Source organism: Pseudomonas sp. PIC25 (assembly GCF_002286785.1).
Classification (GTDB): Bacteria; Pseudomonadota; Gammaproteobacteria; order Pseudomonadales; family Pseudomonadaceae; genus Pseudomonas_M.
In genome coordinates, this window is the sequence record NZ_MUJY01000171.1 from 1 (window position 1) to 49,231 (window position 49,231).

Here is a 49,231-nt window from a genome sequence, read left to right on the forward strand (position 1 = left end):
ATCAAGCAGGCGATCTTGCGCAGGCTGAAGCCTTGGGCATGACCGAGTTGAATGGTGGCGCGCTCTTCGACGCTGAGTTCGGAATAAGACATAGGGGCAACACCGTACCGGAAAGGTCAGGTGTTGCACTCAGTTTTTGCGGCCGCCGGAGTTTATGCGGCAAGCTGTTCCTGAAAGTGAGATCAATCTCATTCGTGCAGCTTTGCAGAGGGGGCAGTTGACTGGCGCAGGCCGCTTCATTGACGAAATGGAACGGATCTTGGGGCAGCGCGTGGAGCTGCAAGGGCAGGGAAGACCCAGGTCTAAAATGGAAAAATAAATCTGTCCCCTTTTCGGTCCCCTTTTCGCGTTCGGCTACTTTCTGGAGCTGGGCATTCTCGATGCCGAACTGGCAGACAACGCCCCATCCACACTCTCTACGAACGCCAGAGCGGTGCAGAAACCCTGGCATACCTAGTGGAACAGCTCACCGATAGCGAGCGCTAGGTCATCACCGGGCACTATTATCAACAGTTGAGTTTCGTGCAGATTAGCGAGTTGATGAGAGTGAGTAAGGCACGAGTGTCACAGCTGCATGGGCAGGGGCTGAGGAGATTACGGTTGTTTACGAGCGCATATTGATCGAATAATAATACTACAGAGATCTGACATTTAAGGCGGCCACAACAAGCGCATCACCAAGAAAACTCATCCCACCGAGCAGGCATCTCATTAGTGACCGCTTTACTCAGAGCCCTTCATCAATTTCAGCATCCACTTTTTTGCCACACCTGCACACTCGATAACGTACCAATTTACCGCGATCAAATAATCACCAGCTTCATTGGATAAGAAATACTCCATACCATAGGAACTTTCCAGAACAGCACAGACCTGTCTACCATCCTCAAGCACAAAGACCTGATTTTTATTATGATTTTCCTGATCAAAAAATAAAAAACCTGGCTCATTTTTAAGAACATAAGAATACGAGAATTCATATTTTTCAATTGGAATTGACAATGATTCCCGTCCAATCGCCAAATGACCAGACCTCCTCTGAGGGTTAAATTTATTAAAAATTCCCTCTATATAAATCCTCGCCTCCTCAGAAGATAGAATCTGGAATTTAAAATCCAATTCTCTACAAACCTGAGCCAACTCATCCACATGGCGCATTTATTCTACCTCCTAGTCGCCGGAACAATATCAACAAAGATATGCCCTCTTATTCTCTGGGCACCTTTTCCTGATGATTGATAACCTATATGAGGCTGATGCGGGCCATTACCAATATTTGAGCCCTCCACATTATTCCACTTAGGAACATCCATATTTACTTTTGCGCCTTTGGGTCCCCGTATATTCAACAGGAATGGTTTCACATACTAATCCTTAGTCATCTTGTTGTCCAGAATTGACCTTTAGGGACTCCGATTCTTTTAAATGCCTCATCTAAAGCATCTCGATAAGTCGTTCCAGTATATCTTATATCCAAATCTTTATCTGAGTTGAATTCCCAGTTGGGTCCAGGCGCCTGGGGATTTGTTTTGAGGTGAATCCTATACTGCCCGCTTGATAATACCCAATCCCTCGGGCATTTATATTCTCAAGAACAATTCCATAATTTCCATATTTAGATATTCCAATGGCTGTTCCCATGTCCAGGATTCTTGCGGGTATATCTAATACCTCAATAGCAGCTCTCTTGATGGTGCCTGCTAGCCCATTTCCGAAAGCTAAAGCTAGGCGACCTATGTCTACCCCTGCATCCTGGGTGACTGGTATAGGGCCCGTTATCAAAGGCCGATATCAAGGGTACGCTCTTGCCCCTGGGCGTATAACCGTACACCATCCGGTTTTCATAAATAGAGCCTTGGCGGAAATAGCTAGCTGTTTGAGTAATCCAAATCAGCCCCGGTATAGCCCTCTCGATTAAGGCCATACCAGTCTTCAACGGAAGCAGGAGCGCTTGAACGCGGCGCGGCAGTTGGCGTTGGTGTTGTTCTGCAATGAGCCGCAGTTGGATAACGGCGAGGTGTTCGCGGCGTTTCATCTGTTGCTGAACGACGCAGCGGGGTTGTATGACGCTGCCTTCGAGCGGGTGCGGAGGTAATCGTTCGTGGGGAGGGAGGCGGTTGCCTGCCCTCTCCCTGACCCGGATCAGGCCGGCACATCCACCATCAATGTCCGTGCGCTGAGGCGGACGTAATGGGCGCAGGCGGTGAGCAGGCCGTGGTCGTCGAAGTTGAGTTCGACGGGTGGTTTACCTTCGGCTTCGCAGCGGTATAGGTGTTGGCCGGGGCGGCGTTGCAGGCAGTGGTAGCGTTGGTGGCGTGGCTTGACTTCGAGGGTCAGCAGGTCGATGTGGGCAACGCGCAGGCCGAGGTTTTCGCCGGTTTCCAGGGCGGCGTTTTGCAGCACCGGGGTGTGGGTGAACGGGGAGGCTGGGATGATGACATGCTGGCAGCCGTCGAGGTCCGGGCGCGGTTCGTCGTTCTGGTACCAGTGGCCGCGGATGTCGCGGTGCAGGCTGAGGGTACGCGGGCCGTGGTGGTCGGCTTTCAGCCACAGGCGGCGAAAGCGCCAGCGCGGGTCGCAGTCGAGGACGTAGGTGGCGGCGATGCTGTGACCGTTGAGGTTCTGCATCAGGTGGCTGCTGCCGTGAATGCCTTCGCTATCCAGGCTGAGGCGCAGGTTCTCCACGCCGGGCGTGGTCCAGGGTTTCCATACCAGTATCTGTTGCATCCAGGCGACTCCAGACTGCGGGTGCGTGGTCCATGGGAAGGGCACTTGCTGGACACCTTCCCTGGTGTTCCGTCATCTGGTGTGAAGGATAAGGGGTTCTTTTTGTGATGTCTTTCAGCTTTTGCTTACAACTGTGCAAGTTTTTGCCAACAGAAGATCAGGCTTTACGGCTGAGCGGGGGCTGGCTGAAGCGCACGCCGGCGAGGCCGGTTTCCATCAGTGCGCGGATGTTGCCGTGGTCGTTGCCGCCGGGTGTGGCCAGGACGGCGCGGTAGTGTTCGCCGAAGGCTTGCAGGGCTTCGTCCAGGGTGAGGTGTTCCAGCAGGGCGAGGCCGAGGGTCTTGCAGGAGCCTTCGTTCTGGCCGGCGGCACTTTCCACCGGGCCGTTGGAGAAGGCGCTGGGTTGGTAATCGTAGTGCTCGGCGATGAAGGCCAGGGTGTCGGCGAACTGGTGCCGGTCGCTGCGCAGATGGGCGCGGAAGTCGTTCAGGGTCATTTCTTGCTGCTCTTGTCGAAGGCGGCCTGCTGCTCGGGGCTGGCTTCTTTCTGGTATTTGGCTTTCCACTCGCTGTAGGGCATGCCGTAGATTTCTTCCCGGGCCTGGTCCGGGGTGACGTCGACGCCGATATCGTCGGCGGCGGCCTTGTACCACTTGGAGAGACAGTTGCGGCAGAAGCCGGCGAGGTTCATCAGGTCGATGTTCTGCACGTCCGGGCGGCTGCGCAGATGCTGGACCAGTTGGCGAAAAGCGGCGGCTTCGAGTTCGAGGCGTTCTTCTGGAGTCATCATCAAATTCTCGGCTGACGGTGGTCGATATCCCGTGGGGACGGCCTGACGGGGCGGATCATACTCCGCCTCGCGCGGGCGTCACCAGCGTGTCCCGGGCGGGCGGCTTCGAGTGCCTTGGGCGAATGGCTTCGCCCTACGGGAAGGCTCTTTTCACGATAGTCAGCTTTTCACCGGGGCGAGCGATGTCATGCGTCTTCCGGGTCGCGGTGGGCGGTCAGGGTGATGGAAACCGATTCGGCGAAGCGCAGGGCGTGGGGTTTGTCGACTTCCACTTCGGCATAGCGTACCGCCGGGTTTTCCATGATCAGGTCGAGCAGTTCCTGGGTCAGGCGTTCGAGGAGGGCGAAGCGGTTGCCTTCGACGTGTTGGATGATCGCCTTGGTGATGGTGCGGTAGTTCAGCGCGTGCTCGATGTCGTTGTCGCGCACCGCTTCGATGGCGGGATAGAGGATGGTCAGGTTGATCAGCACGTCCTGCTTGTTGTTGATTTCTTCTTCCTTGATGCCGATGTAGGTGCGCAGGCGCAGGTCCTTGACCCGGATGCGCGCCATGCCCGGTTCCAGTCGTGGCATGTCTAGTTGCTCCGTCCGATCAGTTTGAGGAACTCGTGGCGGGTGTTGCTGGATTCGCGGAAGGCACCGAGCATCACGGAAGTGCTCATCACCGAATTCTGCTTCTCCACGCCACGCATCATCATGCACATGTGCTTGGCCTCGATCACCACCGCCACGCCCGCGGCCTGGGTCACGCTCTGCACGGCCTCGGCGATCTGCCGGGTGAGGTTCTCCTGGATCTGCAGGCGGCGGGCATACATGTCGACGATGCGCGCCACCTTGGACAGGCCGAGCACCTTGCCGGTGGGGATGTAGGCCACGTGCGCCTTGCCGATGAAGGGCAGAAGGTGGTGTTCGCACAGGGAGTACAACTCGATCTCGCGGACGATCACCATTTCGTCGTTGTCGGACTCGAAGAGTGCGCCGTTGACGATCTCCTCCAGCGTCTGGCCGTAGCCGTGGCAAAGGTACTGCATGGCCTTGGCCGCCCGCTTGGGCGTATCCAGCAGACCCTCGCGCTCCGGGTTTTCCCCGAGGCCACGGAGAATCTCACGGTAATGGTGAGACAGTTGTTCGCTCATGAAAGGTTCCTCGCGGTCCGCCTCATTTGAGGTGGCGGCCGCCGTTGACGGTCAGCGTGGTGCCGGTGACGTAAGGGTTGTCCAGCAGGTAGCGCAGGCTCCGGTAGATCACCTCGGCACCGGGTTCGATACCCAGGGCGGATTTGGCCAGGGTCTTGGCGCGGTAGTCCGCGTCGTCGTTCTCGTTGAACAGCACCAGGGCCGGGGCGATGCCGTTGACCTTGATCGCCGGTGCGAAGCGGGCGGCAAAGGACAGGGTCAGGTTGTCCAGCCCGGCCTTGCTGGCGCAGTAGGCGATGCGGTTGGCGCTGCCCTTGCGGGCGACGTCGTCGCTGATGTGGACGATGTCCGCAGGCGACGATTTTTCCAGCAGTTCGGCGCAGTGCAGGTTAATCAGGTAGGGCGCCAGCATGTGCACGGTGAACATGCGCTGGAAGGCGTCGGCCTCCTGGCCGGGTGTTTCGCTTAGCCAGTCCGAGGCGTTATGGACGATGGCGCGCAGGCTATCGGTGTGCTGCTTCAGTTCGGCGATGAAGGCGAGGATCGAGGCTTCGCTGGAGAAGTCGGCGCGCAGTGTCAGGACGCCCCGTTCGCGCAGCCGGGCCAGGCCGGGACGCTCGCTGCGGTAGGTCACGATCAGCGATTCGCCGTCATCGAGCAGGCGCTCGGCGCAATGCAGGCCAACCCGCTGACCGGCGCCGGTGATCAGGATGGGGGAGGGGGATGCGCGCATGGGCACTCGCTTCGGCTGTTCGGGACGGTTCAGCGACGCGGCGTCCGGGTACCTGACGAGTCAGACGTGCGCCGGCTGAACCGAAGGGGACGTTATACCAGCCGATGGCTTTGTACAACCATGCGGACTGTGTGTATAAGACAGAGAGGTGCGGGGACCCTTGTTTTTCGAGGGTTTCAAGGGCGGCTTAGTTGAATAAAGGCGTTTTGCTAATAAATTCCTATACATACATCTTGATTTGTATAGGGTTTGTTCGCTGATGTGCTGTGCCCGCCCACGACAGGGCGGACAAGGGCGCTCAGCGGATCGCCTGCAGGCCGGCACGCAGGAGGCGGCGGGATCGGTCGCTCTGCAGCCAGGGGGCGAGCAGGCGAGTCGACAAGGGGATGAACAGGTAGGTCATCAGCGGGGTCAGTACCAGCGTGCTGAGCAGGACCCGGACGATCAGCGGCCATTCGTTGAGGGTGCTGCCGAAGAGCAGGTTAAAGGCCAGCGAGACCGGGAAGAAAGCCAGCCAGATCGCAATGCTCTGCTTCCAGCGAGGTGGGCGCTTGTCGCTGGCGCCGAACCAGGCATCGAGGCCGACGGCACGGTGCTCGTGGGGTTGAGCGAACAGGCCCGTGCCGCGTTCGAGCCAGGCACGGCGGGAGGCGGAGTGTTCCCAGGCATCGAGGGTTTGCTCATCGGCGAAGCGGAAGACGATCTGGAATTCGTCGTCGTCCGGTGGTGGCGCCAGGACGCCGGAGCCGAGGTAGCCGGGGAAGTCGGCAGCGAGTTGCTCGCCTTCGCGCAGCCAGGCGCTGAAATCCTGGTAGCGGCCACGGGCCACGCGGCGCGCCACCATGAGGGTGACGGGTTCGGTAGACATTGTGTATCTCCATCGGTCTTGGCGTGCCGCCGGATAGGCGGACGCGGATCGCAGCGCCGGGGTGGTGGGCTGCGAGAAAATCGAGGCAAGGATTATTCCCGAATCGGCCGAATAAGCCAGAGCCCAGGGTTGACGGGTACTGGGTGCTACGGGTTTCGTTTATGAATTGTGAAGCGTATTCGGCGTTGCACCATTGGTGTGCGTCTTTGCGGCGCGGATCGCCAGGCGGAGCCGGTGGTGAAGGGTGTGCCGGGCGGCGGCTGGGCTTACAATGCGAGCACCTTTCCAAGGCTCTACTGCCATGACCGAATTTACGGCTTCGTCTCTGGTTTCCGGCGACCTCAAGCAGGAGGAGCTGTTTCCCATTCGTGAAGTCTCGCGCCTTACCGGGGTCAACCCGGTCACCCTGCGCGCCTGGGAGCGGCGCTACGGGTTGATCCAGCCCATTCGCACCGACAGCGGGCATCGCCTGTACTCCCTGGCGGACGTCGAGGCGGTGCGTAGCATTCTTGGCTGGATTGAGCGCGGCGTGGCGGTGAGTAAGGTCGGCAAGATCCTCGCCCGCAGCGAGCAGGCCAAGGCGGCCTGCTCGCCAGTGGGGCAGGCGCCGGCGGTGGGCGAGTGGGAGGCGTGGCAGGCGCGCGTGCGCCGGGCCGTGGGGCAGTTCGACGAAGCCGAATTGGATCGCCTCTATGGCCAGGTGTTTTCCAGCTACCCATTGCCAGTGGTGTTCCAAGACATCCTGATGCCGCTCTGGCAGGAAATGCTGGTGAGCCAGGAAGCGTTTGGGCAGACCAGTGAGTGGTTGTTCCTGGACAGCTTCCTGCGTGGCCGGGTGCTGCAACGCCTGCAACTGGCGCGTGAGCCAGGGGCGGAGCGGGTGCTGCTGGCGGCGATCCCCGGCCACTGTCGGGAGCTGGAGTTGCTGGTGGCCGGCCTGTTGCTCAGTGGCCCGGAACTGGCGCCTATGCTGCTCGGCCTCGGGCAGCCGTTGGCGGAACTGACCCTCATCTGTGAAAAGACCCAGCCCCAGGCTCTGGTTCTGTTTTCCAACCAGCCCCCGGCCGCCGACTTGCCTCGGCAACTGGACAAACTGGCGTTGGGGTTGAATTGCCCATTATTGCTGGCGGGTGATGCCGCGGACCTGGCGCAGGACAGCCTGGTAGGTTCCACGGTCGGTTGCCTAGGGAGCGAAGGGCGCCTGATGCGGCGGCGTCTGCAGCAGTTCCTGGCGGGCCACCTGGATACCTGAGGCTTTCGGCTCAGCTCATTTGTGCAGGAGTGGATGCAGCAGGCGATGCTGCTGGAAGATGTATTGGCGCAGGCGGTCGCCGTGGCCGGGGTGGCCCATGGTCAGGCGATAGGCGACCAGTTGGCGCTCGGTCTTGCGTACCCGGGCGCCGAGCAGGGCGATGGGGTCCTGTTCCGGTAGCGGCAGCCAGAGGGCGAACAGTTCCGGCGTGTCTTTCTGGTCGCGGACTTCGATCAGTGCGCCATTCGGCGACAGCTCATGCACCCAGAGGGCGGTTTCCGCTCCGTGTTCGTCGACCAGGGCGACCGGTTCCGGCAAGCGCAGGCGCCAGGGGCGGAGCGTAGGGCCTTGTTCGAATATTTCGGGGGCTTCGATTTCCAGATGCGGGGTCTGGAATTCGTCCTGCACGAGGCGCAGGGGGAAGGTCAGGTGCTGGCTGTGGAAATCCGCTTCGAGGGTCAGTTGGCCCTGTTTGGCCAGGCGTGCGATCAGCGCTTCGGCCTGGACGCTGCCATCGAGCAAAAGGCTGGAGCCCGGCAATCCCTTGGAGCCGGAAGATTTGCCTTGCAACGTCTGGATAAACGCCAGTTCATCCTCGGTCAGTAATGGAGTATCCACATCGCGAACCCGCGTACGTCAGAGTTCGTTTGACAGCAGATGCGGCGATTCGTTTCAACAACGGTTCATGTTTTCGACTGTTCTGCCCTGAGTGCCGCCAGTTCGGCCTCCAAAGCCTGAAGGCGCTGCTGTGCCTCGACCTGTTCGGTCACGTCCTTCTGAATACCAATGTAGTAGGTCAATTGATCGCTGTCGTTGAGCACGGGAGAAATCGACAGCTCGTTCCAGAACGGCGTGCCGTCCTTGCGGTAGTTGCGGATGACCTGGCGGCAGGCCTGCTGGTTGCGCAGGGCTTCGCGAATGGCCGCCAGGCCGGGCTGGTCGCGGTCGTTGCCCTGGAGGAAGCGGCAGTCCTGGTAAAGGATGTCGTCCACCGCGTAGCCGGTCAGCCGTTCGAAGGCGGGGTTGGCGTAGATCAGGATGTGGTCGTCGCCCTCCCGCTCGGCGACGACGATGCCGTCGTTGGAAGCATCGACCACCAGTTGCAGCAGTTTGGAATTGATCATCGTGTTGCTCCCGGGCTCTGTCGCCGCATTCTAGAACGGTCGGGCAGTTGCGGCATAATGCCGGGGTTTTCAGTCTGTTTCGGAGCGTCCATGAAAATCGCCATCCTGTCCGGTTCGGTCTACGGCACCGCCGAGGAAGTCGCCCGGCACGCCGAGCACCTGCTCAAGGCCGCCGGTTTCGAGGCCTGGCACAAACCCCGCGCGGAGCTGGCCGACCTGCTGGCCTTCGCGCCCGAGGCTTTCCTGGTGGTGACCTCGACCACCGGCATGGGTGAGCTGCCGGACAACCTTCAGCCGCTGTACTACGCCATCCGCGACCATCTGCCGGCCTGGCATGGATTGCCCGGCGGTGTGATCGCCCTGGGCGACTCCAGCTACGGCGACACCTTCTGCGCCGGTGGCGAGCAGGTGCGTGAGCTGTATGCCGAACTAGGCATCCGCGAGGTGGTGGACATGCTGCGCCTGGATGCCAGCGAAACCGTGACCCCGGAAACCGACGCCGAGCCTTGGCTCATCGGTTTCGGCAACGCGTTGCGCGTCTGATGCACCCGCGCGCCGCCGAGCTGATCCGCGAGCTGGAGCTGCTGCCGCACCCCGAGGGCGGCTTCTATCGCCGGGTCTTCCATTCCAGCAGCACCCTCGCCAACGGTCGTCCCTGCTGTACGGCAATCTTCTTCCTGCTGCCGGCCGGCGTGTGCGGGCGTTGGCATCGGGTCGACGCGGACGAACTCTGGCATTTCTACGAGGGGGCACCGCTGGAGCTGCTGATCGCCACGACTCCTGATGCGACCCGCCGCGAGCGGCTCGGCCCGGTAGGGCCGGATTGCTTGCCGCAACGGCTGGTGCCGGCCCATGCCTGGCAGGCGGCGCGTCCGCTGGGCGATTACAGCCTGGTGGGCTGCACGGTGTCGCCGGGGTTCGATTTCTCCGGCTTCCGCCTGCTGGCCGAGGACGAGCAGGCGCAGCGCGAGTGGGCGGCGCTGGACAAGGCGTTTCTTTAAAGCAGGTTCATGGAACCGTTTTGCAAACGGTTCCACTCATCTCTCGAGCCGATTTCCAATAACCGTTGTCCTGTCCGGGATTCGAGAGAGCACATCATGGTCCTACGCGTTTCCGATGCCTGTCATTCCTATGGTGCTTTCGACGTTCATTCCCAACCGGAACCGAGCACCCGTCCGCAGGCCAGGCCGCCCGTCTCGCCGACGGGCATCGAGTTCGGTCCCGCGCCGAGTTCCTGTCCTGAGCCGCGCGTGCCGGCTGGCGGAAAGAACACCTCCCTGCTCGACCGCCTGCTGCCCTCGGCCAAGCCGGAGCCCTCCGTGCCGTCGCCGGTGGTCTTGGCCAGCGAGCCGGTACGAGAAGAGGGACGCTACGATTTTCTCGACAATTCGCCCCACAGTTCGCCCGAGCAGTTGAAGAAGTGGGAAGCGCTGCTGGGCGACCTGCCGCCCGCCGAGCGGGAGGCCGCCGCCAAGGAGCTGAACCGCCCCATTGCAGCGGCGCGGATCGCCGCGGAAGGCGGGCCCGATGCGGAGAAAGCCTGGGCTTTCATCAACGACAACCCATCGTTGAAGACGGCAGTGGATGTCGGTAAGGACGGTGGCCGGGCCGACGGCAAGATCACCCACAAAGACCTCAAGGCGTTTGCGAATCACATGGACGACCGGCTCAATGACGCCGGCAAGACGCTGCGCAAATACGAGAAGGAGCATCCGGATGCGGACCCGGCCTCGAAGCAACTGGTGCGTTCCGCCGCGCTGCTGCTGGCCAACGAACCGCTGACCCAGGCGGCCGATCCGGCCAGCGCCCAGGGGGCGGCGAACCAGCGCAAGGTCAACGGTTGCATCAGCACCGCCGGGTTGACGGCATTGCAGGAGAACGAGGGGCTGTCGGATGTGCTGCGCAATGCTGCGACCACCTGGTCCCAGCCCGGCATGTTCGATCTGCTCGACCGCGGCGCCGCCAGCGGCAAGAAGCTGGCGAAGAAGGGGCCGGACGGGCAATCGAACAGCAAGGACATCATGAAATGGATCGAGGACAAGGCACCGTCCAACAGTGATGATTTCGCCAGCACCTTGTTCGATGCCGCCACCATCGGCGCCGTCTCCAAGGTGGATACCAGCCGATTGAACGGCGACGTTTTCGAGCATCCGGGCAGCTACACCGGCGAGCAGAAGGCGGCGGTCCTGGTCAAGCTGCAACAGACCCAGGAGCAGGTCATGGCCGGACGCGGCATTCGCGACACGCGCGAGACCGAGGAAGCGTTGGCGGAACGGATCGCCCAGTTGCAGAACGACCCCGACGTGCAGTCCTTCTTGATGCTCAACCTCGACGAGCAGGCGACGTCCATCGTCAATGGCGACCCGCGCCTGGCCAAGCTGGTCGCGAAGGGCACGGTCGATGGCGGACCGGGACTGCATGCCCCGAATGGGGCGGGCTCCGATAAAAGAGCAGGCCCGATCGACGAGGGCAAAGAGACGCTGAAGGTTACGGCGGATACCGTTCATCGGGTGCTGAATTTCGGCTCCGACAGCTTCACACGCCAGGGCGGAAAAGTGGCCGTTGGCCTGGGTGGACGCATCGCCGCAGCCGTCGGAGGGCGTGTGGTCGGCGCTATCGCTGGCGAGGCGGCGGGTGCGGCGGCGGCTTCCGCCATCGGCGCTGCGGCGGGACCGGTGGGCTGGGCGGTGAGCGGCATCATGGCGATCGGCATGGGCATCGGCGAGATCGTCAACGCGGTGAAGGAGCGCAAGGAGCGCAAGGCTTTCAGCCGCACCGTGAACCCGACGCTGGAGCAGTTCGGCATTCCCAAGCCCAAATGACACGGAAAGGCCCGGCTGACCCGCTGGGCCATTATCCTGGCTGCCAGGGCAACTACCGTCCTGGCGTCGGCTCGCTAGACTCCTCGGCACACCCACAACAAGATGCCGAGGTGACACCGTGTCCACAGCCCACGCCCTGTCTCAACCGAACGTCAAGGATCAGGTATCCGCCGTCGAATGGCAGACCCGGGTCGACTTGGCCGCCTGCTACCGCCTGGTGGCCCTGCACGGTTGGGACGACCTGATTTTCACTCACATCTCGGCCAAGGTGCCCGGCACCGAGGACTTCCTGATCAACCCTTATGGGCTGATGTTCCACGAGATCACCGCGTCCAGCCTGGTGAAGGTCGATCAGGCGGGCAACAAGCTGATGGACAGCCCCTACGAGATCAACCCGGCCGGCTACACCATCCACAGTGCCGTGCACGAGGTGCGCCATGACGTCGCTTGCGTCCTGCATACCCACACCGCCGCCGGGGTCGCGGTGGCGGCGCAGAAGCAGGGCGTCTTGCCGATCAGCCAGCAGTCGCTGTTCGTTCTCTCCAGCCTGAGCTATCACGACTACGAAGGCGTGGCCCTGAATCACGAAGAAAAGGCGCGCCTGCAAGCCGACCTCGGCGCGACCAACTTCATGGTCCTGCGCAACCACGGCCTGATGACCTGCGCGCCGACCATCCAGGACACCTTCCTGATGATGTTCATCTTCCAGCGTGCCTGCGAAATCCAGGTCATGGCCCAGAGCGGCGGCGCCGAGCTGGTGAGCATTCCGCCGCAGATCCTCGCCGGCGCCAAGGCCATGGCCGCCGGGGTTACCCGCAGTGCCGAGGGGTTGGGCGGCAAGCTGGCCTGGCCGGCCCTGTTGCGCAAGCTGGACCAGCAGGACACGGGATACCGCAGCTGATGCCGGCGCTGACCGGCATTCCCCTGGCCGAGTGGCGGGCGAGGGGGCAGGACTTCAGCTTTGGCGGCCAGCACATTCGTTATTGGCAGGCTGGAGAAGGCGAACCGTTGCTGCTGATCCATGGCTTCCCCACCGCCAGCTGGGATTGGCACCGCATCTGGGAACCGCTGGCGGCGCGCTACCGGGTCATCGCCTGCGACATGCTCGGCTTCGGCGACTCGGCCAAGCCGCGTGGGCACGACTACCGCCTGCTGGAACAGGCCGACCTGCAGCAGGCGCTGCTGGTTCACCTGGATGTCCGGGAACCGGTGCACGTGCTCGCCCACGACTATGGCGACAGCGTCGCCCAGGAGTTGCTGGCGCGACACCAGGAAGGACGGTTCGAACTGGCGAGCTGCGTGTTTCTCAACGGTGGCCTGTTTCCCGAGACGCATTACCCGGTGCGGGTCCAGAAGCTATTGCTGGGGCCGCTCGGTCCGCTGGTCGGCCGGCTGTTCTCGCGGCGCAAGCTGGCGGCAAGCTTCGCCCGCATCTTCGGCCCCGACACGCTGCCCGGCGAGGCCGAGTTGGACGATTTCTACGATCTCATCAAGACCGGCAACGGTCCGGCGGTGATGCACCGATTGATCCGCTACATCCCCGAGCGCCGCGTGCAGCGTGACCGCTGGGTGGCGGCGATGCAGCGCGGCGGCGTGCCGCTGCGGGTGATCGATGGGGCGCTGGACCCGATTTCCGGCGCGCACATGGTGGCGCGCTACCGCGAGCTGAACCCCGAGCCCGACTGCGTCCTGCTGGAGCGGATCGGCCACTACCCCCAGACCGAGGCGCCGGAACAGGTGCTCGAACACTATTTGCATTTTCGCGAAGCATTGGAGAGCCAGGCATGCGCCGACGTACGTTGTTGAAAGGGGCTGCGCTGGGCGGTGTGGCCGCGATGGCCGGCGGCTTCTGGGCGCTGGGTGGTACGGCGCCGGCACCGGTCAGCCTGGAGGGCGCGCGGCGGGTGCTGGATGGGCTGGTCGGTCGTGCACTGGTCAGCGTGGCGGGCTGGAGCCCGGCCGAGGTCTTCAACCATTGCGCCCAGAGTATCGAGTTCTCACTGGACGGCTACCCCGAATTGAAACCGGCCTGGTTCCGCCACAGCATCGGTCCGGCGGTCTTCGCGATGTTCAGCGCCCGTGGCGCGATGCGTCACCCTTTGCAGGAAGCCATCCCGGGGGCCGCTCCGTTGGCCGAGCCGATCGGCCAGGATGCCGCACTGCAACGCCTGCAAGCCGCGTTCGATCGTTTCGCCGCGCACACCGGCGCGCTGCAACCGCACTTCGCCTACGGTGTGCTCGATCACGACGACTACGCTCAGGCCCACGTACTGCACCTGTACAACCACTTGAGCCTGATTCGTCCGGCTTGATCATCCCTGTCCCTTATCGAGCACCATTCAGCGCAACCCGTCTTCGTTGTGACCGGCTGACGGCTGTTCGACACTCGAAGCCTGCCTAATCTGCCAGGAGTCCGCTTCATGAGTGATGCCGTACGCTTCGACGACAAAGTAGTGATAGTCACCGGTGCCGGCGGCGGTCTCGGCCGCGCTCACGCGCTGCTGTTCGCCCGGCATGGCGCCAAAGTGGTGGTCAACGACCTGGGCGGCAGCACCCATGGCGAAGGCGCCAACGCCTCAGCGGCCGACCGCGTGGTGGCGGAAATTCGCGAGGCCGGCGGCACCGCCGTGGCCAACCACGACTCGGTGACCGACGGCGAGAAGATCGTCCAGTGCGCGCTGGACCAGTTTGGCCGCGTCGACGTGGTGGTGAACAACGCCGGCATTCTCCGCGACAAGACCTTCCACAAGATGGAAGACACCGACTGGGACCTGGTCTACAAGGTCCACGTCGAGGGCGCCTACAAGGTGACTCGCGCGGCCTGGCCGCACCTGCGCGAGCAGGGCTACGGGCGGGTGATCTTCACCTCGTCCACCTCCGGTATCTACGGCAACTTCGGCCAGTCCAACTACGGCATGGCCAAGCTCGGCCTCTACGGCCTGACCCGCACCCTGGCCATCGAAGGGCGCAAGAACAACATCCTGGTCAACGCCATCGCCCCCACCGGCGGCACCCGCATGACCGAGGGGCTGATCCCGCCGCAGGTGTTCGAGCAGCTCAAGCCCGAACTGGTCAGCCCGCTGGTGGTTTACCTCGGCAGCGAGCAGTGCCAGGAAACCTCCGGCCTGTTCGAAGTCGGCGGCGGCTGGGTCGGCAAGGTGCGCTGGGAGCGCAGCCTGGGCGTCGGTTTCGACCCGCGCCAGGGGTTCAGCCCGGAAGACGTGGCGGCCAACTGGCAGCGCATCTGCGACTTCGAGGGCGCGGCGCACCCGGCGGACAACGTCGAGGCGCTGAAGGAAATGATGGCGAATCTGCAGAAGTACACCCTCTGATCCCGCCAGTCCCGGTGCGGATTCGGCCAACGGACTGAACAACCGCATCGAGACGCACTATGTTGAAGGCCGGCAGCATTGCCGGCCTTTTTCATGGGCGAATGAATCGCTCTGCAGGCGTTTCGGTCCTGTGCTTTGTAGGAGCGAGTTCTGCTCGCGAATCGGTTGGGAGCTTCGCCAGCAGCGCTCGCTCCTACGAAAAAGCCGGTTTTGTAGAGGCGAATTCATTCGCCAAGGGATGCGCAGCATCCCCATAAACCCATTCGTCCATTCTTTCAGGAGTTCCCATGAGCATCCGCATCGAAAAGAACGGCCCGGTCATCACCCTGATCATCGATCGCCCGGCGGTGCGCAATGCCGTCGACCGGCCCACTGCGGAGGCGTTGGCGGCAGCGCTGCGGGACTTCGAGGCGGACGAGGAGGCCCGGGTGGCGGTGCTCACCGGCGCCGGCGGGACCTTCTGCGCCGGTGCCGACCTGACGGCGGTGGCCGAGGGCGGTGAGCGGCGCAATCGCCTGGAACCGGACGGAGACGGGCCTATGGGGCCGAGCCGCATGCAGTTGTCCAAGCCGCTGATTGCCGCCATCGAAGGCTATGCCGTGGCGGGTGGACTGGAATTGGCGTTGCTGGCCGATCTGCGGGTGCTGGCCGAAGATGCGGTGCTCGGGGTGTTCTGCCGGCGCTTCGGCGTGCCGCTGATCGACGGAGGCACGCTGCGCCTGCCGCGCATCGTCGGCCAGGGCCGGGCGCTGGACCTGATCCTCACCGGACGCCCGGTGGGTGCCGACGAGGCTCTGCGCATGGGGTTGGCCAATCGCGTGGTGCCCCAGGGCGAGGCGCGGCAGGAGGCCGAAGCCCTGGCTGCGCAGATCGCTGCCTTTCCCCAGCGCTGCCTGCTGGCCGACCGGGCCAGTGTGTATGCGCAGTGGGAATTGCCGTTCGATGAGGCGCTGCGCAACGAATTCCGCGGCGGCATGGCAGTGATCGAAAGCGGCGAAACCGAAACCGGCGCCCGGCGTTTCGCAGAGGGACAGGGGCGACACGGGAAGTTTTGACGAATTTTCTCGAATGAATTCGCTCCCACGGATCGAGTACCACACCGGGCCTGCTTTCGTAGGAGCCAGCTCTGCTGGCGAAGCGTTTGCCCCCGGATTTCGCCTGGGCTCATCCGGGCTACAGATCACTGCCTTGTAGGGGCGAATTTATTCCCCCAAGAGGTCAGCCGGGACGGAGGCCAACCTCAATGCAGCGCCGGCGCACGCTGGAGCTTGTGCAGGCGCTGGCTGAGGGTGAGACGCTGGGTATCGTCGTCGCAGAGCAACAAGGCGCGTTCCAGGTCGAAGCGTTCGGCCTGTGGACAGTCCAGATGCCGGTAGAGATCGGCGCGGGCCAAGTGGTCGGCAACGCTGGGCGGACCGAGTTGCAGGACCCGCTCGGCGTCCTTCAGCGCTGCCAGGTAATCCTCGGCATGCAGATGCAATTGGCGCAGGTTGCGGGAGAGCCGCTGGATCAGTTCGCGCTCGCCGCAGGTACGCAGGTGGGAGGCGTCCAGCTCCGCGCGCGGGCCATATTGGCGGGCCAGCAGTTCGCGGCAGTCGCGGGTGTACAGGCGACGCCCGCCGCACGGGTCGAGCAGGTGATCGGCACCCGGCACGCGCAGCAGGAAGTGGCCGGGAAAGTTCACTCCAACCAGGGGAATCTCCAGCCGCCGCGCCAGCTCCAGGGCAATCAGCGCCAGCGACAACGGTTGCCCCCGGCGCCGTTGCAGGACCCGGTGCAGCAGGGCGGCCTGCGGGCGCAGCGGGCTGTCCTCGTCTTCGTGAAAGTCCAGGGCGTTGAGCTGGCGCAACAGCGGTTGCGCCAGCTCGCGGACCGGCAGGTTGGGCAGGCCGGCGGCGAGCAGTTGCTGCAGGCCGGCGAACTCGCGCAGCACCTGTGCCGGGCGCAGCGCATCGTCGTGTTCGGCGGCGATCCACAGGGCCGCTTCGAAGGTGTCCGGCGGATCTCGTTCGAGGCAGGTCAGGCAGGCTTGGCGTGGGTTCATCGGTTTCTCCACTGGCTCTTCGTTTGTAGTCGCCTGCTCAAATTTCGTCCAGTGCTGCACCCGCCGCTTCGTCGGGCGAGGCCGGAGGCTCCGCCTATACTCCTGATAACGACAAGCAAGGGAGCCCCAGCCATGTTTGCCATGATGGAAGCCGCCCGGCTCGAGGCACTGCATCTCGCCCAGGACCCCGCCACGGGCCTCAAGGCCATCATCGCCATACACAACACCCGCTTCGGCCCGGCGCTCGGCGGTTGCCGCTATCTCGCCTATCCCGATCACGTCAGCGCCCTGCGCGACGCCATCCGCCTGGCCCAGGGCATGAGCTACAAGGCCGCCCTGGCCGGCATCGAGCATGGCGGTGGCAAGGCGGTGATCATCCGCCCGTCGCATGTGGATAACCGGGGTGCGCTGTTCGAGGCCTTCGGGCGCTTCATCGAAACCCTCAACGGGCGCTACATCACCGCGGTGGACAGCGGCACCTCCAGCGCCGACATGGATTGCATCGCCCAGCACACCCGCCACGTGACCAGTACCACCGCCGAGGGCGATCCGTCGCCGCACACGGCCATGGGCGTGTTCGCCGGCATCCGCGCCACGGCGCAGGCACGCCTCGGCAGCGATGACCTGGAAGGGCTGCGGGTCGCCGTGCAGGGGCTCGGTCACGTTGGTTATGCGTTGGCCGAGCAGTTGGCGGTTGCCGGTGCCGACCTGCTGGTCAGCGACCTCGACCCCGGCCGCGTGCAACTCGCGGTGGAGCAGCTCGGCGCGCGCCCGGTGGCCAGCGAGGCGCTGCTCACCACCCCTTGCGACATCCTCGCCCCGTGCGGGCTGGGTGGCATTCTCAACGCGGAGACCGTCGGCCAGCTGCGTTGCGCGGCGGTGGCCGGGGCGGCGAACAACCAGTTGGCCAGTGCCGAGATCGCCGATGAGCTGGAAGCGCGCGGCATCCTCTACGCACCGGACTACGTGATCAATTCCGGTGGGCTGATCTACGTGGCGCTGCGCCACCGCGGCGACGCGCTGCCGGCGATCACCGCGCACCTGTCGCGGATCGGCCTGCGCCTGACCGAAATCTACGCCCACGCCCAGGCCGACAAGCGGTCGCCGGCGCGGGTCGCCGATGCCCTGGCCGAGCGCCTGCTCTATGGCGAGGGCTAATTTTCCTTCCGGCTGGAAGGGCGGAAGCGGGCGGCGTGACCGGCTGCCCGCTCCCTTCGGACCCGCTGCCACAAGCGGCGGACTGAACCACGCGCCCACAAGGCGCCGAGGAGTGAAGCAATGCCTAACAAGATCGACCTTCCCTACACGAGGTATCTGGCCCCCGACGGACGCCTGACCGGCGATCTCCCGGCCTGGGCCGATGACTTCAACCTGCTCACCCGACTCTACCGGCAGATGGTGCTGACCCGCCTGTTCGACCAGAAGGCGGTGGCGCTGCAGCGCACCGGACGGATCGGCACCTACGCGCCGACCCTCGGGCAAGAAGCCATCGGCGTCGCCATCGGCAGCCTGATGCACCCCGAAGACGTGCTGATTCCCTATTACCGCGACACTGCCGTGCAACTGATGCGCGGCGTGAAGATGGAGGAAATCCTCCTCTACTGGGGCGGCGACGAGCGCGGCAGCGCCTACGTCGACCCAGCGGTGCGCGAGGATTTCCCGCTGTGCGTGCCGATCGCTACCCAGGCCCTGCATGCCTGCGGTGTGGCCAGTGCGTTCAAGATCCGCGGCGAGCATCGGGTCGCCGTGACCACCTGCGGCGACGGCGCCACCAGCAAGGGCGACTTCCTCGAAGCGCTGAACGTAGCCGGGGCCTGGCAGTTGCCGGTGGTCTTCGTGGTCAATAACAACCAGTGGGCGATCTCGGTGCCACGGCGTATCCAGTGCGGCGCGCCGACCCTGGCGCAGAAGGCGATTGGCGCCGGCTTCCACGGTGAGCAGGTCGACGGCAACGACATTCTCGCGGTGTACGACCGCATGCGCGTCGCCCTGGAGCGCGCCCGCCACGGCAAGGGGCCGGTGCTGCTGGAGTGCATCAGCTACCGCCTGGGCGACCACACCACTGCCGACGATGCCACCCGCTACCGCCCGGCCGAGGAGGTCAAACAGGCCTGGCAGGAAGAACCGATCAAGCGCTTGCAGACCTTCCTCGCCAGCCAGGGAGTATGGGACGAGGGGCGCGAGCAGGCCCTGGTCGCCGAATGCCAGGCCGAGGTGCAGGCCTCGGTGGACGCCTTCGAAGCCGCTGGTATCCAACCGGTGGAATCGGTGTTCGAGCATGTCTACGCGCAATGGCCGGCGGTGCTGGCGGATCAGCGCGAAATGCTGCTGGAGCGCGCCGCACGACGGGGAGGTGAGCGCCATGAGTGACAAGATCAGCCTGCTCGAAGCGGTCAACCTGGCCCTGCACCGGGCCATGGCCGAAGACGAGAACGTGGTGGTGCTCGGCGAGGACGTGGGGGTCAATGGCGGGGTGTTCCGTGCCACCCTCGGCCTGCGCGAGACCTTCGGCTTCAAGCGGGTCATCGACACGCCGCTGGCCGAAACCATGATCGGCGGCCTCGCGGTGGGCATGGCCGCCCAGGGCCTCAAGCCGGTGATGGAGATTCAGTTCATGGGCTTCATCTACGCGGCCATGGAGCAGCTCGTTTCCCATGCCAGCCGCCTGCGCAACCGCACCCGTGGCCGCCTGACCTGCCCGCTGGTGCTGCGCACGCCGATGGGCGCCGGTATCCGCGCACCGGAGCATCACAGCGAAAGCACCGAGGCGATGTTTGCCCAGATTCCCGGCGTGCGCGTGGTCATCCCGTCCTCGCCGGCGCGGGCCTACGGGTTGCTGCTGGCGGCCATCGACGATCCCGATCCGGTGATCTTCCTCGAACCCACCCGGCTCTACCGGATGAACCCCCAGGTTGTCGCCGACGATGGCAAGCGCCTGCCGCTGGATACTTGCTTCACCCTGCGCGAAGGCAGCGACCTGACGCTCATCAGTTGGGGCGCGAGCATCCACGAGACGCTGCAGGCGGCCACGCAACTGGCCGAGCGTGGCGTGTCGGCGGAGGTGATCGACGTCGCCTGCGTCAAGCCGCTCGACCTCGATACCCTGGAGGCGTCGGTACGCAAGACCGGCCGTTGCGTGATCGTGCATGAGGCGCCGAAGAGCTGCGCGGTGGGCGCGGAGATCGCCGCCAGCCTCTACGAACGCGCGCTGCTCGATCTGCAGGCGCCGATCCAGCGGGTCACCGCGCCGGACATCCCGCCGCCGCTGTACCGCCTGGAACAGCTCTACATGCCCGGGCCGGACGACATCCTGGCCGCGTGCGACACGGTGCTGAACTACGCGTGATCGAGCAGGGACCGCTTGCTCCGGGAGCGATCGGGGCGGCGCGGTCGAACAGGTTCTTTCCTGTGCCGGGCACCGTCAGCGGGCCGGGACAGGCGTGAGGAGACGAATATGAAATATTTCAAACTGCCCGATCTGGGCGAAGGGTTGCAGGAAGCCGAGATCGTCGAGTGGCACGTCAAGGCCGGCGACACGGTGAAGGCCGATCAGCTACTGGTGTCGGTGGAGACGGCCAAGGCGCTGGTGGACATTCCCGCTCCGCACGATGGCTTGGTGGCGAAGACTTTCGGCAACGAAGGCGACATCCTCCATGTGGGCGAGCCGTTGATGGCCTACGAGGGCGAAGGTGATGCCGGCACCGTGGTGGGGCGGCTGGAGGGCGGCGAGGGAGTCCAGCAGGACAGCTTCTTCGTCGGCGCAGCGCCTTCCACTCGCGAGCACTTGGCGCCGCGGGCCACCCCGGCGGTGCGCCAGTTGGCCCGCCAGATGGGCGTGGAACTGAGTGGGCTGAGCGGTTCCGGGCCGGCCGGCTTGATCACCCGAAGCGACGTGGAGGCGGCGGCCAGGCAGTCCAGCGATCGCTTCGGCGGCGAGAGGTTGCGCGGCGTGCGGCGCAGCATGGCGATCAACATGGCCAGGTCCCATGCCGAAGTGGTGCCGGTGAGCATCTATGCCGATGCCGACCTGTATCGCTGGAAGGAAGCGCGCGATCCGCTGATCCGCCTGGGCAAGGCGATCGCCGCGGCGATCCAGGTGGAGCCGGTGCTGAACAGTTGGTTCGATGGCCGCAGCCTGTCGATCCGGACCCACGAGAAGGTGGACTTGGGCATCGCCGTGGATACGCCGGACGGCCTGTTCGTGCCGGTGCTGCGCGATGTCGGTTCGCGTTCGGCGGAAGACCTCCGGCAAGGCATGGCGCGCTTGCGGGCGGATGTCCAGGCGCGCTCCATTCCGCCGCAGGAAATGATGGGGGCGACCATCACCCTGTCCAACTTCGGCATCCTGTTCGGGCGCTATGCCAACCCCGTGGTGGTGCCGCCGCAGGTGGCGATCCTCGGTGCGGGAGGCATCCGTGACGAACCGGTGGCGATGAACGGCGAGGTGGTGGTCCACCCGATCCTGCCGCTCTCGCTGACCTTCGATCACCGGGCGGTGACCGGGGGCGAGGCGGCACGCTTCCTCAAGGCACTGGTGCGGGCGCTGGAAGAGCCGGAAAGCGCGGCTTAGCGGCCGGGTTCCGGGCGCGGCGCGAACTCGCGTCGTGCCCGGGGTCAGGCGTGGACCGCGTCGCGGGCCTGGGTCATCGAGGCCAGCAGGGCCGGGGAAGCCTCGCCATTCTCGATCGCCAGGCCGAAGCGGACGCTCATGATGAAGCGCTCGAGCTTCTCCGGATCGCGCAGTTGCTCGGCGCTGATGAAGCGCTTCACCGCCACGCCGTTGGCGTTGGACAGAGTGAGCACGATACTGCCGTCGGGCCGCTCGACGCTGAAGTTGACGAAGTAGTCGGCCTGGAAAACATCGCTGATGCGCTTGAAGGGGTTGTCCATCGGTTAATTCCTGATCAGAAGAGTCTGCGAGGGTTGACCGATGGTAGGTGGTCAAAGTTCAAGCGGTGCGGCGACTTGCCGCTGTTCGGTTGTGCACTGGCGCAAGGTTTCGACAAACGGTGGCCGGGTGCTCCGCGAAGGGGCAGGAAATGGCTCTGGAATACGTGTTTGCGCCATTCTGGCGCGGCATGGTGGTGGGCGTGAAGCAGCCCTTCAGAACGTCGCCGGGTTGCTCGCGACCGACGTCAGGCGCCGGGCCTGTTTGAGAAATACGGTCAGTTCGCGGGCCGGCAGGGGTTTGCTGTAAAGGTAGCCCTGACCTTCGTTGCAGCCCTGGGCGATGATGTAGGCCTCCTGCTCGACGGTTTCCACGCCCTCGGCGATTACCTGCATGCCCAGGCTTCTGGCTAACTGGATGATGGCGCGGACGATGGTGGCGTCGTCTTCGTCTTCCAGCACATCCTGGACGAAGCCCTTGTCGATCTTGATCTTGTCCAGCGGCAGGCTCTTCAGGTAGCTCAGCGAAGAGTAGCCGGTGCCGAAGTCGTCGATGGCGATCAGCGCGCCGGAGCGGCGCAGGCTGAGCAGATGCTGGGCGGCGGTGGAAATGTCTTCCATCAGGCCGGTTTCGGTGACTTCCAGCTCCAGGCTGCGCGGCGGCAGGCGGTAGACCTGCATCAGGTTGCTGACCACGCGCGGCAGTTCGGTGTGGTGCAGTTGCACCGTCGACAGGTTGACCGCCATGCGCAACTCGGTGAAGCCCAGGTCGTGCCATTCGCGCAGTTGTTTGCACGCCTGGTCGAGCACCCATTCGCCGATGGCGATGATACTGCCGTTCTGCTCGGCCAACGGGATGAACAGGTCCGGCGGAACCAGGCCATGCTGTGGATGCTGCCAGCGCAGCAGCGCTTCGGCACCGCTGACATGGTGGTCGCGGTAGTCCACCTGCGGTTGATAGACCAGGTGCAGTTCATTGCGGCCGAGGGCATCGCGCAGGTCTTTTTCCAGTTCGCGGCGGCGGCGCATCTCGCTGTCGACGCTGGCGATGTAGAACTGGTAGCGATTGCGCGAGCGGCTCTTGGCCAGGGTCATGGTCTGTTCGGCTTTCTGCAGCAGCTTCTCGGCGCTGTCGCCGTCTTCGGGGAACAGCGTGATGCCGATGGTGGCGCGTAGGCGGACTTCCTGGAGATCGAGGCCGAATGGCGTTTCCAGGTCGTCGAGAATGCTTTGCGCCAGCTCGGCGGCTTCGTAGGGCTGCTCGATATTCGCCTGGACCAGGGCGAACTGGTCGCCGCCGAGGCGGGCGAGGGCGCCGAGGCGGCCGCTGTGGCTGCGCAGGCGGTCGGCCAGGGCCAGCAGCAGTTGGTCGCCGAGCTGGTAGCTGAACTGCTCGTTGATGCCCTTGAAGTCGTCCAGGCCGACGCACAGTACGGCCACGCGACGCTGCAAACGGCCAGCATCGTCGAGAATCTGGCCGAGCTGCTGCTGCAATTGCTGGCGATTCGGCAGGCCGGTGAGGAAGTCGTACTGCGACATGCGCAGCAGGCTGTCTTCCGCTTCGCGGCGCAGGTGACTGTTGCGCTCGATGGAGGCGAGCAACTGGTTGGCCGTGTTGATCCACAGGCCCAGCTCGTTCTTTTCGTGGCCCTTGAGCATGGGCAGCTTGTGTTCGCTGGGGCGGTCGGGGTTGATGTTGGTCAGGTGCTCGATGATCTTCGACAGCGGCTTGGTCAGCATCAGGTGGTAGACCAGGTACAGCACCAGGCCCATGGCCAGGGCGCGCAGTACGCCGGAGACGAAGATGATTACCGAGCTGGCGACGAAATCCTCGCCGTAGGGCGCGGTGTCCAGGGTGATGGTGAGGTCGCCGTAGTATTCGCTGTACGGACCGCGGCCGACCAGTTGGGTGGTGAAGCTCTTTTCCTTGCCGAGGATGCGGTCGGTGAGGACGCGGGTCGGCAGGTCCAACAAATCGCGTGAGCGTTCCGCCAGCATGGGCTCGCTGGGATGGCCGATGGCGGCGAAGCGCACGGATTCATGCTGGAACAGGCCCTCGATGACCTGCATGCCCATTTCCCTGTCGAGGCTGTAGACCGCCTGGGTCGACGGATCGCGGAACATGCCGAGGATACGTTGTGCATCGTTGGCCACGGCCTGGCGCGTCTTGTAGACATCGAAGACGATCTGCGCGCAGCTCAGTACGACCCCGACAGCCAGCGCGGACAGCAGCACCACGCGGAGCAACTTCAAGGACAGGCTGTTTCTCTGGTCCAGCTTCAATGGCGATTCCTTAATGCTGGCGAAGGCGGTCGGGTGTGAGTATTGGCAAACGTAGGATAGACGTCAAAGGGCCATCATTTTGCTTGCCGGTGATTTCGGCACGAAATGACCGATGGTAACGCATTGCCCTACAGTCAGTAGGTCTACCTTTCTATGTCGGTTGGCAGGTGACAGTCTTGAGCGCCGTTCGGCGGTTTCTGCGCAAGGCCAGGGCATGCTGCCGTCGCCTGGCACGTAGACCGCCGCATCCGAAGAAGCCCTTTTCCGATGAACGGAATTGCCAGGCTATTGCATTCCCAGGATCAGTAACCGTTCGACAAAACTGTGTTCTACCGCTCGGGAAGGGTGAAGGGTATTCGGCAGTTTCGCGATATCCCTCGGGGCTACGATGCGCGCCCTTTATCTGGACCTGCCTGAGGCTATGGGGATGCGAGCATTTCTGTTGTTGTTTCTCACCCTGGGATTCGCCCTACCGGCCAGCGCCGCTACCGACGAAGCCATCAACACGGGTTGGGTAGTCATTGCCAGCGCCCTGGTGTTCTTCATGCAGGCTGGCTTCGCCCTGCTGGAGAGCGGCATGGCGCGGGCCAAGAACGCCGTCAATGTGATGATGAAGAACTATATCGACAGTTGTGCGGGCGGCATCGTCTTCTGGCTGGTGGGTTTCGGCCTGATGTTCGGCGTCAATCGCAGCGGTTGGCTGGGCATGAGCCATTTCGCCACCAGCGAAGGGGAGCCTTGGGACTTCACCTTCCTCCTGTTCCAACTGATGTTCGCTGCCACGGCAGCCACCATCGCCAGTGGCGCCATGGCCGAGCGGACGCGGTACGGTGCCTATCTGGTCGGCGCGATCCTCATCTCCGGCTTCATCTATCCTCTGTTCGGTAGCTGGGCCTGGGGCGGGGTCTATGGTGGCCAGGGCTGGCTGGCGCGGCTCGGCTTCGTCGATTTCGCCGGCTCCACGGTCGTCCACGGCATTGGCGCCTGGTGTGCCCTGGCCGGCATCCTGGTGCTCGGCCCGCGCCTGGGTCGCTTCGGGCCGGACGGCGAAGCGCGGGTCATCCCTGGCCATAACCTGGGCCTGGTCGCGCTGGGTGGCTTCGTGCTCTGGCTCGGCTGGTTCGGTTTCAACGCCGGTAGCGCTCTGGAAATGAACGTCAGCCTCGGGCTCATCGCCCTCAACACCCATCTGGCCGCCGCAGCCGGCGCGCTGGGCGCGGTGCTGGCGCTGCGCAGTTCCTCCAGTCCGGTTTTGCTGACCACCACAGTGAACGGTTCGCTCGGCGGCCTGGTGTCGGTGACGGCCGGCTGCGCCACCCTGGAGCCGTGCTTCGCCCTGCTGACCGGTTTGGTCGCCGGCTTCCTGGTGGTGTTCGGCATGCGCCTGATGGAGCGCCTGCGGCTCGACGACGTGGTCGGCGCGGTGCCGGTTCACGGCATCGCCGGTGCCTGGGGCACGCTGGCCGCCGGGTTGTTCTACGCGGGCGACCTGTTCGATCCGGCACGGGTCGGCGTGCAGTTGCTGGGTATCGCCTCGGCCTTCCTCTGGGCATTCCCGCTGGCGTTGATCATGTATCTGGTGATCGCCAAGACCATCGGCCTGCGTTCGTCGCCACTGCACGAACAGCGCGGCCTGGATTATTCCGAGCATGCCGAGGTGGGGTATCCCGAGTTCAACCTGTCGGTGACGTTCGATAGCAGCGAGCTGGCACGGAGGGGGTGAGATGAGTCTTTCGACCCGCCGGCGTGCCATCTATACCGGGCTCGCCGGTCACTTCTCCGAGGAGGAGCTGCTGCCGTTGCTCTGGTTGTGGGAAACCAAGTATTCGGAAAAACCCTCTTTTGCCCTCAATGGATTTCTCGCCGAGATCGCTGCGCTGAGCGAGCGCAAGCTGGAGCGCGCCCGGTTGTATCGCGAGCTGGTCGGGGCCTTGAGCGGCCCCGTCAGCCAATTGCTGCCGGACCCCGAAGCCCGCCTGCAGGCTTGGCGACGCAAGCATGGCGTGGTCGCGCCGAAGAGTGCAGCGAACGCGACGCCTGACGATCAGGCGCGGGAAACCTTCGAGGCGCTCGCCGATGCCCTGTTCGGCTTGATCGACCCGGAGCGGCTGCCGCAACTGTGCCAGCAGGCGGCCAATAACCTGAATAGCCTGCGTACCGATGCCGGCGTGCGGCTGCGCCTGCGCAGTTGGCTGGACCAGTACGGCCGCCTGGGAGCGGCGGGGTTGGAACTGGACCACCTGAGGATGCTGCTCAACCTGATCTACATCGGGCTCTGCGAGCTGCTTGGCCCGGTGCTGGCCGATCAGGCATTGACCCGTGCGGTGCAGCAGGTGGAGCGGTTGGGGTTGCCGATGTCACCGCAGAAGTTGCTTTAGCGATGGGCAACTGTCGAACGCAGTAATCGGCTTGTCTCGGGGCTTCCCAACCTCGATGCAGACGGACCAAAAAAGAAAACCCGGCGGCGCCGGGTTTTCTTTTGCATCAGCGTAAGACTCAGGCAGCGAAGTTCTTCGCCACGAAGTCCCAGTTGACCAGGTTCCAGAACGCTTCGACGTACTTCGGACGCAGGTTGCGGTAGTCGATGTAGTAGGCGTGTTCCCAGACGTCGCAGGTCAGCAACGGGGTGTCGCCGCTGGTCATCGGGTTGCCCGCGCCAATGGTGCTGGCCAGGGCCAGGGAACCGTCGGCCTTCTTCACCAGCCAGCCCCAGCCGGAGCCGAAGGTGCCGATGGAGACCTTGCTGAACTCTTCCTTGAATTTGTCGAAAGAGCCGAAGGCAGCGTTGATGGCGTCGGCCAGGGCGCCGGTGGGCTGGCCACCGCCGTTCGGGCTCATGCAATTCCAGTAGAAGGTGTGGTTCCACACCTGGGCGGCGTTGTTGAAGATGCCGCCGGAAGAGGTCTTGACGATGTCTTCCAGGCTCTTGCCTTCGAATTCGGTGCCCGGAATCAGGTTGTTCAGGTTCACCACATAGGTGTTGTGGTGCTTGTCGTGGTGGTATTCCAGGGTTTCGGCGGAAATGTGCGGCTCAAGGGCGTTCTTTTCGTACGGCAGCGGCGGCAATTCGAAAGCCATGGTTATCTCCTTCATTCATCAGACAAGGCAGGGGTGCGGCAAGCGCCAGGCCGTCACGGGTCGGCCCGATATGCGGCAGGAGTTCGACTCCTTTGTTCCGCGACGGCCGGATCATAGCACCGGGTGGGGGGCATATCCACGCAGCATCTGTAGGGGAAAGGCTTGCGCCAGGGCCTTTGGAAAGCCCCGTTCCCTCCGTGGACAACGGGGCTGTTGCGAATGTTCCGGTCAATCGCCGAGCAGCAATTGCACGGCCACGGCGAACATCATGAGCGCCACGCCGAGATCGAGCAGGCGCCAGGTTGCCGGACGCGCCAGCCAGGGCGAGAGCCAGGCGGCACCGAGGGCGAGGCCGAAGAACCAGGCCAGCGAGGCGCTGGCGGCACCCAGCGCGTAGGCACCCGGCTCGGCCTGTTGGGCGCCGAGGGAGCCGATCAGCAGCACGGTGTCCAGGTAGACGTGCGGGTTGAGTAGCGTCACTGCCAGGGCCGTGAGCAGCACGGCGCGACGTGAGCGGGGCCCGGCATCCGCCGCCTGCTCCAGCCCTTGCGGGCGAGCGGCGCGAAGCAGCGCCTTGGTCCCGTACCAGAGCAGGAACGCCGAGCCGCCCCAGCGTGCCACGGTCAGCAGAGCCGGGCTCTGCAGCAGCACCGCGGCCAGGCCGAACACCCCGGCGGAGACCAGTACCGCGTCGCACAGCACGCAGAGTGCGGCCACCGGCAGGTGGTGTTCGCGGCGCAGGCTCTGGGCCAGGACGAAGGCGTTCTGCGCGCCGATGGCGACGATGAGTCCGGCGGCCACCAGCAATCCGTTGAGATAGCTCTGCCACATGTCAGTGTTCCTCCAGACGGGCCAGTTGGTGCAGGGCAGCGAGGGCGCGTTCGGCGTCGTCGCGGGCAACGAACAGGTGATCGTGGTAATAGCCAGCGATCACATTGCAACTGATTCCGGCTTCTGCCAGCGCCTTGGAAAAGGCGGCGGTGAGGCCGACGGCTGCCAGCGAGGAGTGCACGTCCAGGGTGATCCAGGCGGCGACATAGTCGAAGGTGAGCCCGAGCCGCTGCGCGTCCTGACGTTCGAGGATCACGGTCAGCCCTTCCTGTTCGCGAAAGCTGCCGAGCGGCACGAGGCCCGTCGGCAGTCTGCGGCCGGGCAGCGAGCAGAACACGTAGTCGCCGGGATTGAGCCGGGCGCTGAGATTTCGGAGCAGCAGGGATAGCGAGGTTTCGCCAGTCATGGTCGGTGTCTCGGGCAGTGAAAACATACTGGCGAGTCTGAAGAGAATGGTTGTATAAGAAAAACGAATCCTGGTTATCGCTCATTAGGAAAATCGATGTTCGATTACAAGCTGCTCGCCGCGCTCGCTGCTGTGGTGGAGCAGGCCGGCTTCGAGCGGGCCGCTCTGGTGCTGGGCCTGTCGCAGTCGGCGGTGTCGCAGCGGATCAAGCTGCTCGAGGCGCGGGTCGGCCAGCCGGTGCTGGTGCGGGCGACGCCGCCGCAACCCACCGAGCTGGGCCGGCGCCTGCTCAATCATGTCCAGCAGGTGCGTCTGCTTGAGCGCGACCTGCAGGGCCAGGTTCCGGCGCTCGACGAGGGCGGCCAGCCGGAGCGCCTGCGCGTCGCGATCAACGCCGATAGCCTGGCGACCTGGTGGGCGCCGGCGGTGGCCGATTTCTGTGCCGAGTATCGGGTGTTGCTGGATCAGGTGGTGGAAGACCAGGAGGTCGGGCTCAAGCGCATGCGCGCCGGCGAGGTGGCGGCCTGCGTCTGTGCTGCCGAACGTCCGGTAGCCGGGGCGCGCAGCCTTTTGCTGGGCGCCATGCGCTATCGGGCGCTGGCCAGTCCGGCGTTCATCGCGCGGCATTTCCCCACCGGGGTGACTCCCGCTGCGCTGGCGCGCAGCCCGGCCATCGTGTTCGGGCCGGACGATTTCCTCCAGCATCGCTATCTGGAGTCGCTGGGCGTGGCGGGGGGATTCGCCTATCACCTCTGTCCGTCCTCCGAAGGCTTTGTCCGCCTGACTTCGGGCGGACTCGGCTGGGGGCTGGTGCCGGAATTGCAGGTGGCCGGCGAATTGGCCCGTGGCGAGCTGGTCGAGCTGCTGCCGGAGCGGCCGGTGGATGTGCCGCTCTACTGGCATCACTGGCGCAACGGCGGCGAATTGCTCGGCGAACTCACCCGTCGACTCGTTGGTGCGGCTGAGCGATTGCTGGTGCGTTGAGGGCCATCCGCTTGGCTCGCTACGCCACGGCAGCGAGCCGGTGCGGGTGCTAGAGTCGCGGGATTGACGAGAAGGAAGCGACGATGAAGATTCTGGTGACCGGAGCGAGTGGTTTCATCGGTGGGCGTTTCGCCCGCTTCGCCCTGGAGCAGGGCCTGAGCGTGCGGGTCAATGGGCGACGGCCGGAAGCGGTGGAGCACTTGGTGCGGCGCGGTGCCGAGTTCGTCCAGGGCGACCTGTCCGACCCCGAACTGGCCCAGCGCCTCTGCCAGGATGTCGAGGCGGTGGTGCACTGCGCCGGCGCGGTGGGTGTCTGGGGGCGGTACGCGCATTTCTATCAGGCCAACGTGCAGGTCACCGAGAACATCGTCGAAGCCTGCCTCAAGCAGCACGTGAGGCGGCTGCTGCACTTGTCGTCGCCGTCCATTTACTTCGACGGGCAATCTCATGTGGGACTGCGCGAGGAGCAGGTGCCCAAGCACTTTTCCGACCATTACGGCGCGACCAAGTATCTGGCTGAACAGAAGGTTTTCGGGGCCGAGGAGTTCGGCTTGGAGGTGATCGCCTTCCGTCCGCGCTTCGTCACCGGCGCCGGGGACACCAGCATCTTCCCGAGGCTGATTCAGATGCAGCGCAAGGGGCGGCTGTCGATCATCGGCAACGGTCTGAACAAGGTCGATTTCACCAGCATGCAGAATCTCAACGATGTGCTGTTCAGCGGTCTGCTGGCCGGCGGCGAGGCGCTGGGCAAGGTGTACAACATCAGTAATGGCGCACCGGTGCCATTGTGGGACGTGGTCAACTACGTGTTTCGCCAGCTCGGCCTGCCGCCGGTCGTCCGGCACGTGCCGTACCCGCTGGCCTATGCCGTCGCTGCGCTTAACGAAGCGGTGTGCAAGGTGCTGCCCGGACAACCGGAGCCCACGCTGTTCCGCCTCGGGATGGCGGTGATGGCCAAGGATTTCTCCCTCGATATCACCCGGGCCCGGCAGTATCTGGACTACGACCCGCAGGTCAGCGTCTGGACCGCGCTGGACGAGTTCTGCGCCTGGTGGCAGGCGCAGGGGCTCTGACGGCTCAGGCCTCGCCCTTGATCTCTTTCAGATGCTTGTACACGGTGGCGCGCCCCATGTTCAGCACGTTGGCCACATAGTTCGCGGCGCTCCGGCCCTTGAAAGCGCCTTCCGCGTGCAGGGCTTCCACCAGTTCGCGCTTGTGCTCGCGGGTGAGCCTGTTCAGGCCCAACTGGCGCTGGCGCAGCCAGCTGTGCAGGAAGGTGTTGATGCGCTCCTGCCAGTCGTCGCGGAACAGGGCGTCCGGCTGCGGAATGAGCTGGGTCGGCGAGAGGAACAGGTCAAGCGCCGCCTTGGCGCTTTCGAACAGGGAGATGTTCAGGTTGATGCACAGCATGGCGATTGGCGTGCCCGCCTCATCGCGCAGGACGGTACTCACCGAGCGGATTTTCTGTCCGTCCCAGTTGAGCTTCTCGTAAGGGCCGATGTTGCGCTCGCCGTTGTCGTCGCTGAGCAGGTCCAGCAGCGCGGCGTCGTCGCCGATGCGCCGCTTGGAGAGGTTGTTGGCGATGTAGTCCACCGATTGCGTGCGCAAGTCGTGCAGCACCACTTCGGCGTGGGGGAAGAACAGGGTGGCGATGGCGTCGGCGATGGCCCGGTAGTTCTCCAGGGCGGGATCTTGGCGGGGCGGCGTCATGCGGTTGCGTGCTCCTGGGCTGACGCCCGCCGGTGTCTGGCGGGCGCAAGGAGTGTGCCGCAAAGCACCCGGGGCGTCACCACAGGCGCGTCGGCGAGAGGCCGTCGGCGCTCAGGCCGAAGTCAGCCAGCGTGGCCGGCAGCGGCTCGCCACGGACCAGCGCGGCGCAGGCCTGGCCCATCGCCGGCGAGGTCTGGATGCCGTAGCCGCCCTGGGCTGCAACCCAGAAGAAGCCGGGTGCCTGCGGATCGTAGCCGCCCACCAGATCGCCATCGGCGACGAACGAGCGCAGCCCGGCCCAGGTATGGGCGGGGCGACGGATGCTCAGGCTGGTGGCCTCTTCGATCTGGTAGATGCCCATGGCGATGTCCAGCTCCTCCGGCTGCACGTCGTGGGGCTCGACCGGGTCGGCATTGGCCGGCGAGCCAAGCAACATGCCGGCGTCCGGCTTCATGTAGAAGGATTCATCGAGGCTGACCAGCATCGGCCAGCGGTGGGTCTCCATGCCCTCCGGCGCAGCGAAGATGAAAGCGGCGCGGCGTTTCGGCTGGAGGCCGATCGGCCGAACCCCGGCGAGGTCGGCGATAAGGTCGCACCAGCCGCCGGCGGCATTGATCAGGACCGGGGCGCGGTAGGTCCGCTCGGCGCTGCGCACTTCCCAGGCGTCGCCGCAGCGCTGGATAGCAAGTGCTTCGGTCGCGCAGTCGATCCGGCCGCCGTGCCGACGGATTCCACGCAGGTAGCCTTGGTGCAGGGCATCGGTGTCGATGTCGGCGGCGGTGGGGTCGTACAGCGCGCCATGGACCTTTTCCCGGCGCAGTACGGGAATCAGGGCACAGGCCTGGTCGGCATCGAGCAGGCGCACCTGGGCCATGCTGGACAAGGCGCTATGGTACTGGCGTTCGAGTTCCTCGCGGTCGCCGCTGAAGTCCACGGTCAGCTCGCCGCGCGGGGACAGCAGCGGGTGTTCGGCGAAGCCCTCCGGCGGGTTGTCGAAGAAGGCCCGGCTGGCTGCCGTCAGCGCCCGTACCTGAGGCGTGCCGTAGGCGACGGTGTAGAGCGCGGCGGAGCGCCCGGTCGAGTGATAGCCGGGCTGGGGCTCGCGTTCGATGAGCTGCACACGGCCATGGGGCGCCAGGAAGTAGCCGGTGGATGCGCCGGCGATACCGGCGCCGATGATGAGGAAGTCCGCTTCGATCATGGTGGGCTCACAGGAGGCGGTGGAGGGCGTTGGCCAAGGCGATGTCTTCCAGGCCGAGGCCGATGGAGCGGAAGAATACCGGGCGGCGGTAATCGGGACGCTGCGCCTTGTCGCTCAGCAGCTCCGGCAGGTCGCCGCGGATGTCCGCGCGGTTCCAGCCATGCCGTTCGCCGGCCAGCAGCATTTCGCCGGCGGCACCGGGTGTCGTGGGTCGGTAGTCGCAATAGACGTCCATACCCGCCAGGCTCTTCGGCGGCACTTCGTGTGCCCTGGGCGCGTTGGTGCTGATCGATGTGACCAGGGCCGGCTTGGTCAGGGCGAGCGGGTCGAGCACCGGGGTGGCGGACGAGGTGCAGAGCAGGATGACGTCGGCACCGTCCACCGCATCCGCCAGATCGACAACGATCTCCAGGCGCGGGTCGAGGGCGCGGAGCTCCTGGCGGGACTCCGCAGTGGCCTGCGCGAGTCGGGGCGAATGCAGGCGGATGTCCTGCCAATCGCGCAGGCCCTTGACGTAGCGTAGGTGCGCACGGGCCACCGGGCCGCTGCCGATCACCGCCAGGCGGCGTGCGTCGGCGGGTGCCAGGGCCTCCACCGCCACCGCCGTGGTTGCTGCGGTACGCGCGGTGGTCAGGCTGCCGGCGTCGCAGAGCAGCAACGGCTGGCCGGTTTCCATGGACATCAACAAGGTCCAGGCGCTGACCAACGCACCCTGGTCGCGCTTGATATAGGGCGATGTCTTGACCCCGTAGACACCCTCGCGCGACAGCACGCCGAGGTAATTGATGAAGTCGCCGCCGGCGTCGGGGAATTCGACCAGTTGCTGGGCCGGTTGCACGGCGTGGCCGGCGGCGAGGTCGCGGAACATGTCGACCATGGCTTGGTGGACGTCGATCCGGGCGAGCAGGCGTTCCGCTTCGGCCTGTTCGATCACGTAGGGGGTAGGGCGCATCGGGCGACTCCAGTATGAACTGTTTGTCCATATTGGATTTTATAGTCTATATCGGCAAGAGGCTGTGCTCATCCTCTTAAGCCGATGACGCCTTTCTATCCGTGCCGGGCGCTCCTGAAACGAAAAAGGCGAAGCACGGGGCTTCGCCTTTGTCGTTCCGCTTGCGCTTCAGTGCTTGCGCGGTACCGGCTTGAGCAGCTCGGCGGGCGGCATTTCGCAATGGATCTTGCGCCCCAGCAGTTCTTCGATGGGCGGCAGGGCGAAGGCATCGTCCTCGCCGGCGAAGCTAATGGAGGTACCGCTGGTTCCGGCACGGCCGGTCCGGCCGATGCGGTGGACGTAGTCGTCCGGATCTTCCGGCAGGGTGAAGTTGATCACATGGCTGATGCCTTCGACGTGGATGCCGCGGCCGGCCACGTCGGTGGCGACCAGCACGCGAATCTTGCCTTCGCGGAAGCCTTCCAGGGTCTTGATCCGCTTCTGCTGCGGGACGTCGCCGGACATCTGGGCGGCGCTGACGCCGTCCTTGGTCAGGCGCTCCTCGATGCGGCGCACTTCGTCGCGGCGGTTGGCGAAAACCATCACCCGGGTCCAGTCGTTCTGCACGATCAGATTGTACAGCAGCTTGTACTTGTCGCTGCTGGCCACGGCATAGACGTGCTGTTCGACGGTATCGCTGGCGACGTTCTCCGGCTCGATCTCGACGATCGCCGGGTCCACCGTCCACTGCTTGGCCAGGTTCATCACGTCTTCGGTGAAGGTGGCGGAAAACAGCAGGGTCTGGCGCTCGCCCTTGTACGGCGTCTGGCGGATGATCTGGCGCACCTGCGGGATAAAGCCCATGTCGAGCATGCGGTCGGCTTCGTCGAGGACCAGCACCTCGACCATGTCCAGGTGCACTTCGCCGCGCTGGTTGAAGTCCAGCAGGCGGCCCGGCGTGGCGACCAGGATGTCGCAGTAGCGCGATTCGAGCTGCTTGAGTTGCTTGTCGAAGTCCATGCCGCCGACAAAGCTCATCACGTTGAGGCCGCTGTACTTGGTCAGGTCCAGGGCGTCCTTGGCGATCTGCACCACCAGCTCCCGGGTCGGCGCGATGATCAGCGCACGCGGCTCGCCCATGTAGCGCTCTTTCGGCGGCGGGGTGGTGAGCAGTTGGGTGATGGTGGAGATGAGGAAGGCGGCGGTCTTGCCGGTGCCGGTCTGGGCCCGGCCGATGGCGTCGCGTCCCTTCAGGGTGTGGCCGAGGACCTGGGCTTGGATCGGTGTGCAGTAGGGAAAGCCGAGGTCATGGATGGCGTGCATCAGCCGCGGGTCGAGATCGAAGTCGTGGAAGCGGGTCTTGCCTTCGGCCGGCTCGACCGCGAAATCCTCCAGCTTCCAGTTATCCACTGGCTTGGCCGGGCGCTCACGGCGTGGTTTATCCGCTTTCGGCTTGTCCGCCTTGCGTTCCGCTTTGTTCTCGCCTTTGCGGGCCTCGTCGCCAGTACGCTTTTCGGAAGCCGGGCGTGGCGGTTTCGACTTGGGAGTGCTGCGCTTTTCGTCGTCGGCGGTGCGGGGAGAGGCGGGGGAAGGTGCAGGGCCGGATACGGGCGCTTCGCCCTTGCCAAAAATTTTTTTGAGTGCTTTGAGCACGGTAATCTCATCAGTTGGTTAAGGAGTGAACGGCCGCCAGTGTAAAGCAATAAACCGGCGCGGCGAAATATTGCTCAATCGCTGGCCTGAGGGTCAAATGTGACCGGTTGGTCAGTCCTCCGGCAAGTTATCTCGCAGCAGGCGACGCACGTTATCGCCCATGATCGCGGCGATTTCGTCGCGGCTGAAACCGGCTTCCAGCAGGCCGTCGGTGAGTTGGGCCAGGCCACTGGCGTCGAACGGTGTACGCACGGTCCCATTGAAGTCCGAGCCGAGGGCCACGTGGGCCACGCCTACCTGGTCGGCGGTGTAGCGGATCGCCTTGACGATGGCCGCCACCGAAGTGGCGCAGACCGCCGCGTCCCAATAGCCGATGCCGATTAGCCCGCCGGTGGCGGCGATCCCTTTCAAATGGGCATCGCTGAGATTGCGTGGGCCCGGACAGGTGCCGGCAACGCCGCCGTGGGAGACCAGTAGCGGCCGGTGGGCGATGGCCAGGACATCGTCGATCAGGGCCGGCGACGCGTGGGCCAGGTCCACCAGCATATGTTTCTGCTCCAGGCGGGCGATCACGTCGCGTCCGAAGGGCGTCAGCCCGCCTTTGTTCAGACCGTGGGCCGAACCGCCGACCTCGTTGTCGAAGAAGTGGGTCAGCCCGGCGATGCGGAAGCCGGCATTGTAGAGTCGGTCGAGGTTTTCCAGCCTGCCTTCCAGCGGTTGCAATCCTTCGGTGGCCAACAGAGCGGCGACGCGCTGTGGGTCTCTGTTCCAACGCTCCAGGAAGGCGTCCAACTCGCGGCGATTCGTCACCACTGCCAGGCGCCCGTCGCTGGCCGCGGCGGCTTCGTGCAGCTTGCGGCTCTGGTAAAGAGCTCGCTGCAACAGGCTGTTCCAGGTTTCCCGTGGCCAGCGCTGGGCCATCGCCAGCAGGGTGATGTTGTCGGTGTCGCTGTCGTTGCGCTGGTAGTTCATCCAACGTGGGGTCTTGGTGACGGTGGAGAACACCTGCAGCGCGACGTGTCCCTCCAGCAGGCGCGGCAGGTCGGAGTGGCCGTAGTTCCGACGTTGCAGCAGGTCGCGTTCCCAGAGCAGGGCATCGTTGTGCAGGTCTGCGATGAACAGGCGCTGGTGGACTTGCCGGGCGGCAGCGCTGGCCGGGTAGGGCGGAGCGTTCTCGACGCTGTTCAGGAAGCGGTCGAGCAGGGGCGGCAGACTGAAGAAAATCGCCAATCCCGACACGGCCAGGATCAGCAGGACGACGAGAGCTTTGCGCATGGGAAGCATCCGGCTTCGGGTGTCCTCGGCACTGTAGCAGGCTGCCCGGGGGCGATGCGTTCGCGTGGTCAACCGCAGAGTCGGTTGCGACCCTCCTGTTTAGCCTGATACAGCGCTGCATCGGCGCGGGCGATCAGGTCTTCCAGGCTGTCCGACGCTTCCATCTGGGCCAGCCCGATGGACACGGTAACGCCCGGCAGCATGCCCACCGGCGAATAGAAGGTGCCGACCTGCTCCAGGCTCTGGCGCAGCCGTTCGCCAATGCTGCGCGCTTCGGCGGCGCCCAGTTCCGGCAGGAGGATGACGAATTCCTCGCCGCCGTAGCGGGTCATGTTGTCCTTCGGGCGGAGCTGGTTGCGCAGGGTGTGCGCGACCAGGCAGAGGGCATAGTCTCCGGCCAGGTGACCGTGCTGGTCGTTGTAGGCCTTGAAGTGGTCCACGTCGAGCATCAGCATGCTCATCGGCTGGTTGTTGAAGGCGCACCGGGTGCTTTCGCGCTGGAAGACATGTTCCAGCCAGCGCCGGTTGAACAGGCCGGTCAGGGTATCGACGTTGGCGTTCTGCTCGGTATCGAGGATGATCCGGTTGCCCTGGCGGACCCGTTCGCAGAGTAGCTCCAACAAGTTTTGCATCAACTGGGGGGACTCGTTGAACAGCGTCATCAGCGATTGCCGGTGCAGGCGCAGGACCAACGAACGCTCGTTGGCCACGACGTAGGCCGAGGGCCGGTCGTTGTCGATGAAGCTGATTTCCCCCGCGCACTCACCCGGTTCCAGCGTGCTGACCGGCTGGTTGTCGAGAGAGCCGAGGTAGACCTTGAGCTGCCCTTCGAGGAGCAGATATAGGTACTGGTTGCGGTTGAACGGGGAGAGCAGGATTTCCCCTGCCTCGAGCTCGCAAGCGCGGAATTCCTTGAGCAGGTGCTTCAGGCTGCTGGCCGCCACGTTCTGAAAAAGGCGCAGGTGGCGGATCTGCTGCAGGTTTTCCTGCCAGTGGGCGGTTTTCATCGCAGCGAGGACGTGCAGAGGCTGGTGGAAATAGGCATCGCGATATCGTCCCTGGGTGGCGAATACCGGCTTTGACATTATTCCAGCGCCAAAGTTCTGGCAACGCTTGCCGAAAGTTGGGCCGACCACCGGTCGGCCTTTCTTTCCTAACTGGCGATCAGTTCAAATTTCACCGGGAAGGGCGCCAGCCGCCGCTCGATTTCCATCCGCCGCTGCGCGTCCAGCGCCGGCACCCGGATGTCCGCCCGTTGACCGTGCCGGTCGTCGTTGCGGACCTCGACGCTTATCCCCGCATCCAGCGATTGCAGTACGGTTTCGAAGACGCGACGGATGGCGTCGAAGCGCAGTGCCGGCTTGAAGGTCTTGCCCACCGCGGTGACCGGAATGGCATCGATGATCCACACGTCCTTGGGGATCGCCGCGCGCTCTGGTATGTGCGCGGCGGCGTGTTCGAGCAGTTCCGCTTCGCTGGCTTGGGCGCCGGGCTTCAGTTGCACATAGACCACCGGCAGTTCGCCGGCCTTCTCGTCCGGCTTGCCGACCGCCGCGGCCATGGCGACAGCAGGGTGCTTGTGCAGGGCTTCCTCGATCAGTTGCGGGTCGATGTTGTGGCCGCCGCGGATGATCAGGTCCTTGCTCCGGCCGGTGAGCCAGATGTAGCCGTCGGCGTCCATCCGACCGAGGTCGCCGGTGTTGAACCAGTCGCCGTCGACCCAGATGTCCTTGTTCTTGCCCGCTTGCAGGTAGCCCTTGAACACCGTGACGCCGCGCAGGCAGACGTTGCCGATCTCGTTGGTCGCCGCATCGCGCAGGAAGTTGCCCTGTTCGTCGAGGACCTTGATGACGACCTGGCAGTAGGGCATGCGCAGGCCGATGGAGCCCGGCCGCCGCTCGCCCGCCGGCGGGTTGCCGCAACTGCCGCAGGTGCCTTCGGTGAGGCCGTAGCCTTCGATCAGCTTGAGTCCGGTCTTGCTTTCGAACTGGCGGATCAGCTCCACCGGCATCGGCGCGGCGCCGCACAGGGCGTAGCGCAGGCTGGACAGGTCGTGACCTTCGCTGGGGACCTGCAAAAGTCCGGCATAAATGGTCGGAACCCCGCTGAAGAAACTGACCCGGTGGCGCTCGATGATCTTCCAGAAGTTCTGGATCAGGCTCGGGTTACGGTATCCCTGAGGCGTGGCCAGGAGCACCTGGGCATTGCGGAAGAACGGCGCCAGCCCGGTGACCATCACCCCATTGACGTGAAACAGCGGCAGGCCGCAGAGGGTGGTGTCGCTTTCACCGAAATCCAGCAGGAAGGCCAGGATCATCGCCATCGCCACTTCGTTGCGGTGGCTGTGCGGCGCTAACTTGGGCGTGCCGGTGGTGCCGCCGGTATGGAAATAGGAGGCGATATCGTCCGGCTGGATATCCCGGCCGCTTTCCAGCCGGTCGGCCGGGCAGGCGGCGATGAGTTCGTCGAAGTCCAGCACGCCTTCCGGCAACGGGCCGCGCTGGGCCTTGATGGCATTGCGCTGTGGCTCGGGCAGCAGGTTCGCCAGGTCCACGGTGACGATGGCGTTCAGGCCAGGCAGGTGGTCGCGCAGACCGGCCACCTTGTCCCACAGGTCGGTGCCGGGGAAAGGGGCCAGGGTCACCAGTACCTCGGAGTCGGAGGCGCGGATCAGCTCGGCGATGTGTTCGGGTTCGAGCAACGGGTTGATCGCATTGACGATGCCGGCCGCTTCGCCGCCCCAGAGAGTGAAGTGCGTGTGCGGCAGATTCGGCAGGAGAAAGGACACTGCCTTGCCGGGGCGGATGCCCAGGCGGTGGAAGGCGTTGGCGGTCTGGGTTATCCGGGCGAACAGTTCGGCGTAGGTCAAGCGGTAGGGCGTTTCGTCCGCCGTGCCCTGGAGCAGGAAGGTCAGCGCCGGTGCATCCGGGTTGCGCTGTGCGCTGCGGCGCAGCAGGTCATAGGTGCTGGAAGGCATATCGCGTGCTTCCAGCGGGGTTTCTTCGATTCGTTCGACATCACGCAGCGAGGCTATTGGGGGAATGCGGTTCGCGTTCATGGTCCCTTCTTGTTGTCGAGTCGAGGTCAGCCGAGACGTTCGCTCAGCCAGTCAGCGATATCGCGTACTTCTTCCGGCAACACCTCATGGCCCATCGGATAGTCTTTCCAGCCCACCGGCACTCCGCGGGCGGCCAGATAGTCGTGCGCCGCACGGCCGAGAGCCATGGGCACCACATCGTCGAAGGTGCCATGCAAACAGAGCGCCGACAGTTGTTGTTTTGTATCCGCGAGTGTCGCTTCGCCGGAGAAGGTCGGTGCGTAGGTGGACAGCGCCAGCACCCCGCCGAGCGCTCCCGGCCAGCGCAGGTAGGCGGTGTGCAGGACCACCGCGCCACCCTGGGAGAAGCCGGCGAGCACGATCCGTTCTGGTGCGATGCCAGCGGCGACCTGATGCTCGATCAGGTCGATCACCTGGTGGGACGACTGCTCCAGTTGCTCGAGATTCACCGCGCGCGCCACCGGGCTCATGGCCAGGATGTCGTACCAACTGGGCATTTCCCAGCCACCATTGATGGTCACCGGGCGGGTTGGCGCCTGGGGGAGAATGAAGCGTGTGGTGTCCAGACGCTCCTGCAAGGCCTCGGCCACCGGCAGGAAGTCGTAACGGTCCGCCCCCAGTCCGTGCAACCAGATGACGCACGCATCGGCCTCCTGTGTGGGGTGAAGAATCAAGGGTTCGGTCATCGGAGGCTCCAGTGCAGTGCGCGAGCACCATTTTGGTGCGCTTCGCTGTCAGGGGGTGGGTGAATCCGTGAAGAAGATGTCGCAAGGCTAAAACTTTTGCTCTTGACCTCTTCCGATCGCATTTCGAACGCCGCTCTGGTACGGGCTTTGCTATGTCTGCACCGGACTGAAGATATGGCGCTTTGCCGGTAACACAGCGCGCAGAGCATGCGCCATATAACAGACAGAAGCCGTTCCGGCGGCTTCAATAGGTTCGCTAAGCGCTGCGGCTGGCGCAAGGTGAACGATTCGTCTCCAGCCCATTTGACCAATGGGCGAGGCGGGTTTTATGGCTGACGGAAAAACCGCCAACTAGACTCCGCCTTAGGCCTGCACCCCGGTCGATCCTGCTGGCGCCGATAGGATCGAACGTGCCCCACAAAGGTACGGAGGAAGGGCCGAGACTCCAACACAACAAAAGCAACTGGAGGTTTTGATGAAAATGGTGAAAACCACCCTGGCTGTGCTGACCACTGCTGCAGTGCTCGGCGTCAGCAGCTTCGCGCAGGCGGGCGCGACCCTGGACGCGGTGAAGAAGAAGGGCTTCGTGCAGTGCGGTATCAGCGATGGTCTGCCGGGCTTCTCCTACGCCGACGCCAAGGGCAACTACAAAGGGATCGACGTCGATGTCTGCCGTGCGGTAGCCGCTGCGGTCTTCGGCGACGCCAGCAAGGTCAAGTTCAGTCCGTTGACCGCCAAGGAGCGTTTCACCGCGCTGCAGTCCGGTGAAGTCGATGTGCTGTCGCGCAACACCACCTGGACCAGCTCGCGCGATTCGGCCATGGGCCTGAACTTCGCCGGCGTGACCTACTACGACGGCCAGGGCTTCCTGGTGAACAAGAAGCTCGGCGTATCCAGCGCCAAGGAACTCGACGGCGCCACCGTCTGCATCCAGGCCGGTACCACCACCGAGCTGAACCTCGCCGACTACTTCCGCGCCAACGGCCTGAAGTACACCCCCATCACCTACGACACCTCCGACGAAAGCGCCAAGTCCCTGGAATCCGGCCGTTGCGACGTGCTGACCTCCGACCAGTCGCAACTGTACGCCCAGCGCATCAAGCTGGCCGCGCCGGACGACTACGTCGTTCTGCCGGAAGTCATTTCCAAGGAACCGCTGGGCCCAGCCGTTCGCCAGGGTGACGAAGAGTGGTTCGACATCGTTCGCTGGAGCCTCTTCGCCATGCTCAACGCCGAAGAACTCGGCATCGACTCGAAGAACGTCGAAGAGCAGGCCAAAACCACCAAGAACCCGGACATCGCCCGTCTGCTCGGCGCGGAAGGCGAGTACGGCAAGGACCTGAAACTGCCGAAAGACTGGGCCGTTCAGATCGTCAAGCAGGTCGGCAACTACGGCGAGATCTTCGAGCGTAACGTCGGCGGCGGCAGCGAGCTGAAGATCGAGCGCGGCCTCAACGCCCTCTGGAACAAGGGTGGTCTGCAGTACGCACCGCCGGTGCGCTGACCGTTGTAAGTCACCGCTTTCGAGCGGTGACTGTTCCAATAAAGACAACCCCGGGGCCTGCAGTCACTGGCCACCGGGGATTTCTTCATGAGGGCTGTCATGCAAACTAGTGTCAATGCCCCGCGCCCACGCGGTTCGGTCTGGACCGATCCGCAGATACGCGCGTGGCTCTTCCAGATCATCGCGGTGATCGCCGTGGTGTCGCTCGGTTGGTTCCTGTTTCAGAACACCCAGTACAACCTGGAGAAGCGCGGGATCATCTCCGGCTTCGGCTTTCTGCAGAACAGTGCCGGCTTCGGTATTTCCCAACACCTAATCGACTATAACGAGAGCAACTCTTACGGCCGGGTATTCGTCATCGGCCTGCTCAACACCTTGCTGGTTTCGGTGATCGGCATCGTGATGGCAACCATCCTCGGCTTCCTGGTCGGTATCGCCCGGTTGTCGCCGAACTGGCTGCTGAGCAAGCTGGCCACCATCTACATCGAGATTTTCCGTAACATCCCGCCGTTGCTGCAGATCTTCTTCTGGTACTTCGCCATCATGCTGCCCCTGCCGGGCCCACGGCAGAGCGTGAGCATCGGTGACCTCTTCTTCATCAGCAACCGCGGCCTGAACATGCCGTCGCCCGATCCCACCGGGGCGTTCTGGCCGTTCGCGATCGCGCTGGTGCTGACCATCGTCGGCATCGTCCTGATGCGCCGCTGGGCCATGGCCCGCTTCGAGGCGACCGGCAAGACCTTCCCGATCCTGATCACCGCTCTGGCGATGCTGGTGGTGATTCCGGGCCTGACGGTGCTGATCGCGGGCAACCCCTTCGCCTGGAGCGTACCGGAGCTGAAAGGCTTCAACTTCCGCGGCGGCTGGGTGGTGATCCCCGAACTGATGGCGCTGGTCCTGGCACTGACCATCTACACCGCGGCCTTCATCGCCGAGAACGTCCGCTCCGGCATCCAGGCGGTGAGCCATGGCCAGACCGAGGCCGCACGCTCCCTGGGCCTGCGCCCGGGCAAGGCGCTGCGTCTGGTGATCATTCCCCAGGCCATGCGGGTGATCATTCCGCCGCTCACCAGCCAGTACCTGAACCTGGCGAAGAACTCCTCGCTGGCTGCCGGCATCGGCTACCCGGACATGGTGTCGCTGTTCGCCGGTACCGTGCTCAACCAGACCGGCCAAGCCATCGAGACCATCGCCATCACCATGAGCGTGTATCTGGCCATCAGCATCAGCATCTCGATCCTGATGAACTGGTACAACAAGCGCATCGCGCTTATCGAGCGGTGAGGACAAGCGCATGACGACCCATACTTTCAAACCCGACCTGCCGCCGCCGACCATGAGCGTCGGGGTGCTGGGCTGGCTGCGTGCCAACCTGTTTTCCAACTGGTTCAATACCCTGCTGACGCTGGTGGCGATCTACCTGATCTGGCTGATCGTCCCGCCGCTGCTCAAGTGGGCCTTCATCGAAGCCGACTGGACCGGTACCACCCGTGCCGACTGCACCAGCGACGGCGCCTGCTGGGTCTTCATCAAGCAGCGCTTCAGCCAGTTCATGTATGGCTTCTATCCGGCCGAACTGCGCTGGCGCGTCGACATGGCTGCCTGGCTGGCGGTGATCGGCGCCGCGCCGCTGTTCATCCGGCAGATGCCGCGCAAGGCGGTCTACGGGCTGGGCTTCCTGGTGGTCTATCCGCTGGTTGCCTTCTGGCTGCTGCATGGCGGCTTCCTGGGCCTGGAAGACGTGCCCACCAGTCGCTGGGGCGGCCTGATGCTGACCCTGGTGATCGCCTCCGTGGGCATCGCCGGCGCGCTGCCGCTGGGCATCCTGCTGGCGCTCGGCCGCCGTTCGAACATGCCGGCGATCCGCGTGATCAGTGTGACCTTCATCGAGTTCTGGCGTGGTGTTCCGCTGATCACCGTGCTGTTCATGTCCTCGGTGATGCTGCCGCTGTTCCTGCCCGAGGGGCTCAGCTTCGACAAGCTGATGCGAGCCCTGATCGGCGTGATCCTGTTCCAGTCCGCCTACATCGCCGAAGTGGTGCGTGGCGGCCTGCAGGCCATCCCGAAAGGCCAGTACGAAGCGGCCGCGGCCATGGGCCTGGGCTATTGGCGGATGATGGGCCTGGTGATCCTGCCGCAGGCGCTCAAGCTGGTCATCCCCGGCATCGTCAACACCTTCATCGCGCTGTTCAAGGACACCAGCCTGGTGATCATCATCGGCCTGTTCGACCTGCTCAACAGCATCAAGCAAGCCACCACCGACCCGGCCTGGCTGGGCATGGCCACCGAAGGCTATGTCTTCGCCGCCCTGGTGTTCTGGATCTTCTGTTTCGGCATGTCCCGCTACTCCCAGCATCTGGAGCGCAAGCTGGACACCGGCCACAAGCGTTAGGAGTTACCCCAATGACTGAAGCAAACAAACAGCCTGTCGCCGGCGATGGCATCATCCAGATGCAGGGCGTGCACAAGTGGTACGGCCAGTTCCATGTGCTCAAGGACATCAACCTGAACGTCAAGCAGGGCGAGCGCATCGTGCTCTGCGGGCCGTCCGGCTCGGGCAAATCCACGACCATCCGCTGCCTCAACCGTTTGGAAGAGCATCAGCAGGGCCGCATCGTCGTCGATGGTGTCGAGCTGACCAGCGACCTCAAGCACATCGAGGCGATCCGCAGCGAAGTGGGCATGGTGTTCCAGCACTTCAACCTGTTCCCGCACCTGACCGTGCTGCAGAACTGCACACTGGCACCGATGTGGGTGCGCAAGATGCCCAAGCGCAAGGCGGAAGAGATCGCCATGCACTTTCTCGAGCGCGTACGCATTCCCGAGCAGGCCAATAAATACCCGGGCCAGCTTTCCGGCGGCCAGCAGCAGCGTGTGGCGATCGCCCGAGCCCTGTGCATGAAGCCGAAAATCATGCTGTTCGACGAACCGACTTCCGCACTCGACCCGGAAATGGTCAAGGAAGTGCTGGACACCATGATCGGTCTGGCCCAGGACGGCATGACCATGCTCTGCGTGACCCACGAAATGGGCTTCGCCCGCACCGTGGCGAACCGGGTGATCTTCATGGACAAGGGGGAAATCGTCGAGCAGGCCGCGCCGGACGAGTTCTTCACCAACCCGCAAAACGACCGCACCAAGCTGTTCCTCAGCCAGATCCTGCACTGAGGCGGGTGGTCATGAAAAAAGGGAGCCTTCGGGCTCCCTTTTTTGTCACTGCCGTTGCTTGGCTGGAGTTCGTGGGCGAATGAATTCGCTCCTACAGAAACTGTACGAATTTGTTCGCCCGCAGGGACCCTACGCCTTTGCCTCACGCAACCGCCGCCTGAATGCTCCCGGTGTTTCCCCACAGAGTTGCTTGAACAGCTTGGCGAAGGTGGCGCGGTCGGCGTAGCCGACCTGGGCGGCGACCTGCTCCAGCGACGTGGCTGGGTTACGCAGGGCGATCCGCGCCGATTCGATGCGCAGGCGCTGGAGGTATTCGTTGGGCGTCAGGCCGGTGCCGGCCTTGAAGCGGCGCAGCAGCGTGCGTGGCGAGCAGTGCGCCTGTTCGGCCAGGCGGTGCAGGTCCAGCGGTTCGGCGTGGTGCTTCTGCAACCAGTGCAGCAACGACGCCAGTGGACCTTCCTGCACGGCCGGCTCCGGCAACAGCGGCGCGAAGCGCGACTGCCGGCCACGCCGAGTATCGAATACCAGGGCGCTGGCCACTTGCTGGGCCAGCCAGTCGCCGCCGTGCTGGCCGATCAGGTACAGGCACAGATCGAGCCCGGCCTGGGCGCCGCCGGAGCAGAGCAGGTGGCCGTCGTGGGTCAGCAGCTCATCGATATCCAGCCGGACCCGGGGAAAGTACCGCCGAAAGGGTTCGGCCAGCGACCAGTGGGTGGTGGCGCGGCGGCCATCGAGCAGGCCTGCCGCCGCCAGGATGAATGCGCTGCTGCACAGACTGGCCAACTGCTGAGTGGCGGGGCGCCCTTCCAACCAGGTCAGCAGCGTCGCGTTGGTCGCCAGGACGCGTGCGATAGCACTGCCGGTCGCTGGGATCAACACCAGGCCGGCCTGCTCGGCGATCTCCAGGCCGCCGTCCACCCGAATGGTGGCGAAGCCCAACTCCACTGGCTGGCCGTCCAGGCTGAACCGGCGAACCCGGAAGAGCGCCTGGCCCGCCAACTGGTTGGCCAGCAGGAAGGCATCGCCGGCCATACTCAAGCTGGAGCAGACGGTTTGCGGGCAGACATACAGGGCGACGTCGAGCATGGCGATCTCCGGTGTTTGGCGATTATGGCCACAAAGCTGTCAATAGCGCCAATCGCGATGCCGCTGGCTGTCCGCCAGAATGGCATCGTCACCACTGGAAGGAATACCGCCATGCCTCATCCCAATGCCGAGCTGATTACCCGTTTCTACCAGGCTTTCCAGCGTCTGGATGCCGACGCCATGGCGGCTTGTTATGACGAGGACGTGCATTTCAGCGATCCGGTATTCCAAGACCTGCGTGGGCGCGACGCTGGCGATATGTGGAGGATGCTGACGCGCCGGGCGAAGGGGTTCTCGCTGAGCTTCGAGGATGTGCAGGCGGACGGCCGCCAGGGCAGCGCTTGCTGGGTGGCGCGTTACACCTTTGCGGCGACGGGGCGTCCAGTGGTGAATCGCATACAGGCGCGTTTCGTGTTCCGCGACGGAAAGATCGTCGAACACCGCGACAGCTTCGATTTGTGGGGATGGGCGCGGCAGGCGCTGGGGCTGAAAGGCTGGTTGCTGGGCTGGCTGCCGCCGGTGCAGGCAGCGATCCGCCGCCAGGCTCAGCAAGGTCTGGCGGCGTTCAAGGCGGGGCGCTGACTCAGTCTGCGGTGGCTTCGAAACGGCCGGCGGCGCGGTTCTTCTTGACCTTGCCGGCTTCGAAGATGCGGCCGCTCATGGCCACGTAGATGCCGTCGGGCAGGCACTGCAGGGCACCGATGGCCACGCCGAGGTTGAACGGGGCGTCGGTGAGGCGCATGCGGGCCGGCTGCATGGCGCCTGTGAACAGGATCACCTTGCCGGGAATGTCCTTGAGCACTTCGGCCGTGTTGGTCATGGTGTCGGTGCCGTGGGTGATCAGGATGTGCCTGGCCGGGCAGGCGGCGACTTTCTCGCGGATCAGGGCGCGATCTTCGTCGGTCAGCTCCAGGCTGTCTTTCTTCAGCAGGCTCTCCACCTGGAAGTCGAACGTCACGCCGGCTTCCTGGAGAATCTGCGGTGCCATGGGATCGCCGATCTTGAAGTCGGAAAGGGCGTCGTAATACACCTTGTCGAAGGTGCCGCCGGTGGTGAAGATCTGAATATTCATGTGAGGCTCCCATTTCCCAGATAGCGGCTTGTGGCCGTGCCGCGGATTATTGCCTAAGCTCGCCGGCGACTCCATGCAGGATGCGCTACATGATCACCCTGGTTCAGTTGCCGGCCGGTTTCTCCCTGGCCATTCCCGGCTCTTCGTGCAAGAGCAGCTTGGCGTTCCGATTGAAGACGATGTCCGACACGAATAAGGCACCGCGGGTTCCGACGATGAGGACGCCCCGTTGACCGCCGCGCCGCCCAAACCCTGGTTCGTCTATCTGGTGCGGGCCGAGAACAGTGCGCTCTATTGCGGTATCAGCGACGACCCGCTGCGACGCTTCGAGCAGCACCGCAGCGGCAAGGGTGCGCGTTTCTTCCATTCCAGCCCGGCCCAGGCGCTGGTCTATGTCGAGGCCTGCGCCGACAAGGGCGATGCCTTGCGCCGTGAGCGGGCGATCAAGCAACTGTCGAAGAAGGCCAAGGAAGCCCTGGTGCTGGCCGGTGGCGTCATGGCCCTGGCTGATAGTCCTGTATCAGGCTGAACGGGTAGGCCGGCGGCGGCCCGACGGTTAAGCTGGAGCTCTTTCACTGCGGAGTCCCGCCATGCACGAGCTGATCCTGCACCACTACCCGACCTCGCCGTTCGCCGAAAAGGCCCGCCTGATGCTGGGCTTCAAGCAGTTGTCCTGGCGTTCGGTGCTGATCCCGCCAGTGATGCCCAAGCCTGATCTCACCGCGTTGACTGGCGGCTACCGCAAGACCCCCGTGTTGCAGGTAGGCGCCGATATCTACTGCGACACCGCGCTGATCGCCCGTCGCCTGGAGGCAGAGAAGGCGACCCCGGCCCTGTTCCCGGAAGGGCAGGAATTCAATGTCGCCACTGTCGCCCAATGGGCCGACTCGCTGGTGTTCCAGCATGCGGTGAGCCTGGTGTTCCAGCCGGAATCCATCGCCCTGCGCTTCGGCAAGCTGCCGCCGGAGGCGATCAAGGGCTTCCTCGCCGACCGCGCCGCGTTGTTCAGCGGCGGTAGCACCAGCCGCCTGCCGTTGGAGCAGGCCAAGCACCAGTGGCCTACGATCATGGCCCGGGTCGAGCAGCAGTTGTCGCGGGAGGCCGGCGACTTCCTGTTCGGCGAACCATCTTTGGCCGACATCTCCCTGGCGCATTCGCTGTGGTTCCTCAAGGGCACGCCGATCACCGCGCCGCTGGTGGATGCCTATCCTGCTGTAGCCGCCTGGCTCGGCCGGGTGCTTGGGTTCGGTCACGGCTCGCACAGCGAGCTGGCCTCGGCGGAGGCTATTGAGATCGCCCGTGCGGCGACCCCGGCCGCATTGCCTACGGAACAACTGCACGAGCCCAATGGCTTCGAGATCGGCCAGCGCGTGGCCATCTCCGCAATCGACTACGGCGTCGACCCGGTGGAAGGCGAATTGCTGTTCGCCGGTAGCGAGGAACTGATCCTGCGTCGCGAGGACGAACGCGCGGGCGTGGTGCACGTGCACTTCCCGCGCATGGGCTTCCGGATCGAAGCGCGCTAGGGTGAGGTGGCGGCCGGGTGCAGCCTTGGCACCTGTGCCGCCAGTTCACGGAAATAGGCGATGCGCTCGTAGCAGAGCGTCAGTTCGCCGCTGATGCGGTTGTACCAGGCATCCGGGGCGCCGCAACTGGTCAGCCGCAGGGTCAGGTCGCGGGGCAGCGGGAAGCTGGTGCTGGCCTTTTCGGCGACCTTCTCCAACTCGCCGCTGGCCCGCACCCTGGTCAGCAGCTCTTCGCCATCGTCCAGGCTGGGCGGCGGCGGGTCATAGACGACTTGGATGCGATGGCGCACCGGCTCTTCCGCTGGGCGGCGGAAGTGTTCATGGAACCAGTTCACCGCATGGCGGGCCTGCTGGTATTCGTCGGGGCAGAAGAAGGCGCGCTCGTCCGGCAGGCCGGTGGCTTCGATCATCCATTCCAGACGCACCGGATCGCTGCCGTAGGCCAGGCAGGCGATGTTGTAGAAGCGCTGGGCATCCAGGGCGTGGCTGTCCCACTCCCGGATTTCCTCATCCGGCCGTTTCGGCCGCTGCCACTCCACCCGCCAGTAGTCGGCGATGTCCAGCATCCGTTCGGGGAAGTCGGCCTCGCGCTGGCGTTCGTCGATCAGGAACAGCCCCATGAAACCCAACTGATCGGCGGCGTCTTCCTCGCGGCCGAGCACCGGCAGGCGCAGCTCGTTGATCAACAGGTGCCCCATTTCGTGGAACAGAGTGAACTCGGCGTTGGCAGTAACGAAGCGGAGTTCTTGCGGTGTCAGCGTCTGTTCCGGGCTGGCGGATACCAGCTCCGGCAGTAGGGCAATCAAGGCGATGAGGGCGCGCATGCGGGCGTCCGGCTCAATCCTTGCGCCGCTTGAGCTGGTCGCGCAACTGGGTCGGCAGGTTACGGATGATCAGCGTGTCCTGCGCCTCGTCGTACTCGATCTTCGAACCCAGCAGATGCGCTTCGAAGCTGATCGACAGCCCTTCGGCGCGCCCGGTGAAGCGGCGGAACTGGCTCAGCGTGCGCTTGTCCGGCGGAATCTCCGGCGACAGGCCGTAATCCTTGTTGCGGATGTGCTCGTAG

Annotated in this window: 57 protein-coding genes; 26 read left to right on the forward strand and 31 right to left on the reverse strand. The window is 64.3% G+C overall.

From position 1 onward, the window contains the following. A partial coding sequence (locus BZL41_RS21975) for a helix-turn-helix domain-containing protein (RefSeq protein WP_143518140.1) occupies positions 1–92 on the reverse strand: 92 nt, incomplete at its 3' end. Positions 93–489: 397 nt separating this feature from the next. Here BZL41_RS21975 and BZL41_RS29515 point away from each other — a divergent pair. Further along, positions 490–621, forward strand: coding sequence for a sigma factor-like helix-turn-helix DNA-binding protein (locus BZL41_RS29515; protein WP_143518142.1), 132 nt, complete (start codon positions 490–492; stop codon positions 619–621). A gap of 102 nt (positions 622–723) precedes the next feature. Here BZL41_RS29515 and BZL41_RS21990 read toward each other — a convergent pair whose 3' ends face one another. Genes BZL41_RS21990 through BZL41_RS29525 form a run of 3 tightly spaced genes read right to left on the reverse strand, consistent with a single transcriptional unit; the run spans position 724 to position 1,540 of the window. Continuing rightward, positions 724–1,158 carry a hypothetical protein gene (locus BZL41_RS21990; protein ID WP_218224601.1) on the reverse strand — a complete coding sequence of 145 codons (435 nt, stop codon included), beginning with the start codon at positions 1,156–1,158 and terminating at the stop codon, positions 724–726. Positions 1,159–1,163: 5 nt separating this feature from the next. Beyond that, a complete protein-coding gene (locus BZL41_RS29520) occupies positions 1,164–1,364 on the reverse strand; it encodes a polymorphic toxin type 47 domain-containing protein (RefSeq protein WP_143518141.1) in 201 nt (66 codons plus the stop codon). 14 nt (positions 1,365–1,378) lie between these two features. After that, positions 1,379–1,540 (reverse strand): polymorphic toxin type 47 domain-containing protein, encoded by a 162-nt coding sequence (locus tag BZL41_RS29525; RefSeq protein WP_143518143.1) that lies wholly within the window; start codon positions 1,538–1,540, stop codon positions 1,379–1,381. Positions 1,541–1,951: 411 nt separating this feature from the next. On the opposite strand from BZL41_RS29525, the gene BZL41_RS28685 reads away from it, so the two are divergent. Beyond that, entirely contained in the window at positions 1,952–2,095 is a 144-nt protein-coding gene (locus tag BZL41_RS28685) for a hypothetical protein (RefSeq protein WP_168191055.1), read from the forward strand. Between the two features lie 47 nt (positions 2,096–2,142). On the opposite strand, the gene BZL41_RS21995 is transcribed toward BZL41_RS28685, so the two are convergent. From BZL41_RS21995 to BZL41_RS22025, 7 genes are all read right to left on the reverse strand, one after another. Further along, the gene (locus BZL41_RS21995) at positions 2,143–2,727 is read right to left on the reverse strand and encodes a putative glycolipid-binding domain-containing protein (protein ID WP_095601252.1); all 585 of its coding nucleotides are present in this window, start codon (positions 2,725–2,727) and stop codon (positions 2,143–2,145) included. Positions 2,728–2,884: 157 nt separating this feature from the next. After that, positions 2,885–3,223: a HopJ type III effector protein gene (locus tag BZL41_RS22000; RefSeq protein WP_095601253.1), complete on the reverse strand. Its 339-nt coding sequence runs from the start codon at positions 3,221–3,223 to the stop codon at positions 2,885–2,887. Continuing rightward, positions 3,220–3,513: a DUF1244 domain-containing protein gene (locus BZL41_RS22005; RefSeq protein WP_095601297.1), complete on the reverse strand. Its 294-nt coding sequence runs from the start codon at positions 3,511–3,513 to the stop codon at positions 3,220–3,222. Before BZL41_RS22005 ends, BZL41_RS22000 begins: the two co-directional genes overlap by 4 nt. A 188-nt stretch (positions 3,514–3,701) precedes the next feature. After that, positions 3,702–4,088, reverse strand: coding sequence for a dihydroneopterin triphosphate 2'-epimerase (folX, locus tag BZL41_RS22010; RefSeq protein ID WP_095601254.1), 387 nt, complete (start codon positions 4,086–4,088; stop codon positions 3,702–3,704). A 2-nt stretch (positions 4,089–4,090) separates the two neighbouring features. Further along, on the reverse strand, positions 4,091–4,651 hold the full coding sequence (gene folE, locus BZL41_RS22015) for a GTP cyclohydrolase I FolE (RefSeq protein WP_084335632.1): 561 nt from the start codon (positions 4,649–4,651) through the stop codon (positions 4,091–4,093). Positions 4,652–4,673: 22 nt separating this feature from the next. Next, positions 4,674–5,384 (reverse strand): dihydromonapterin reductase, encoded by a 711-nt coding sequence (gene folM, locus BZL41_RS22020; protein WP_095601255.1) that lies wholly within the window; start codon positions 5,382–5,384, stop codon positions 4,674–4,676. Between the two features lie 298 nt (positions 5,385–5,682). Continuing rightward, positions 5,683–6,252 carry an antibiotic biosynthesis monooxygenase gene (locus BZL41_RS22025; RefSeq protein WP_095601256.1) on the reverse strand — a complete coding sequence of 190 codons (570 nt, stop codon included), beginning with the start codon at positions 6,250–6,252 and terminating at the stop codon, positions 5,683–5,685. Positions 6,253–6,553: 301 nt separating this feature from the next. On the opposite strand from BZL41_RS22025, the gene BZL41_RS22030 reads away from it, so the two are divergent. After that, entirely contained in the window at positions 6,554–7,504 is a 951-nt protein-coding gene (locus tag BZL41_RS22030) for a MerR family transcriptional regulator (RefSeq protein WP_095601257.1), read from the forward strand. A 15-nt stretch (positions 7,505–7,519) separates the two neighbouring features. On the opposite strand, the gene BZL41_RS22035 is transcribed toward BZL41_RS22030, so the two are convergent. Continuing rightward, a complete protein-coding gene (locus tag BZL41_RS22035; protein WP_095601258.1) occupies positions 7,520–8,122 on the reverse strand; it encodes a hypothetical protein in 603 nt (200 codons plus the stop codon). Positions 8,123–8,187: 65 nt separating this feature from the next. Further along, a complete protein-coding gene (locus BZL41_RS22040; RefSeq protein ID WP_095601259.1) occupies positions 8,188–8,628 on the reverse strand; it encodes a PAS domain-containing protein in 441 nt (146 codons plus the stop codon). 90 nt (positions 8,629–8,718) lie between these two features. Here BZL41_RS22040 and BZL41_RS22045 point away from each other — a divergent pair, with 90 nt between their 5' ends. The 8 genes from BZL41_RS22045 to BZL41_RS22080 all read left to right on the forward strand — a co-directional run bounded on the left by BZL41_RS22045 (position 8,719) and on the right by BZL41_RS22080 (position 15,837). Continuing rightward, positions 8,719–9,171, forward strand: a complete 453-nt coding sequence (locus tag BZL41_RS22045; protein WP_095601260.1) for a flavodoxin — start codon at positions 8,719–8,721, stop codon at positions 9,169–9,171. After that, positions 9,171–9,629, forward strand: coding sequence for a cupin domain-containing protein (locus BZL41_RS22050; protein ID WP_095601261.1), 459 nt, complete (start codon positions 9,171–9,173; stop codon positions 9,627–9,629). Before BZL41_RS22045 ends, BZL41_RS22050 begins: the two co-directional genes overlap by 1 nt. A 96-nt stretch (positions 9,630–9,725) precedes the next feature. After that, complete coding sequence (locus BZL41_RS22055; RefSeq protein ID WP_168191056.1) at positions 9,726–11,450, forward strand: type III effector HrpK domain-containing protein; 1,725 nt, start codon at positions 9,726–9,728, stop codon at positions 11,448–11,450. A 118-nt stretch (positions 11,451–11,568) separates the two neighbouring features. Then, entirely contained in the window at positions 11,569–12,351 is a 783-nt protein-coding gene (locus tag BZL41_RS22060; protein WP_095601263.1) for a class II aldolase/adducin family protein, read from the forward strand. Further along, positions 12,351–13,256 carry an alpha/beta fold hydrolase gene (locus tag BZL41_RS22065; protein ID WP_095601264.1) on the forward strand — a complete coding sequence of 302 codons (906 nt, stop codon included), beginning with the start codon at positions 12,351–12,353 and terminating at the stop codon, positions 13,254–13,256. The genes BZL41_RS22060 and BZL41_RS22065 overlap by 1 nt, the downstream gene beginning before the upstream one ends. Then, positions 13,235–13,762, forward strand: coding sequence for a DUF1569 domain-containing protein (locus BZL41_RS22070; RefSeq protein ID WP_095601265.1), 528 nt, complete (start codon positions 13,235–13,237; stop codon positions 13,760–13,762). The genes BZL41_RS22065 and BZL41_RS22070 overlap by 22 nt, the downstream gene beginning before the upstream one ends. A 108-nt stretch (positions 13,763–13,870) precedes the next feature. After that, entirely contained in the window at positions 13,871–14,782 is a 912-nt protein-coding gene (locus tag BZL41_RS22075) for an SDR family oxidoreductase (protein ID WP_095601266.1), read from the forward strand. A gap of 287 nt (positions 14,783–15,069) precedes the next feature. Continuing rightward, positions 15,070–15,837, forward strand: coding sequence for a crotonase/enoyl-CoA hydratase family protein (locus BZL41_RS22080; RefSeq protein ID WP_095601267.1), 768 nt, complete (start codon positions 15,070–15,072; stop codon positions 15,835–15,837). A gap of 185 nt (positions 15,838–16,022) precedes the next feature. Here BZL41_RS22080 and BZL41_RS22085 read toward each other — a convergent pair whose 3' ends face one another. Further along, complete coding sequence (locus BZL41_RS22085; RefSeq protein WP_095601268.1) at positions 16,023–16,826, reverse strand: SirB1 family protein; 804 nt, start codon at positions 16,824–16,826, stop codon at positions 16,023–16,025. A gap of 132 nt (positions 16,827–16,958) precedes the next feature. On the opposite strand from BZL41_RS22085, the gene BZL41_RS22090 reads away from it, so the two are divergent. The 4 genes from BZL41_RS22090 (at position 16,959) to BZL41_RS22105 (ending at position 21,396) form a co-directional block, all read left to right on the forward strand. Beyond that, the gene (locus tag BZL41_RS22090; RefSeq protein ID WP_084335647.1) at positions 16,959–17,984 is read left to right on the forward strand and encodes a Glu/Leu/Phe/Val dehydrogenase dimerization domain-containing protein; all 1,026 of its coding nucleotides are present in this window, start codon (positions 16,959–16,961) and stop codon (positions 17,982–17,984) included. A 120-nt stretch (positions 17,985–18,104) separates the two neighbouring features. After that, positions 18,105–19,196, forward strand: coding sequence for a pyruvate dehydrogenase (acetyl-transferring) E1 component subunit alpha (pdhA, locus tag BZL41_RS22095; protein WP_095601269.1), 1,092 nt, complete (start codon positions 18,105–18,107; stop codon positions 19,194–19,196). Continuing rightward, positions 19,189–20,172, forward strand: a complete 984-nt coding sequence (locus BZL41_RS22100) for an alpha-ketoacid dehydrogenase subunit beta (RefSeq protein ID WP_095601270.1) — start codon at positions 19,189–19,191, stop codon at positions 20,170–20,172. Before pdhA ends, BZL41_RS22100 begins: the two co-directional genes overlap by 8 nt. Before the next feature lie 108 nt (positions 20,173–20,280). Next, positions 20,281–21,396, forward strand: a complete 1,116-nt coding sequence (locus tag BZL41_RS22105) for a dihydrolipoamide acetyltransferase family protein (RefSeq protein WP_095601271.1) — start codon at positions 20,281–20,283, stop codon at positions 21,394–21,396. A 44-nt stretch (positions 21,397–21,440) separates the two neighbouring features. Here BZL41_RS22105 and BZL41_RS22110 read toward each other — a convergent pair whose 3' ends face one another. Then, positions 21,441–21,716, reverse strand: coding sequence for a DUF3509 domain-containing protein (locus BZL41_RS22110; RefSeq protein WP_095601272.1), 276 nt, complete (start codon positions 21,714–21,716; stop codon positions 21,441–21,443). A 213-nt stretch (positions 21,717–21,929) separates the two neighbouring features. Further along, a complete protein-coding gene (locus BZL41_RS22115) occupies positions 21,930–23,996 on the reverse strand; it encodes a bifunctional diguanylate cyclase/phosphodiesterase (RefSeq protein ID WP_095601273.1) in 2,067 nt (688 codons plus the stop codon). A gap of 427 nt (positions 23,997–24,423) precedes the next feature. On the opposite strand from BZL41_RS22115, the gene BZL41_RS22120 reads away from it, so the two are divergent. Then, positions 24,424–25,719, forward strand: coding sequence for an ammonium transporter (locus BZL41_RS22120; protein WP_095601274.1), 1,296 nt, complete (start codon positions 24,424–24,426; stop codon positions 25,717–25,719). 1 nt (position 25,720) lies between these two features. Continuing rightward, on the forward strand, positions 25,721–26,374 hold the full coding sequence (locus tag BZL41_RS22125; RefSeq protein WP_095601275.1) for a hypothetical protein: 654 nt from the start codon (positions 25,721–25,723) through the stop codon (positions 26,372–26,374). Positions 26,375–26,492: 118 nt separating this feature from the next. Here BZL41_RS22125 and BZL41_RS22130 read toward each other — a convergent pair whose 3' ends face one another. The 3 genes from BZL41_RS22130 to BZL41_RS22140 all read right to left on the reverse strand — a co-directional run bounded on the left by BZL41_RS22130 (position 26,493) and on the right by BZL41_RS22140 (position 28,311). Beyond that, positions 26,493–27,074, reverse strand: coding sequence for a superoxide dismutase (locus tag BZL41_RS22130; protein ID WP_084335655.1), 582 nt, complete (start codon positions 27,072–27,074; stop codon positions 26,493–26,495). A gap of 228 nt (positions 27,075–27,302) precedes the next feature. Further along, positions 27,303–27,905 (reverse strand): LysE/ArgO family amino acid transporter, encoded by a 603-nt coding sequence (locus BZL41_RS22135; protein WP_095601276.1) that lies wholly within the window; start codon positions 27,903–27,905, stop codon positions 27,303–27,305. A gap of 1 nt (position 27,906) precedes the next feature. Then, positions 27,907–28,311, reverse strand: coding sequence for an ACT domain-containing protein (locus BZL41_RS22140; RefSeq protein ID WP_095601277.1), 405 nt, complete (start codon positions 28,309–28,311; stop codon positions 27,907–27,909). A gap of 96 nt (positions 28,312–28,407) precedes the next feature. On the opposite strand from BZL41_RS22140, the gene BZL41_RS22145 reads away from it, so the two are divergent. Both BZL41_RS22145 and BZL41_RS22150 read left to right on the forward strand, forming a co-directional pair. After that, the gene (locus BZL41_RS22145; protein WP_095601278.1) at positions 28,408–29,295 is read left to right on the forward strand and encodes a LysR family transcriptional regulator ArgP; all 888 of its coding nucleotides are present in this window, start codon (positions 28,408–28,410) and stop codon (positions 29,293–29,295) included. Between the two features lie 83 nt (positions 29,296–29,378). After that, positions 29,379–30,368 (forward strand): NAD(P)-dependent oxidoreductase, encoded by a 990-nt coding sequence (locus BZL41_RS22150; protein ID WP_095601279.1) that lies wholly within the window; start codon positions 29,379–29,381, stop codon positions 30,366–30,368. Positions 30,369–30,372: 4 nt separating this feature from the next. On the opposite strand, the gene BZL41_RS22155 is transcribed toward BZL41_RS22150, so the two are convergent. The 8 genes from BZL41_RS22155 to BZL41_RS22190 all read right to left on the reverse strand — a co-directional run bounded on the left by BZL41_RS22155 (position 30,373) and on the right by BZL41_RS22190 (position 39,809). Then, positions 30,373–31,005 (reverse strand): transcriptional regulator, encoded by a 633-nt coding sequence (locus BZL41_RS22155; RefSeq protein ID WP_095601280.1) that lies wholly within the window; start codon positions 31,003–31,005, stop codon positions 30,373–30,375. 76 nt (positions 31,006–31,081) lie between these two features. Further along, entirely contained in the window at positions 31,082–32,206 is a 1,125-nt protein-coding gene (locus BZL41_RS22160; RefSeq protein ID WP_095601281.1) for an FAD-binding oxidoreductase, read from the reverse strand. A gap of 7 nt (positions 32,207–32,213) precedes the next feature. Further along, the gene (locus BZL41_RS22165; RefSeq protein ID WP_095601282.1) at positions 32,214–33,158 is read right to left on the reverse strand and encodes an ornithine cyclodeaminase family protein; all 945 of its coding nucleotides are present in this window, start codon (positions 33,156–33,158) and stop codon (positions 32,214–32,216) included. A 168-nt stretch (positions 33,159–33,326) separates the two neighbouring features. After that, on the reverse strand, positions 33,327–34,790 hold the full coding sequence (gene rhlB / locus BZL41_RS22170) for an ATP-dependent RNA helicase RhlB (RefSeq protein ID WP_095601283.1): 1,464 nt from the start codon (positions 34,788–34,790) through the stop codon (positions 33,327–33,329). Positions 34,791–34,901: 111 nt separating this feature from the next. Continuing rightward, positions 34,902–36,065, reverse strand: coding sequence for a dipeptidase (locus BZL41_RS22175; RefSeq protein ID WP_095601284.1), 1,164 nt, complete (start codon positions 36,063–36,065; stop codon positions 34,902–34,904). A 68-nt stretch (positions 36,066–36,133) separates the two neighbouring features. Continuing rightward, positions 36,134–37,072, reverse strand: coding sequence for a GGDEF domain-containing protein (locus BZL41_RS22180; protein ID WP_095601298.1), 939 nt, complete (start codon positions 37,070–37,072; stop codon positions 36,134–36,136). A gap of 146 nt (positions 37,073–37,218) precedes the next feature. Further along, the gene (locus BZL41_RS22185) at positions 37,219–39,123 is read right to left on the reverse strand and encodes an acyl-CoA synthetase (RefSeq protein ID WP_095601285.1); all 1,905 of its coding nucleotides are present in this window, start codon (positions 39,121–39,123) and stop codon (positions 37,219–37,221) included. A 26-nt stretch (positions 39,124–39,149) separates the two neighbouring features. Then, on the reverse strand, positions 39,150–39,809 hold the full coding sequence (locus BZL41_RS22190) for an alpha/beta hydrolase (RefSeq protein ID WP_095601286.1): 660 nt from the start codon (positions 39,807–39,809) through the stop codon (positions 39,150–39,152). Positions 39,810–40,284: 475 nt separating this feature from the next. On the opposite strand from BZL41_RS22190, the gene BZL41_RS22195 reads away from it, so the two are divergent. The 4 genes from BZL41_RS22195 (at position 40,285) to BZL41_RS22210 (ending at position 44,481) form a co-directional block, all read left to right on the forward strand. Continuing rightward, positions 40,285–41,313, forward strand: a complete 1,029-nt coding sequence (locus BZL41_RS22195; RefSeq protein ID WP_095601287.1) for an amino acid ABC transporter substrate-binding protein — start codon at positions 40,285–40,287, stop codon at positions 41,311–41,313. Positions 41,314–41,412: 99 nt separating this feature from the next. Beyond that, the gene (locus BZL41_RS22200) at positions 41,413–42,597 is read left to right on the forward strand and encodes an amino acid ABC transporter permease (protein ID WP_095601288.1); all 1,185 of its coding nucleotides are present in this window, start codon (positions 41,413–41,415) and stop codon (positions 42,595–42,597) included. 10 nt (positions 42,598–42,607) lie between these two features. Further along, positions 42,608–43,705: an amino acid ABC transporter permease gene (locus tag BZL41_RS22205; protein ID WP_095601289.1), complete on the forward strand. Its 1,098-nt coding sequence runs from the start codon at positions 42,608–42,610 to the stop codon at positions 43,703–43,705. An 11-nt stretch (positions 43,706–43,716) separates the two neighbouring features. Continuing rightward, on the forward strand, positions 43,717–44,481 hold the full coding sequence (locus tag BZL41_RS22210; protein WP_084335670.1) for an amino acid ABC transporter ATP-binding protein: 765 nt from the start codon (positions 43,717–43,719) through the stop codon (positions 44,479–44,481). A gap of 129 nt (positions 44,482–44,610) precedes the next feature. Here the strand turns inward: BZL41_RS22210 and BZL41_RS22215 are convergent, their stop codons facing one another. Then, positions 44,611–45,567 (reverse strand): GlxA family transcriptional regulator, encoded by a 957-nt coding sequence (locus BZL41_RS22215; RefSeq protein ID WP_095601290.1) that lies wholly within the window; start codon positions 45,565–45,567, stop codon positions 44,611–44,613. Between the two features lie 111 nt (positions 45,568–45,678). Here BZL41_RS22215 and BZL41_RS22220 point away from each other — a divergent pair, with 111 nt between their 5' ends. Continuing rightward, complete coding sequence (locus BZL41_RS22220; RefSeq protein ID WP_095601291.1) at positions 45,679–46,149, forward strand: nuclear transport factor 2 family protein; 471 nt, start codon at positions 45,679–45,681, stop codon at positions 46,147–46,149. Position 46,150: 1 nt separating this feature from the next. On the opposite strand, the gene BZL41_RS22225 is transcribed toward BZL41_RS22220, so the two are convergent. Beyond that, positions 46,151–46,639: an asparaginase domain-containing protein gene (locus BZL41_RS22225; protein WP_095601292.1), complete on the reverse strand. Its 489-nt coding sequence runs from the start codon at positions 46,637–46,639 to the stop codon at positions 46,151–46,153. 229 nt (positions 46,640–46,868) lie between these two features. On the opposite strand from BZL41_RS22225, the gene BZL41_RS22230 reads away from it, so the two are divergent. After that, positions 46,869–47,168, forward strand: coding sequence for a GIY-YIG nuclease family protein (locus BZL41_RS22230; RefSeq protein WP_095601293.1), 300 nt, complete (start codon positions 46,869–46,871; stop codon positions 47,166–47,168). A 61-nt stretch (positions 47,169–47,229) separates the two neighbouring features. Further along, positions 47,230–48,165, forward strand: coding sequence for a glutathione S-transferase family protein (locus tag BZL41_RS22235; protein ID WP_095601294.1), 936 nt, complete (start codon positions 47,230–47,232; stop codon positions 48,163–48,165). Here the strand turns inward: BZL41_RS22235 and BZL41_RS22240 are convergent. Both BZL41_RS22240 and BZL41_RS22245 read right to left on the reverse strand, forming a co-directional pair. Further along, entirely contained in the window at positions 48,162–48,989 is an 828-nt protein-coding gene (locus BZL41_RS22240) for a DUF4344 domain-containing metallopeptidase (protein WP_095601295.1), read from the reverse strand. The genes BZL41_RS22235 and BZL41_RS22240 overlap by 4 nt on opposite strands. 13 nt (positions 48,990–49,002) lie before the next feature. Continuing rightward, positions 49,003–49,231 (reverse strand): nucleoid-associated protein (locus BZL41_RS22245; protein WP_174706197.1); only part of this gene is annotated, 229 nt, incomplete at its 5' end.

Bases quoted from the DNA above. Each gene is read 5' to 3' on its own strand.
- BZL41_RS21990 (WP_218224601.1), bottom strand. From the start codon at position 1,158: ATGCGCCATGTGGATGAGTTGGCTCAGGTTTGTAGAGAATTGGATTTT.
- BZL41_RS21995 (WP_095601252.1), bottom strand. From the start codon at position 2,727: ATGCAACAGATACTGGTATGGAAACCCTGGACCACGCCCGGCGTGGAG.
- BZL41_RS22000 (WP_095601253.1), bottom strand. From the start codon at position 3,223: ATGACCCTGAACGACTTCCGCGCCCATCTGCGCAGCGACCGGCACCAG.
- BZL41_RS22005 (WP_095601297.1), bottom strand. From the start codon at position 3,513: ATGACTCCAGAAGAACGCCTCGAACTCGAAGCCGCCGCTTTTCGCCAA.
- folX (WP_095601254.1), bottom strand. From the start codon at position 4,088: ATGCCACGACTGGAACCGGGCATGGCGCGCATCCGGGTCAAGGACCTG.
- folE (WP_084335632.1), bottom strand. From the start codon at position 4,651: ATGAGCGAACAACTGTCTCACCATTACCGTGAGATTCTCCGTGGCCTC.
- folM (WP_095601255.1), bottom strand. From the start codon at position 5,384: ATGCGCGCATCCCCCTCCCCCATCCTGATCACCGGCGCCGGTCAGCGG.
- BZL41_RS22025 (WP_095601256.1), bottom strand. From the start codon at position 6,252: ATGTCTACCGAACCCGTCACCCTCATGGTGGCGCGCCGCGTGGCCCGT.
- BZL41_RS22030 (WP_095601257.1), top strand. From the start codon at position 6,554: ATGACCGAATTTACGGCTTCGTCTCTGGTTTCCGGCGACCTCAAGCAG.
- BZL41_RS22040 (WP_095601259.1), bottom strand. From the start codon at position 8,628: ATGATCAATTCCAAACTGCTGCAACTGGTGGTCGATGCTTCCAACGAC.
- BZL41_RS22045 (WP_095601260.1), top strand. From the start codon at position 8,719: ATGAAAATCGCCATCCTGTCCGGTTCGGTCTACGGCACCGCCGAGGAA.
- BZL41_RS22050 (WP_095601261.1), top strand. From the start codon at position 9,171: ATGCACCCGCGCGCCGCCGAGCTGATCCGCGAGCTGGAGCTGCTGCCG.
- BZL41_RS22055 (WP_168191056.1), top strand. From the start codon at position 9,726: ATGGTCCTACGCGTTTCCGATGCCTGTCATTCCTATGGTGCTTTCGAC.
- BZL41_RS22065 (WP_095601264.1), top strand. From the start codon at position 12,351: ATGCCGGCGCTGACCGGCATTCCCCTGGCCGAGTGGCGGGCGAGGGGG.
- BZL41_RS22070 (WP_095601265.1), top strand. From the start codon at position 13,235: ATGCGCCGACGTACGTTGTTGAAAGGGGCTGCGCTGGGCGGTGTGGCC.
- BZL41_RS22075 (WP_095601266.1), top strand. From the start codon at position 13,871: ATGAGTGATGCCGTACGCTTCGACGACAAAGTAGTGATAGTCACCGGT.
- BZL41_RS22080 (WP_095601267.1), top strand. From the start codon at position 15,070: ATGAGCATCCGCATCGAAAAGAACGGCCCGGTCATCACCCTGATCATC.
- BZL41_RS22085 (WP_095601268.1), bottom strand. From the start codon at position 16,826: ATGAACCCACGCCAAGCCTGCCTGACCTGCCTCGAACGAGATCCGCCG.
- BZL41_RS22090 (WP_084335647.1), top strand. From the start codon at position 16,959: ATGTTTGCCATGATGGAAGCCGCCCGGCTCGAGGCACTGCATCTCGCC.
- pdhA (WP_095601269.1), top strand. From the start codon at position 18,105: ATGCCTAACAAGATCGACCTTCCCTACACGAGGTATCTGGCCCCCGAC.
- BZL41_RS22100 (WP_095601270.1), top strand. From the start codon at position 19,189: ATGAGTGACAAGATCAGCCTGCTCGAAGCGGTCAACCTGGCCCTGCAC.
- BZL41_RS22105 (WP_095601271.1), top strand. From the start codon at position 20,281: ATGAAATATTTCAAACTGCCCGATCTGGGCGAAGGGTTGCAGGAAGCC.
- BZL41_RS22110 (WP_095601272.1), bottom strand. From the start codon at position 21,716: ATGGACAACCCCTTCAAGCGCATCAGCGATGTTTTCCAGGCCGACTAC.
- BZL41_RS22120 (WP_095601274.1), top strand. From the start codon at position 24,424: ATGCGAGCATTTCTGTTGTTGTTTCTCACCCTGGGATTCGCCCTACCG.
- BZL41_RS22125 (WP_095601275.1), top strand. From the start codon at position 25,721: ATGAGTCTTTCGACCCGCCGGCGTGCCATCTATACCGGGCTCGCCGGT.
- BZL41_RS22130 (WP_084335655.1), bottom strand. From the start codon at position 27,074: ATGGCTTTCGAATTGCCGCCGCTGCCGTACGAAAAGAACGCCCTTGAG.
- BZL41_RS22135 (WP_095601276.1), bottom strand. From the start codon at position 27,905: ATGTGGCAGAGCTATCTCAACGGATTGCTGGTGGCCGCCGGACTCATC.
- BZL41_RS22140 (WP_095601277.1), bottom strand. From the start codon at position 28,311: ATGACTGGCGAAACCTCGCTATCCCTGCTGCTCCGAAATCTCAGCGCC.
- BZL41_RS22145 (WP_095601278.1), top strand. From the start codon at position 28,408: ATGTTCGATTACAAGCTGCTCGCCGCGCTCGCTGCTGTGGTGGAGCAG.
- BZL41_RS22150 (WP_095601279.1), top strand. From the start codon at position 29,379: ATGAAGATTCTGGTGACCGGAGCGAGTGGTTTCATCGGTGGGCGTTTC.
- BZL41_RS22155 (WP_095601280.1), bottom strand. From the start codon at position 31,005: ATGACGCCGCCCCGCCAAGATCCCGCCCTGGAGAACTACCGGGCCATC.
- BZL41_RS22160 (WP_095601281.1), bottom strand. From the start codon at position 32,206: ATGATCGAAGCGGACTTCCTCATCATCGGCGCCGGTATCGCCGGCGCA.
- BZL41_RS22165 (WP_095601282.1), bottom strand. From the start codon at position 33,158: ATGCGCCCTACCCCCTACGTGATCGAACAGGCCGAAGCGGAACGCCTG.
- BZL41_RS22175 (WP_095601284.1), bottom strand. From the start codon at position 36,065: ATGCGCAAAGCTCTCGTCGTCCTGCTGATCCTGGCCGTGTCGGGATTG.
- BZL41_RS22180 (WP_095601298.1), bottom strand. From the start codon at position 37,072: ATGAAAACCGCCCACTGGCAGGAAAACCTGCAGCAGATCCGCCACCTG.
- BZL41_RS22185 (WP_095601285.1), bottom strand. From the start codon at position 39,123: ATGAACGCGAACCGCATTCCCCCAATAGCCTCGCTGCGTGATGTCGAA.
- BZL41_RS22190 (WP_095601286.1), bottom strand. From the start codon at position 39,809: ATGACCGAACCCTTGATTCTTCACCCCACACAGGAGGCCGATGCGTGC.
- BZL41_RS22195 (WP_095601287.1), top strand. From the start codon at position 40,285: ATGAAAATGGTGAAAACCACCCTGGCTGTGCTGACCACTGCTGCAGTG.
- BZL41_RS22200 (WP_095601288.1), top strand. From the start codon at position 41,413: ATGCAAACTAGTGTCAATGCCCCGCGCCCACGCGGTTCGGTCTGGACC.
- BZL41_RS22205 (WP_095601289.1), top strand. From the start codon at position 42,608: ATGACGACCCATACTTTCAAACCCGACCTGCCGCCGCCGACCATGAGC.
- BZL41_RS22210 (WP_084335670.1), top strand. From the start codon at position 43,717: ATGACTGAAGCAAACAAACAGCCTGTCGCCGGCGATGGCATCATCCAG.
- BZL41_RS22215 (WP_095601290.1), bottom strand. From the start codon at position 45,567: ATGCTCGACGTCGCCCTGTATGTCTGCCCGCAAACCGTCTGCTCCAGC.
- BZL41_RS22220 (WP_095601291.1), top strand. From the start codon at position 45,679: ATGCCTCATCCCAATGCCGAGCTGATTACCCGTTTCTACCAGGCTTTC.
- BZL41_RS22225 (WP_095601292.1), bottom strand. From the start codon at position 46,639: ATGAATATTCAGATCTTCACCACCGGCGGCACCTTCGACAAGGTGTAT.
- BZL41_RS22235 (WP_095601294.1), top strand. From the start codon at position 47,230: ATGCACGAGCTGATCCTGCACCACTACCCGACCTCGCCGTTCGCCGAA.
- BZL41_RS22240 (WP_095601295.1), bottom strand. From the start codon at position 48,989: ATGCGCGCCCTCATCGCCTTGATTGCCCTACTGCCGGAGCTGGTATCC.